Source organism: Pseudomonas sp. GW821-FHT01E10, assembly GCF_059422365.1.
The window spans coordinates 55,266-111,632 of the sequence record NZ_JBWKWT010000005.1; the positions used below are offsets into that span (position 1 = coordinate 55,266).

53 protein-coding genes and 1 other RNA gene (2 of these 54 running past the window's edge) are annotated in these 56,367 nt (G+C 59.8%); 33 read left to right on the plus strand and 21 right to left on the minus strand.

Features of this window, described 5'->3' with window-relative positions; all coding sequences use genetic code 11:
• Positions 1–106 carry the 5' portion of a transporter substrate-binding domain-containing protein gene (locus AC07V0_RS11600; protein WP_028939126.1) on the minus strand. The gene continues 680 nt to the left of window position 1, outside the view, so 106 of the gene's 786 nt are visible here — the first part of the coding sequence; it begins with the start codon at positions 104–106; its stop codon lies off the left edge, out of view.
• A 257-nt stretch (positions 107–363) separates the two neighbouring features.
• On the opposite strand from AC07V0_RS11600, the gene AC07V0_RS11605 reads away from it, so the two are divergent.
• The 5 genes from AC07V0_RS11605 to AC07V0_RS11625 all read left to right on the plus strand — a co-directional run bounded on the left by AC07V0_RS11605 (position 364) and on the right by AC07V0_RS11625 (position 5,601).
• The gene (locus AC07V0_RS11605) at positions 364–1,071 is read left to right on the plus strand and encodes a FadR/GntR family transcriptional regulator (protein ID WP_018927569.1); all 708 of its coding nucleotides are present in this window, start codon (positions 364–366) and stop codon (positions 1,069–1,071) included.
• 120 nt (positions 1,072–1,191) lie between these two features.
• Complete coding sequence (trxA, locus tag AC07V0_RS11610) at positions 1,192–1,521, plus strand: thioredoxin TrxA (RefSeq protein WP_003206727.1); 330 nt, start codon at positions 1,192–1,194, stop codon at positions 1,519–1,521.
• Between the two features lie 247 nt (positions 1,522–1,768).
• Positions 1,769–3,028 (plus strand): transcription termination factor Rho, encoded by a 1,260-nt coding sequence (rho, locus tag AC07V0_RS11615; RefSeq protein ID WP_007899384.1) that lies wholly within the window; start codon positions 1,769–1,771, stop codon positions 3,026–3,028.
• Between the two features lie 138 nt (positions 3,029–3,166).
• The gene (gene ubiD / locus AC07V0_RS11620; protein ID WP_019580527.1) at positions 3,167–4,633 is read left to right on the plus strand and encodes a 4-hydroxy-3-polyprenylbenzoate decarboxylase; all 1,467 of its coding nucleotides are present in this window, start codon (positions 3,167–3,169) and stop codon (positions 4,631–4,633) included.
• A complete protein-coding gene (locus AC07V0_RS11625) occupies positions 4,633–5,601 on the plus strand; it encodes a CDP-6-deoxy-delta-3,4-glucoseen reductase (protein ID WP_018927572.1) in 969 nt (322 codons plus the stop codon). The genes ubiD and AC07V0_RS11625 overlap by 1 nt, the downstream gene beginning before the upstream one ends.
• A gap of 14 nt (positions 5,602–5,615) precedes the next feature.
• Here the strand turns inward: AC07V0_RS11625 and AC07V0_RS11630 are convergent, their stop codons facing one another.
• Complete coding sequence (locus tag AC07V0_RS11630; protein ID WP_019580529.1) at positions 5,616–6,059, minus strand: hypothetical protein; 444 nt, start codon at positions 6,057–6,059, stop codon at positions 5,616–5,618.
• Between the two features lie 384 nt (positions 6,060–6,443).
• Between AC07V0_RS11630 and AC07V0_RS11635 the strand changes: the two genes are divergently transcribed.
• Positions 6,444–7,112 (plus strand): gamma-glutamylcyclotransferase, encoded by a 669-nt coding sequence (locus AC07V0_RS11635; protein WP_018927574.1) that lies wholly within the window; start codon positions 6,444–6,446, stop codon positions 7,110–7,112.
• Here AC07V0_RS11635 and glpT read toward each other — a convergent pair.
• Entirely contained in the window at positions 7,088–8,437 is a 1,350-nt protein-coding gene (gene glpT / locus AC07V0_RS11640; protein ID WP_018927575.1) for a glycerol-3-phosphate transporter, read from the minus strand. The two genes, AC07V0_RS11635 and glpT, sit on opposite strands and share 25 nt — an antisense overlap.
• A gap of 203 nt (positions 8,438–8,640) precedes the next feature.
• Positions 8,641–9,618, minus strand: a complete 978-nt coding sequence (locus tag AC07V0_RS11645; RefSeq protein WP_018927576.1) for an NADPH:quinone oxidoreductase family protein — start codon at positions 9,616–9,618, stop codon at positions 8,641–8,643.
• 150 nt (positions 9,619–9,768) lie between these two features.
• Here AC07V0_RS11645 and AC07V0_RS11650 point away from each other — a divergent pair, with 150 nt between their 5' ends.
• Positions 9,769–10,176: a flagellar basal body-associated protein FliL gene (locus AC07V0_RS11650; protein WP_019580533.1), complete on the plus strand. Its 408-nt coding sequence runs from the start codon at positions 9,769–9,771 to the stop codon at positions 10,174–10,176.
• A gap of 60 nt (positions 10,177–10,236) precedes the next feature.
• Here AC07V0_RS11650 and AC07V0_RS11655 read toward each other — a convergent pair whose 3' ends face one another.
• The 4 genes from AC07V0_RS11655 to AC07V0_RS11670 form a co-directional block, all read right to left on the minus strand.
• Positions 10,237–11,355 carry an ABC transporter permease gene (locus AC07V0_RS11655; protein WP_018927578.1) on the minus strand — a complete coding sequence of 373 codons (1,119 nt, stop codon included), beginning with the start codon at positions 11,353–11,355 and terminating at the stop codon, positions 10,237–10,239.
• The gene (rbbA, locus tag AC07V0_RS11660; protein ID WP_086944366.1) at positions 11,355–14,078 is read right to left on the minus strand and encodes a ribosome-associated ATPase/putative transporter RbbA; all 2,724 of its coding nucleotides are present in this window, start codon (positions 14,076–14,078) and stop codon (positions 11,355–11,357) included. The genes AC07V0_RS11655 and rbbA overlap by 1 nt, the downstream gene beginning before the upstream one ends.
• Positions 14,075–15,040, minus strand: coding sequence for an HlyD family secretion protein (locus tag AC07V0_RS11665; protein WP_086944367.1), 966 nt, complete (start codon positions 15,038–15,040; stop codon positions 14,075–14,077). Before AC07V0_RS11665 ends, rbbA begins: the two co-directional genes overlap by 4 nt.
• A 129-nt stretch (positions 15,041–15,169) precedes the next feature.
• A complete protein-coding gene (locus AC07V0_RS11670) occupies positions 15,170–15,619 on the minus strand; it encodes an EVE domain-containing protein (protein ID WP_064621039.1) in 450 nt (149 codons plus the stop codon).
• A gap of 196 nt (positions 15,620–15,815) precedes the next feature.
• Here AC07V0_RS11670 and AC07V0_RS11675 point away from each other — a divergent pair, with 196 nt between their 5' ends.
• Positions 15,816–15,965, plus strand: a complete 150-nt coding sequence (locus AC07V0_RS11675; protein WP_007899400.1) for a hypothetical protein — start codon at positions 15,816–15,818, stop codon at positions 15,963–15,965.
• A 35-nt stretch (positions 15,966–16,000) separates the two neighbouring features.
• On the opposite strand, the gene AC07V0_RS11680 is transcribed toward AC07V0_RS11675, so the two are convergent.
• The 4 genes from AC07V0_RS11680 to AC07V0_RS11695 form a co-directional block, all read right to left on the minus strand.
• Positions 16,001–16,606, minus strand: coding sequence for a 5-formyltetrahydrofolate cyclo-ligase (locus AC07V0_RS11680; protein ID WP_018927583.1), 606 nt, complete (start codon positions 16,604–16,606; stop codon positions 16,001–16,003).
• Between the two features lie 87 nt (positions 16,607–16,693).
• Positions 16,694–16,872: non-coding RNA, 6S RNA (gene ssrS, locus AC07V0_RS11685), on the minus strand.
• Positions 16,873–16,902: 30 nt separating this feature from the next.
• Entirely contained in the window at positions 16,903–17,220 is a 318-nt protein-coding gene (locus AC07V0_RS11690; protein WP_086944368.1) for a cell division protein ZapA, read from the minus strand.
• Positions 17,217–17,426, minus strand: coding sequence for a TIGR02449 family protein (locus AC07V0_RS11695; protein WP_007940359.1), 210 nt, complete (start codon positions 17,424–17,426; stop codon positions 17,217–17,219). Before AC07V0_RS11695 ends, AC07V0_RS11690 begins: the two co-directional genes overlap by 4 nt.
• A gap of 125 nt (positions 17,427–17,551) precedes the next feature.
• Between AC07V0_RS11695 and AC07V0_RS11700 the strand changes: the two genes are divergently transcribed.
• The 8 genes from AC07V0_RS11700 to gcvH all read left to right on the plus strand — a co-directional run bounded on the left by AC07V0_RS11700 (position 17,552) and on the right by gcvH (position 26,551).
• Positions 17,552–18,106 (plus strand): YecA/YgfB family protein, encoded by a 555-nt coding sequence (locus tag AC07V0_RS11700; RefSeq protein WP_007940361.1) that lies wholly within the window; start codon positions 17,552–17,554, stop codon positions 18,104–18,106.
• A gap of 27 nt (positions 18,107–18,133) precedes the next feature.
• Positions 18,134–19,468, plus strand: a complete 1,335-nt coding sequence (gene pepP / locus AC07V0_RS11705) for a Xaa-Pro aminopeptidase (RefSeq protein ID WP_086944369.1) — start codon at positions 18,134–18,136, stop codon at positions 19,466–19,468.
• Positions 19,465–20,652 carry a 2-octaprenyl-6-methoxyphenyl hydroxylase gene (gene ubiH, locus AC07V0_RS11710; RefSeq protein ID WP_064621037.1) on the plus strand — a complete coding sequence of 396 codons (1,188 nt, stop codon included), beginning with the start codon at positions 19,465–19,467 and terminating at the stop codon, positions 20,650–20,652. The genes pepP and ubiH overlap by 4 nt, the downstream gene beginning before the upstream one ends.
• A 115-nt stretch (positions 20,653–20,767) precedes the next feature.
• The gene (locus AC07V0_RS11715; RefSeq protein ID WP_173861167.1) at positions 20,768–21,985 is read left to right on the plus strand and encodes a 2-octaprenyl-3-methyl-6-methoxy-1,4-benzoquinol hydroxylase; all 1,218 of its coding nucleotides are present in this window, start codon (positions 20,768–20,770) and stop codon (positions 21,983–21,985) included.
• 131 nt (positions 21,986–22,116) lie between these two features.
• Positions 22,117–23,121, plus strand: coding sequence for an extracellular solute-binding protein (locus AC07V0_RS11720; RefSeq protein ID WP_086944371.1), 1,005 nt, complete (start codon positions 22,117–22,119; stop codon positions 23,119–23,121).
• A gap of 140 nt (positions 23,122–23,261) precedes the next feature.
• Positions 23,262–24,878: an ABC transporter permease gene (locus AC07V0_RS11725; protein ID WP_064621034.1), complete on the plus strand. Its 1,617-nt coding sequence runs from the start codon at positions 23,262–23,264 to the stop codon at positions 24,876–24,878.
• A 156-nt stretch (positions 24,879–25,034) separates the two neighbouring features.
• The gene (gene gcvT / locus AC07V0_RS11730) at positions 25,035–26,117 is read left to right on the plus strand and encodes a glycine cleavage system aminomethyltransferase GcvT (protein ID WP_086944372.1); all 1,083 of its coding nucleotides are present in this window, start codon (positions 25,035–25,037) and stop codon (positions 26,115–26,117) included.
• Positions 26,118–26,167: 50 nt separating this feature from the next.
• Positions 26,168–26,551: a glycine cleavage system protein GcvH gene (gcvH, locus tag AC07V0_RS11735; RefSeq protein WP_018927591.1), complete on the plus strand. Its 384-nt coding sequence runs from the start codon at positions 26,168–26,170 to the stop codon at positions 26,549–26,551.
• 47 nt (positions 26,552–26,598) lie between these two features.
• On the opposite strand, the gene AC07V0_RS11740 is transcribed toward gcvH, so the two are convergent.
• On the minus strand, positions 26,599–27,738 hold the full coding sequence (locus AC07V0_RS11740; RefSeq protein ID WP_064621367.1) for a DegT/DnrJ/EryC1/StrS family aminotransferase: 1,140 nt from the start codon (positions 27,736–27,738) through the stop codon (positions 26,599–26,601).
• 153 nt (positions 27,739–27,891) lie between these two features.
• Between AC07V0_RS11740 and gcvP the strand changes: the two genes are divergently transcribed.
• A complete protein-coding gene (gene gcvP, locus AC07V0_RS11745) occupies positions 27,892–30,765 on the plus strand; it encodes an aminomethyl-transferring glycine dehydrogenase (protein WP_086944373.1) in 2,874 nt (957 codons plus the stop codon).
• A gap of 76 nt (positions 30,766–30,841) precedes the next feature.
• Here gcvP and AC07V0_RS11750 read toward each other — a convergent pair whose 3' ends face one another.
• The 5 genes from AC07V0_RS11750 to AC07V0_RS11770 all read right to left on the minus strand — a co-directional run bounded on the left by AC07V0_RS11750 (position 30,842) and on the right by AC07V0_RS11770 (position 34,920).
• Positions 30,842–31,162 (minus strand): DUF2388 domain-containing protein, encoded by a 321-nt coding sequence (locus tag AC07V0_RS11750; RefSeq protein ID WP_018927594.1) that lies wholly within the window; start codon positions 31,160–31,162, stop codon positions 30,842–30,844.
• A 68-nt stretch (positions 31,163–31,230) separates the two neighbouring features.
• A complete protein-coding gene (locus tag AC07V0_RS11755; RefSeq protein ID WP_018927595.1) occupies positions 31,231–31,668 on the minus strand; it encodes an NfeD family protein in 438 nt (145 codons plus the stop codon).
• Positions 31,669–31,679: 11 nt separating this feature from the next.
• Positions 31,680–32,594 carry an SPFH domain-containing protein gene (locus tag AC07V0_RS11760; RefSeq protein ID WP_007940374.1) on the minus strand — a complete coding sequence of 305 codons (915 nt, stop codon included), beginning with the start codon at positions 32,592–32,594 and terminating at the stop codon, positions 31,680–31,682.
• A gap of 99 nt (positions 32,595–32,693) precedes the next feature.
• Positions 32,694–34,478 (minus strand): type IV pilus assembly ATPase TfpB, encoded by a 1,785-nt coding sequence (tfpB, locus tag AC07V0_RS11765; protein ID WP_028939117.1) that lies wholly within the window; start codon positions 34,476–34,478, stop codon positions 32,694–32,696.
• Between the two features lie 103 nt (positions 34,479–34,581).
• The gene (locus tag AC07V0_RS11770; protein ID WP_019650166.1) at positions 34,582–34,920 is read right to left on the minus strand and encodes an ACT-like domain-containing protein; all 339 of its coding nucleotides are present in this window, start codon (positions 34,918–34,920) and stop codon (positions 34,582–34,584) included.
• A gap of 126 nt (positions 34,921–35,046) precedes the next feature.
• On the opposite strand from AC07V0_RS11770, the gene AC07V0_RS11775 reads away from it, so the two are divergent.
• Positions 35,047–35,517, plus strand: coding sequence for an Lrp/AsnC family transcriptional regulator (locus tag AC07V0_RS11775; protein WP_018927598.1), 471 nt, complete (start codon positions 35,047–35,049; stop codon positions 35,515–35,517).
• A 159-nt stretch (positions 35,518–35,676) separates the two neighbouring features.
• On the opposite strand, the gene AC07V0_RS11780 is transcribed toward AC07V0_RS11775, so the two are convergent.
• Positions 35,677–37,044 carry a CYTH domain-containing protein gene (locus AC07V0_RS11780; RefSeq protein WP_018927599.1) on the minus strand — a complete coding sequence of 456 codons (1,368 nt, stop codon included), beginning with the start codon at positions 37,042–37,044 and terminating at the stop codon, positions 35,677–35,679.
• 177 nt (positions 37,045–37,221) lie between these two features.
• Between AC07V0_RS11780 and argE the strand changes: the two genes are divergently transcribed.
• The 11 genes from argE (at position 37,222) to AC07V0_RS11835 (ending at position 49,547) form a co-directional block, all read left to right on the plus strand.
• Positions 37,222–38,379, plus strand: a complete 1,158-nt coding sequence (gene argE, locus AC07V0_RS11785) for an acetylornithine deacetylase (protein WP_086944375.1) — start codon at positions 37,222–37,224, stop codon at positions 38,377–38,379.
• 135 nt (positions 38,380–38,514) lie between these two features.
• On the plus strand, positions 38,515–39,813 hold the full coding sequence (gene argA / locus AC07V0_RS11790; protein ID WP_019580550.1) for an amino-acid N-acetyltransferase: 1,299 nt from the start codon (positions 38,515–38,517) through the stop codon (positions 39,811–39,813).
• A gap of 767 nt (positions 39,814–40,580) precedes the next feature.
• The gene (locus AC07V0_RS11795; protein WP_064621028.1) at positions 40,581–41,921 is read left to right on the plus strand and encodes an OprD family outer membrane porin; all 1,341 of its coding nucleotides are present in this window, start codon (positions 40,581–40,583) and stop codon (positions 41,919–41,921) included.
• 394 nt (positions 41,922–42,315) lie between these two features.
• The gene (locus tag AC07V0_RS11800) at positions 42,316–43,698 is read left to right on the plus strand and encodes an OprD family porin (RefSeq protein ID WP_064621027.1); all 1,383 of its coding nucleotides are present in this window, start codon (positions 42,316–42,318) and stop codon (positions 43,696–43,698) included.
• A gap of 291 nt (positions 43,699–43,989) precedes the next feature.
• Positions 43,990–44,628 carry a peroxiredoxin gene (locus AC07V0_RS11805; RefSeq protein WP_018928623.1) on the plus strand — a complete coding sequence of 213 codons (639 nt, stop codon included), beginning with the start codon at positions 43,990–43,992 and terminating at the stop codon, positions 44,626–44,628.
• Between the two features lie 239 nt (positions 44,629–44,867).
• A complete protein-coding gene (gene ssuE / locus AC07V0_RS11810) occupies positions 44,868–45,461 on the plus strand; it encodes an NADPH-dependent FMN reductase (protein WP_086944376.1) in 594 nt (197 codons plus the stop codon).
• A 101-nt stretch (positions 45,462–45,562) separates the two neighbouring features.
• Positions 45,563–46,528, plus strand: a complete 966-nt coding sequence (locus AC07V0_RS11815; RefSeq protein WP_018928625.1) for a sulfonate ABC transporter substrate-binding protein — start codon at positions 45,563–45,565, stop codon at positions 46,526–46,528.
• 25 nt (positions 46,529–46,553) lie between these two features.
• Positions 46,554–47,702 carry an FMNH2-dependent alkanesulfonate monooxygenase gene (gene ssuD / locus AC07V0_RS11820; protein ID WP_018928626.1) on the plus strand — a complete coding sequence of 383 codons (1,149 nt, stop codon included), beginning with the start codon at positions 46,554–46,556 and terminating at the stop codon, positions 47,700–47,702.
• Positions 47,703–47,711: 9 nt separating this feature from the next.
• Positions 47,712–48,494 (plus strand): aliphatic sulfonate ABC transporter permease SsuC, encoded by a 783-nt coding sequence (gene ssuC, locus AC07V0_RS11825; protein WP_019580555.1) that lies wholly within the window; start codon positions 47,712–47,714, stop codon positions 48,492–48,494.
• On the plus strand, positions 48,491–49,297 hold the full coding sequence (ssuB, locus tag AC07V0_RS11830) for an aliphatic sulfonates ABC transporter ATP-binding protein (RefSeq protein WP_086944378.1): 807 nt from the start codon (positions 48,491–48,493) through the stop codon (positions 49,295–49,297). The genes ssuC and ssuB overlap by 4 nt, the downstream gene beginning before the upstream one ends.
• 34 nt (positions 49,298–49,331) lie before the next feature.
• The gene (locus AC07V0_RS11835) at positions 49,332–49,547 is read left to right on the plus strand and encodes a TOBE domain-containing protein (protein WP_003229256.1); all 216 of its coding nucleotides are present in this window, start codon (positions 49,332–49,334) and stop codon (positions 49,545–49,547) included.
• A gap of 95 nt (positions 49,548–49,642) precedes the next feature.
• Here AC07V0_RS11835 and AC07V0_RS11840 read toward each other — a convergent pair whose 3' ends face one another.
• Together AC07V0_RS11840 and AC07V0_RS11845 are read right to left on the minus strand one after the other, a co-directional pair.
• Entirely contained in the window at positions 49,643–50,278 is a 636-nt protein-coding gene (locus AC07V0_RS11840) for a TetR/AcrR family transcriptional regulator (RefSeq protein WP_018928629.1), read from the minus strand.
• Positions 50,279–50,518: 240 nt separating this feature from the next.
• The gene (locus tag AC07V0_RS11845; RefSeq protein ID WP_018928630.1) at positions 50,519–51,895 is read right to left on the minus strand and encodes a glutamine synthetase family protein; all 1,377 of its coding nucleotides are present in this window, start codon (positions 51,893–51,895) and stop codon (positions 50,519–50,521) included.
• A 278-nt stretch (positions 51,896–52,173) separates the two neighbouring features.
• On the opposite strand from AC07V0_RS11845, the gene AC07V0_RS11850 reads away from it, so the two are divergent.
• The 4 genes from AC07V0_RS11850 to AC07V0_RS11865 all read left to right on the plus strand — a co-directional run.
• Entirely contained in the window at positions 52,174–52,950 is a 777-nt protein-coding gene (locus AC07V0_RS11850) for a gamma-glutamyl-gamma-aminobutyrate hydrolase family protein (RefSeq protein ID WP_064621023.1), read from the plus strand.
• A 38-nt stretch (positions 52,951–52,988) separates the two neighbouring features.
• On the plus strand, positions 52,989–54,347 hold the full coding sequence (locus AC07V0_RS11855; RefSeq protein ID WP_018928632.1) for a glutamine synthetase family protein: 1,359 nt from the start codon (positions 52,989–52,991) through the stop codon (positions 54,345–54,347).
• A 72-nt stretch (positions 54,348–54,419) separates the two neighbouring features.
• Positions 54,420–55,784, plus strand: a complete 1,365-nt coding sequence (locus tag AC07V0_RS11860; protein ID WP_018928633.1) for an aspartate aminotransferase family protein — start codon at positions 54,420–54,422, stop codon at positions 55,782–55,784.
• A gap of 182 nt (positions 55,785–55,966) precedes the next feature.
• Positions 55,967–56,367, plus strand: partial view of a polyamine ABC transporter substrate-binding protein gene (locus AC07V0_RS11865; RefSeq protein ID WP_018928634.1) — the start only. The gene runs 694 nt beyond the window's last position; 401 of the gene's 1,095 nt are visible here — the first part of the coding sequence; it begins with the start codon at positions 55,967–55,969; its stop codon lies beyond the right edge, outside the window.

Here is a 56,367-nt window from a genome sequence, read left to right on the forward strand (position 1 = left end):
TGCCGCGTTTGACCACATCCTCCAGACCGTCGGCGTGGGCAGGTGCCTGGCTCAGCATCAGGCTGGCAAACAGGGCGGCGAGGAGGGCGCTGTAACGCTGGGTCATGGCAAATCTCCGGATCGGCGGGAAGTGATTTCTGCGGATCGACAGAGCACGGGCCATGCCAAGATTCGGTTTCAGGGGTTGCAGGCCACGGTTTTGCTGGTGTTTCTCGGTCTTACTGGTCTGAACAGTTAGGTGGCATTTCGCACCTTGATGGCGCAATCGTGAAAACTCCCGAACCCCCATGGGGCACGACTTGCCGGACGTCGCGAATAGCTTTACAACTAGCCGCTCATTGGCCTGGTTCGTCTGAAGAAACCATGAATTCGATCTCCCGTGCAGTACCTGAAGTGGCGCTGCAAGCCATCCGCAAACTGATCACCGAGCAAGGTTTCGGGCCGGGTGATGCCTTGCCCTCGCAACGGGACCTGGCGGTGCAATTGGGGGTCAGCCGGGCGTCGTTGCGCGAGGCGTTGTCGTCCCTGAGTGCGCTGGGCGTGATCAGCATCCAGCCGGGCAAGGGCGTGTTCGTGCAGTCACCGGTCGATCTGCCCCGGGGCGAGGCGGTGCCGGGCTGGCCATTCGCGGCCCAGGCATCGCCGCTGGACATCTTCCAGTTGCGCTATGCGCTGGAGGGTTTTGCCTCGGGTTTGGCGGCCGTGACCCTGAGCACCGAGGATCTCGATGCCCTGGAAGACAACGTCGCCGCCATGCGCAACGAACTGCGTGCCGCCAACTTCGATGCAGCGGCGCGACTGGACTTCGAGTTTCACCGGCGCATCCTCCTGGCCAGCGGCAATCAGGCGATGCTGAGCATCCTGACAGCCAGCGCCGACATCTTTCTGGAGAGCCAGAAGCTACCGTTCATCCGGGCCGAACGGGCCATGGAAACCTGGCAGGAACACCGTAAAATCCTCCGTGCACTGGCGCGCCGATCGTCCGGCGCCGCACAGAAGGCCATGCAGGAGCATGTGCGCAACGCCGCCCTGCGCACCGGGATTGCCTTCGTCGCTCCCGCCACCTCGTGACTTGAGCTATACCCAAATTCATGGGCCACCATAGCGAGACTCAATCATCTGCGGCTTCCTGAACGGGGGAAGGGCAGCTATGATGGGCCACGTTTTTTTGCTTACAACCTGGAGACTTCCATGAGCAGCGATCTTATCAAACACGTTAGCGACGCTAGCTTCGAGGCCGACGTACTCAAGGCCGAAGGCGCTGTACTGGTCGACTACTGGGCTGAGTGGTGCGGCCCTTGCAAAATGATCGCTCCTGTCCTGGACGAAATTGCCGAGACCTACAAAGGCAAGCTGACCGTTGCCAAACTGAACATCGACGAGAACCAGGAAACCCCGGCCAAGCATGGCGTGCGTGGTATCCCGACGCTGATGCTGTTCAAGAACGGCAACGTCGAAGCCACCAAGGTCGGTGCGCTGTCGAAGTCGCAATTGGCTGCTTTCCTCGACGCCAACATCTAAGCGTTGTTATAAAGCGTCATGAAAAGGCCCCGCATTATGCGGGGCCTTTTCGTTATTGAGGGCTAGACGCTCCGAAACTCAGGTGGTACATTCGGCCCCGCACTGGTTTCTCCACTGCCCCCTGCTAGCCGTCGCCGACGCACTCCTTTTCGAATAAGTACGCGATCCTGTCGCCTTCTCTGCGGCGCGGCCTCATTAAGCCAAAAGCTTAATTTCCCCCCTCCATAAATGATTACGTCATTCCTATATGAATCTGACTGAACTCAAGCAAAAGCCGATTACCGAACTGCTCGAATTGGCCGAACAGATGGGCATAGAAAATATGGCCCGTTCGCGCAAGCAGGACGTGATTTTCTCCCTGCTCAAAAAGCACGCTAAAAGCGGCGAGGAAATCTCCGGTGATGGCGTGCTGGAGATTCTCCAGGACGGCTTCGGCTTCCTGCGCTCCGCTGACGCTTCCTATCTCGCCGGCCCGGACGATATCTACGTCTCGCCGAGCCAGATCCGTCGCTTCAACTTGCGCACCGGTGACACCATCGTTGGCAAGATCCGTCCTCCGAAGGAAGGCGAGCGGTATTTCGCGCTGCTCAAGGTCGACACGATCAACTACGATCGTCCCGAGAACGCGAAAAACAAGATTCTCTTCGAGAACCTGACCCCGCTGTTCCCGACCGTGCGCATGAAGATGGAAGCCGGTAACGGTTCCACCGAAGACTTGACCGGTCGTGTCATCGACCTGTGCGCCCCGATCGGCAAAGGCCAGCGCGGCCTGATCGTTGCTCCGCCGAAAGCCGGTAAAACGATCATGCTGCAGAACATCGCGGCAAACATCGCGCGTAACAATCCTGAAGTTCACCTGATCGTGCTGTTGATCGACGAGCGTCCGGAAGAAGTGACCGAAATGCAGCGCACCGTGCGCGGCGAAGTAGTTGCCTCGACGTTCGACGAGCCGCCAACCCGCCACGTGCAGGTTGCTGAAATGGTGATCGAGAAGGCCAAGCGTCTGGTCGAGCACAAGAAGGACGTGGTGATTCTGCTCGACTCCATCACCCGTCTGGCGCGTGCCTACAACACCGTGATCCCGAGCTCCGGCAAGGTGCTGACCGGTGGTGTCGATGCCCACGCCCTGGAGAAACCGAAACGTTTCTTCGGTGCTGCACGGAACATCGAAGAAGGCGGCTCGTTGACCATCATCGCTACCGCGCTGGTTGAAACCGGTTCGAAGATGGACGAAGTGATCTACGAAGAATTCAAAGGCACCGGCAACATGGAATTGCCTCTGGATCGCAAGATCGCCGAAAAACGTGTGTTCCCGGCCATCAACATCAACCGCTCCGGTACTCGCCGCGAAGAGTTGCTGACAGCCGACGACGAACTGCAGCGTATGTGGATCCTGCGCAAACTGCTGCACCCGATGGATGAAGTCTCTGCCATCGAGTTCCTGGTCGACAAGCTGAAACAGACCAAGACCAACGACGAGTTCTTCCTGTCGATGAAACGCAAGTAAATCGAACAGGCCAAAAAGCCGGGGAAACCCGGCTTTTTGCTATCTGATTTTTGATCAACGGCAGTTCGTGGTTCTGAACTGAGGGGTTCGGCGCTAAACTGCCACCCCCGAACGCCACGGCCAAAACGAGGCTCACGCATGCAGTATCGCGACTTGCGCGACTTTATCAGCGGTCTGGAACAGCGCGGCGAACTCAAGCGCATCCAGGTTCCGGTGTCCCCAGTGCTCGAAATGACCGAGGTCTGCGACCGCACATTGCGCGCCAAAGGCCCGGCCCTGCTTTTCGAAAAGCCCACGGGTTATGACATCCCTGTGCTCGGCAATCTGTTCGGTACGCCTGAGCGCGTGGCGCTGGGCATGGGTGCAGAGGCGGTGAGCGAGTTGCGCGAAATCGGCAAGTTGCTGGCGTTCCTCAAGGAGCCCGAGCCGCCGAAAGGTTTGAAGGACGCCTGGTCCAAGCTGCCGATCTTTCGCAAGATCATCTCGATGGCGCCGAAAGTCGTCAAGGACGCGGTGTGCCAGGAAGTGGTCATCGAAGGCGACGATGTCGACCTCGCGATGTTGCCGGTGCAGACCTGCTGGCCAGGCGATGTCGGCCCGCTGATCACCTGGGGCCTGACTGTCACCAAAGGTCCGAACAAGGATCGCCAGAACCTCGGCATTTACCGTCAACAGGTGATCGGTCGCAACAAGGTGATCATGCGCTGGTTGAGCCACCGTGGCGGCGCGCTGGATTACCGCGAATGGTGCGAAAAACACCCCGGCCAGCCGTTCCCGGTGTCCGTGGCGCTGGGCGCTGACCCGGCCACCATTCTTGGCGCCGTGACGCCGGTGCCGGACAGCCTCTCCGAATACGCTTTCGCCGGTCTGCTGCGGGGCAATCGCACCGAACTGGTGAAATGCCGCGGCAACGACCTGCAAGTACCGGCCACGGCCGAAATCATCCTCGAAGGCGTGATTCATCCGGGCGAAATGGCCGATGAAGGTCCGTACGGCGACCACACCGGCTACTACAACGAAGTCGACAGCTTCCCGGTGTTCACCGTCGAGCGCATCACCCATCGGATCAAGCCGATCTACCACAGCACCTACACCGGCCGTCCGCCGGATGAGCCGGCGATTCTCGGTGTGGCGCTGAACGAAGTGTTCGTGCCGATCCTGCAGAAGCAATTCCCGGAGATCACTGACTTCTACCTGCCTCCCGAAGGCTGCTCGTACCGCATGGCCATCGTGACCATGAAAAAGTCGTATCCCGGCCACGCCAAGCGGGTAATGCTCGGTGTCTGGTCGTTTTTGCGACAGTTCATGTACACCAAGTTCGTTATCGTCACCGACGACGATATCAACGCACGGGACTGGAACGACGTGATCTGGGCCATTACCACGCGCATGGACCCCAAGCGCGACACGGTGATGATCGATAACACGCCGATCGACTACCTGGACTTCGCCTCGCCGGTCTCCGGCCTGGGTTCGAAGATGGGGCTCGATGCCACGCATAAATGGCCAGGCGAAACCACCCGTGAGTGGGGCCGGGTCATCGTCAAGGATGAAGCCGTTACCCAACGGATCGATGCCATCTGGAATCAGTTAGGAATAGATTGATGCGTGTAACCTTGCAGCCCTCCGGAGCAGTGCTTGAGATTCTGCCCGGCGAGCGGATTCTCGATGGCGCGCGGCGCCTGGGCTATGAATGCCCGCAAAGCTGTCGTAACGGCAATTGCCATGTGTGCGGCGCATTGCTGGTGGAAGGGCGGGTCGAACAGGCTGGCGATGTGCGCGACCATGGCGAGTTCTACACTTGCATTGCAGAGCCGCTGGAAGACTGCATCGTGTTGTGGGATGGCGTGCTCGCGCTGGGAGAACTGCCGGTGCGCAGCGTGTCGTGTCAGGTCATTGAATGCAGGGACGTCGGTGGCGATACCTGGCGCGTGCGTCTGCGTGCGCCAGCGGGCAAGCCGCCGCGCTATCACGCCGGCCAGTACCTGATGATCGAGCGTGAGAGTGGCGAGAAATCCGCTTTCTCCCTGGCCTCTGCACCGCATTCCGGCCGCGACCTGGAAATTCATGTGCTGGCGCGCGAAAGCAGCGCGCTGAGCCTGATCGAACAGCTCCAGCGCAACCCGATGGTGCGGATCGAGATGCCGTTCGGCGACACCCATCTGGCGGAACTGCCGAACGGTCCTCTCGTACTGATTGCTGCCGGTACCGGCATGGGCCAGATTCACAGCCTGATCGAACATTGCCGCGCCACGGGCTTCAAGCATCCGGTGCACCTGTATTGGGGCGTACGTCGTCCCGAAGACTTTTATGAGATCGAACATTGGGATGAATGGCTGAAGCTGCCCAATCTGTTCCTGCATAAAGTCGTCAGCGATCAATGCGGCTGGCAGGGGCGTTGCGGCATGTTGCATGAGGCGGTGTGTGAAGATTTCCCTGATCTGAAAGCACTGCACGTCTATGCCAGCGGCTCTCCAGCCATGGTCTATGGCACGCTCGATGCTTTGGTCGAAGCGGGGATGGATGCCCATCAAATGCGTGCCGATGTATTTGCTTACGCCCCGCGATCATAGGTGCGTGAACCGTTCTAGAAGCGCACCCCGGTTGTCACCATGGCGGCATTGAAGCCGAGCAACACCAGCTCGGCTGCCAATGGTCCGTAGTGTGCCCCGACTGAAGGAATGATCACCGGCGCGACCCCGAAGTGATTCAGAGGGATCTTGTCCTGAGACTTGCCGCTGTAACCTTGCAACAGACCACCGGTAAGTTTTATGTACACGGGATAGTCAGCGCTCTCGTAGCGTTTGCCCGCATACGCATAATATGAACGCTGGCTGAACGAGTTGCGAAAAGTTGCGCCACCAAACAACCAACCGGACGCTTGCTCGCGCTCAAGACCGATAAGGTCCTGATTGTTATTGTGGTCGGAGTCGGGGGAGAAGTGTCTGGTATAGACGCTGGCCTGCAAATACCAGGAGCCGGTGTCTTTCGCAGAGGTGTCCTCGGCCAGCGAGTGCTGCGCCGTGAGCATTAGAAGTAACCCGTAAATCCATGGTGTTTTCATTGTTCAGGCCTTTGAGGCAGTTTGGTTGCGTCTTTGGGTGGCCGTTATACGCGACGTAAAGCTGCAATGGGTAGGCGGTAAATCCGAAGGGTTTGTAGGCATTTTCTCCTAGGTGAGCTTTATCCTAGACGCGCCGAATGCTTATGTATATTTCGTTCTGGTATTTAAGAATTCTCTTAAATGATATTAGGGTATATCGCCAAGCCCTCCAGCTTCAGTATTGGATTTTTTATAGGGGGCGCAAGGTCATAGGGCGCTTAGTACTTTTCGTTTTAGTATTACTGCTATATGTTCTATGAAGTGAAAGTTGTTTATATTTTGTAATAATTGCTGGGCCAAAATTTTATTGCCATGAGCGCCATTGAATCTGCTTTTTTGAATCTGGCTTACCCTCCGCGGCTCGATCTGGGGCCGCAGCTTACACACGAACAATTGCTCAGCTCGATGCAGTCGACCATGGCGCGCCACAAGGGTGGGCCGGTCTGGTTATTCGCGTATGGTTCGCTGATCTGGCGGCCTGAATGTGCGGCGGTTGAGCGGGTGCGCGGCCGGGTGCATGGCTACCATCGCGGTTTGTACCTGTGGTCCCACGAGCATCGCGGCACGCCGGAAGTGCCGGGGCTGGTATTTGGCCTGGATCGCGGTGGTTCGTGCAGCGGGTTCGCCTATCGTTTGCCCGAAGAACAACTCGAGGCTTCACTTTATGCACTCTGGCAGCGCGAGATGCCATTCCCTTCCTATCGTCCACACTGGCTCAACTGCCGTCTTGAAAACGGAAACCAGGTTCAGGCATTGGGATTTGTATTGGAGCGGCACCTGCCCAGCTATGCCGGCAACTTGCCGGATCACGTGCTGAGCCAAGTATTCGAGAACGCTTGCGGGCGCTATGGCACTACTCGCGAGTATGTCGAGCAGACCGCCCACGCCCTGCGTAGCCACGCCATGCCAGACCGGAATCTGGAGGCGCGGCTCAAGCGCTGTAAATCAAAGGCAGATCAGGCGAGCGCTTCGCGGCCCTGACTGGCGACGTTTTTGTGGCCCAGGGTGGGTGCCAGGAACGCCATCGCCAGCAGGCAGGCAACGACCAACAGAATGAAGCCGCCATTCCAGCCGAAATAGTCCACGGTGTAGCCCATCATGGCACTGGCCGCGACGGAACCACCCAAGTAACCGAACAGGCCGGTAAAGCCTGCGGCCGTACCCGCGGCCTTCTTCGGCACCAGTTCCAGCGCCTGCAGGCCGACCAGCATCACCGGGCCGTAGATCAGGAAGCCGATGGCGAACAGCGAGATCATGTCGATCATCGGATTGCCCGGTGGATTCAGCCAATACACGATTGTCGCAACGGTCACCAACGCCATGAACACCATGCCGGTCAGGCCACGGTTGCCACGGAAGATCTTGTCCGACATCCAGCCGCACAGCAGCGTGCCGGGAATGCCCGCCCACTCGTACAGGAAGTAAGCCCACGAGGTCTTGTCGAAGTCGAAGTGCTTGACCTCTTTGAGGTAGGTCGGCGCCCAGTCCAGAATGCCGTAGCGCAGCAGGTAGACGAAAACGTTAGCCAGTGCGATGAACCAGAGCATTTTGTTGCGCAGCACGTATTTGACGAAGATGTCCTTGGCGCTGAATTCCTCTTCGTGACTGGCGTCGTAGCCTTCCGGGTAATCGTTTTTGTACTTCTCAATCGGCGGCAGGCCCGTCGACTGCGGAGTATCGCGCATCACGATGAAGGCAAACACGGCGACCAACAGCGCCACGGCAGCCGGTACGTAGAACTTGCTGTGCCAGTCGTTGAACCAGCCCATGCCGAGAATCGCCAGCGGGCCGATCAAGCCACCGCCAACGTTATGCGCGGTGTTCCAGACCGAAACCACGCCGCCACGCTCTTTCTGTGACCACCAATGCACCATGGTTCGCCCGCTCGGCGGCCAGCCCATGCCTTGCGCCCAGCCGTTGATGAACAGCAGGATGAACATCATGGTCACGCTGGAGGTGGCCCAAGGTGCGAAACCGAAAACGAACATCACCGCGGCGGACACCACCAGGCCAAAGGGCAGGAAGTAACGCGGGTTGGAGCGGTCGGACACGATGCCCATCAGAAACTTGGACAGGCCGTAGGCGATTGCAATCGCCGACATCGCCACACCCAGTTGGCCTTTTGTATAGCCTTGGGCGATCAGGTCCGGGAACGCCAGGGTGAAGTTCTTGCGCAGCAGGTAGTAACCGGCATAGCCAATGAAAATCCCGGCGAAGATCTGCCAGCGAAGGCGTCGGTAGGTGCTGTCTATTTTTTCTTCAGGCAATGGAGCCTGATGTGCGGCAGGACGAAAGAAAGCAAACATTCAAGAGCTCCAGATTTCTTGTTTTGACTGCGGATGCGAATGTTACAGTTTCGTTACCGAAAATAGCACCGGTTCGCATCGGCAAAACAGCGGAAATGTTGGAGATTGCATGTTCCTTTATGAACATGTCGCTCAGGTATAAATGAGAGTCGGTACGGGGATGACGGGGCCAGGTCGCAGGCTGCGACCTGGCTTGAAAACGATCAACGAACCTGCACGACCACCTTTCCGACCGCCTTGCGCTGGCCAAGATCGTTGATCGCCTGCGCCGCATTGCTCAGTGGATACACCTGTGACACCAGCGGTTTCAACTTGCCTTCGGCGAACCAGTGAAACAACTGCTGGAAGTTCGCCGCGTTGTCCTGTGGTTGGCGCTGGGCAAACGAGCCCCAGAACACGCCGACCACCGCGGCACCTTTGAGCAGTGCCAGGTTCACTGGCAGTTCGGGGATGCGTCCACTGGCGAAACCGACCACCAGAAGACGACCGTTCCAGGCGATGGCGCGGATGGCCTGGTCGAACAGGTCCCCGCCCACCGGGTCGTAGATCACGTCGGCGCCCTGGCCGTCGGTCAGGCGTTTGATTTCGTCCTTGAGGCTGGTTTCGCTGTAGTTGATCAGCTCATCGGCGCCGGCGGCTTTGGCCACCGCGAGTTTTTCCGCACTGCTCGCGGCGGCGATCACCCGGGCGCCCATGGCTTTGCCGATTTCCACGGCGGCGAGGCCGACGCCGCCGGACGCGCCGAGCACCAGCAAGGTTTCGCCGGGTTGCAGGTTGCCTCGTTGCTTGAGGGCGTGCATCGAAGTGCCGTAGGTCATGCTGAAAGCGGCGGCAGTGTTGAAGTCCATCGATGGCGGGATCGGCAGCACGTTGTAGCCCGGCACCGCGACCTGCTCGGCGAAACTGCCCCAGCCAGTCAGGGCCATGACCCGGTCACCGACCTTGAGGTGGCTGACCTTTTCCCCCACCGCGCTGACCACGCCAGCCGCTTCGCCACCCGGTGAAAACGGGAAGGGCGGTTTGAACTGGTATTTGCCCTCGATGATCAGCGTGTCCGGGAAATTCACCCCGGCCGCGTGCACGTCCAGCAGGATTTCGTTCTTCTTCGCAACAGGACTGGCGACGTCTTCCAGCACCAGCGATTCGGCAGGGCCGAAGGCTTTGCACAGCACGGCTTTCATCAGGGCTATTCCTTTGGGAGTGATGGCCGATAAGTGTAGGTGTGTGAGTTAACGGGTCAACGAGCATGCCCGACCCTGATAGTCAGCCATAAGCTTGTGCTTGAGCGGCGGGTCGTTATGCTAGGCCGCAAACCGGATAAGGAGCGAATTGTGAAAGCGTGGATCATGTTGATGCTGGCCCTGTCTCTGCCTGTGGCAGCGATGGCCGAAGAAGCCAAAGAAGGTGAAGCCCCGAAGGTCAACTACATCACCCTGAGCCCGCCGTTCGTGGGCAACTATGGGTTGGATGGCACGCCGAAGCTCAAGGTCTACAAGGCCGATGTGGCGCTACGGGTGACTGGTGACGAGGCGACCAAGGCGGTGAAGGCCAATGAGCCGTTGATCCGCAATCAGCTGGTGGCGTTGTTTGCCCAGCAGACCACTGAAACCATGAACAACGTCGAAGCCAAGGAAAAGCTGCGTCAGGAAGCCTTGAAGCAGACCCAGCAAGTGATGAACGACGAAACCGGCAAGCCGGTGGTTGAGGATCTGTTGTTCAACAACCTCATTATCCAGTAAGGCTTTTGTTGTCTGGGGCGGCCCCTTCGCGGGCTTGCCTGCGAAGGGCGACTCGGCCCTTCAGGACGCCAGGCTCTTGCGAAACCGCAGCAGTGCAATGGTAAAGAACAGCAGGCCGATGGCGCTCAATGCCAGCAAGTCCGGCCAGACCACGCCAATGCCGGCGTCGCGAAACAGTATCGCGGCGCTGAGGCTGACGAAGTGCGTCGATGGCGAGCCCTGCATCACCCATTGCAGCCATTGCGGCATGCTGTCGAGGGGCGTACTGCCCCCGGAAAGCAGCAACATCGGGATAATCACCGGAATCGCCAACAAGCCGAACTGCGGTGTCGAGCGGGCGAGGGTCGCGAGGAATATCCCCAGCGCCGTGCTGGCGAACAGATAAACCGCCGTTACCAGCAAGAAAAAGCTCATGGAGCCAGCCAGCGGCACGCCAAGGGCGCCTTTGACAATGACTTCCAGCGACACCCAGGTGCACAGCACCACCACCAGCATGTTGCTCCAGACTTTCGCCAGCATGATTTCCAGTGCCGTCAGCGGCAGCACCAGCAAATGGTCGAGAGTGCCGTGTTCGCGTTCACGCAGCAGCGCCGTGCCCGTCAGGATGATGGCCAGGATCGTGATGTTGTTGACGATCTGAATCACCGCCAGGAACCAGCCACCCTCCAGATTGGTATTGAACAGCGCTCGTGTTGTCAGCCGCACGGGTGTCTGGCTCGCCGCATCGCCCTGGCCACTGTAGGTCAACAGCTCGCGCTGGAAAATCCTCCCGATATAGCCTGCCCCCATGAACGCCTGGCTCATGGCCGTGGCGTCGACGTTAACCTGCACCGCCGGCTGGTGGCCGCCCAGCAGATCGGCCTGAAAATTGGCTGGAACATTGATCACGAAGGTGTACCGCCCGTTGTCCAGCACCTCGTCCAGTTGACCATAAGGCAACGGCACCGGTGGTTGAAATTCCGGCGGCCGCAGAATCTGGGCCAGTTGGCGTGACATGGGGCTGTGATCTTCATCGACCATGGCCACACTGGCGTTGTGCACACCGATCACTGAGCCCGCGGCCGGCATGTAGATCGCCACTGTAAAGGCGTAAAACAGGAACAGCAGCAACACACTGTCATGTCGCAGGCTGGTGAGTTCCTTGAGGCCAAGACGCAGGATGTGCGCGAGCTTATGCATCAGACCTCCTGCTTTTTCAGCATGGCCAGGCTGAGCCCGGTGAACCCGAGAAAGAACCCGAACAGCGCCAGGCATTGTGGCCACAACTGCCGGATATCCAGCGCCTTGGTAAAGGTGCCGACAGCGATATCGAGAAAATAGCCTGCCGGAAACAGCATCCCCATGACCGCGGCGGCGCCATCAAGGGACGACCGTGGCACGATCAGACCGGAAAACTGGATGGTCGGCAGACTGGTGATGATCATGGTGCCGAGAATGGCGGCGATCTGGGTTCGGGTGAACGCCGAAATCAACAGACCCATGCTGGTGGTCGCCAGCACGTAGAGCAACCCGCCGAAGGCCAGGGTCAATGCGCTGCCCTTGAAAGGGACGCCGAACAGCCAGCGGTTCATGGCTGTCAGCACGGCGAGATTGATCAGACTGACGGCCAGATACGGCACCTGTTTACCTAACAGAAACTCCAGGCGGGTCAGCGGAGTGGCGTAGAAGTTGGTGATCGAGCCCAGTTCCTTCTCCCGCACAATGCCCAGCGCAGTCAGCATGGCCGGGATGAACGCCAGGATCAGCGCCATCACTCCAGGGCCGATGGCGTTGACGCTGACGACATCCTGGTTGTAGCGGAAACGGGTTTCCAGTTTGGCTGGCGCTTGCCGGGATGGTGCGGGACTGGACTGATCCGCCAGTTGCTCCAGGTTGGCCTGGTGTACCGCTTCCACATAGTTGCGGCTGGTTTCAGCGCGAAACGGCATACCGCCGTCGAGCCAGGCCGCCACCGTAGGCTGGCGACCGGCGAACAGATCCCGACCGAATCCGGGGGGAATCTCCAGCGCCAGTTTGATTTCCGAGCGTTGCAGTCGTCGATGCAACTGCGCCGGATCGCTTATCGGGGGTTGTTCGTCGAAGTAACGGGAGCCGCGGAAGGCCTCCAGATAAGCCCGGCTTTGCGGGGTCTGGTCCTGGTCGTAGACCGCGAAGGCGAGTTTCTCCACGTCCAGGGAAATGCCATAGCCGAAAATCACCATCATGAGCATCGCCCCGAGCAGAGCGAAGGCCAGGCGTACTCTATCGCGCAGCAGTTCCTTGCCTTCACGGCTCGCCAATGCCCGCAGTCGCCCAAAGCTGAAGCGACGGTCTTTCATCGATGGGGTGGGTGCGAGCGTTGTGTCGATGGGCGTTGGTGGCGCCTCTGTCGCGCCCGGGCTCTGGGCCTGTTCCAGGCAGGTGACGAACGCGGCCTCAAGTGTCTGGCCGTTGAACTGCTGTTGCAGTGCTGCCGGGGTGTCGCAGGCCAAAACCTTGCCTGCGTGCATCAATGAGATGCGGTCGCAACGCTGGGCTTCGTTCATGAAGTGGGTGGACAGGAAGATCGTCACCTCCTGTTCACGGGACAGTTCGATCAGCAGTCGCCAGAAATCGTCCCGCGCCGCCGGGTCGACGCCGGAGGTAGGTTCGTCGAGGATCAGCACTTCCGGGCGATGCAGCACCGCCACTGCCAGGGATAATCGTTGGCGCAGACCCAGCGGCAATGCACCGGACGGCTGATGGGCGACGCTGGCCAGACTGAAGCGCTGGATCAGTTCGTCGATGCGCTGAGTGCTGTCGGCCTGGGGCAGATCGAACAGTCGCGCATGCAGGTCCAGGTTCTGCCGAACGCTGAGTTCGCCATAGAGCGAGAAGCTCTGAGACATGAAGCCGACGCGCTTGCGGGTGGCCAGATCCTTGGCGTTCACCGGGTTGCCCAGCAGCGTGGCACTGCCTTCGCTGGCCGGGATCAGTCCGGTGAGCACTTTCATGGTGGTGGTTTTGCCGCAACCGTTGGAGCCCAGAAACCCGAAGATCTCGCCGCGGCCGATGGCGAAGCTGACTTTATCCACAGCGGTGAAATCGCCGAAGCGCAGGGTCAGGTCATGGGCCTGGATGGCGATGTCGGCCGTAGCGTTGGTTCGGGGAGGGATCACTAGCGGCTGGTTGTCGTGGCCGGTGTCGCCCTGAAAGTGGGTGAAGGCTTCATCGAGCTTGCCGCTGGGGGTTACCGCCGCCAGATCGCGGCTCAAACCGGCGGCGATCAGCTTGCCGTCATCGAGCATCAGGCAATGCTCGAACTGCTCGGCCTCTTCCATGTACGCGGTGGCGACCAGTAGTGTCAGTTGCGGGCGTTGGCGCCGAACGTCATCGATCAACTCCCAGAAATGCCGTCGGGACAAAGGATCGACGCCAGTAGTCGGTTCATCGAGGATCAACAAGTCCGGCTCATGGATCAGTGCGCAACAGAGTCCGAGCTTCTGTTTCATTCCGCCCGACAGCTTGCCGGCCGGGCGCTCGGCAAACCGCAGTAGATCGGTGGCCAGCAGCAGGCTGTGCATGCGCTGATCGCTTTCGGCCCTGGACAGCCCGAACAGTGTGGCGAAGAAGTGAATGTTCTCGCGGATCGACAGATCAGGGTACAGGTTGCCGCCCAGGCCTTGAGGCATGAACGCGATGCGCGAGTAGAGGCTGTTGCGGTGGCGCCGGTCCTGGATCGAGCCACCGAGCACTTCCAGTTGGCCCTCCTGTAGCGTCTTCACGCCGGCGATCAATCCCAGCAGGCTGGATTTACCGGCGCCATCCGGGCCAATCAATCCGCACCGAGTACCGGTGGGCAGACTGAGCGTGATGTCGGTCAGCGCATGCTGTTCGCCATAGCGGTGCTGAAGGCGGGTGGCATGCAGTGCCAGGCCGGTCATTGAAGATTGGCCGGCCAGTCAATGGGAGCGGTGCGCACGTAGCCGTTGCCGGGCATCCCCGGTTTGGCCTGGGGCACGGCGCTGGGGCGGGTCAGGCGCAGCTTGACCCGAAACACCAGTTTCTGACGTTCGTCGCGGGTCTCGACTTCTTTGGGCGTGAACTGCGATTTGGCCGCCACGAAGCTGATTTTTGCCGGCAATGGCTGGTCGGGCAGGGCGTCCAGCAGGATCCGCGCTTCATCGCCGACCGCCAGGCGTCCGGCGACGGATGCTGCAAGGTAGAGATTCATGTATTGATCGTTCGGGTCAATCAGCAGCAACACTCGCCCACCGGCGCCGAGCACTTCTCCGGGTTCGGCCATGCGAAGCTGAATCACCCCGTCGATAGGGGCCCGCAAGCTGCTGTCGTCGATTTCGCTGGTTAACTGAGCCACTTGTGCCTGCGCCGCGCCAATGGCTGCGCCGACGGCGGACACCTGGGCGCGGGCCGCAGTAACAGCTGCGTTGGCGGTGTCGAAGCGTGACTGCTGTTGGTCGATGATCTGGCCGCTGGCGAAACCGCGATTGAACAACGCCTGGGAGCGCTTGAGCTCTTGCTGGGCTAGCAGTTGCTCGCTCTGGCGCAGTTTCACATTGGCCTGGGCCGCGGAAAGATTTTCCCGGGCGCGTATCACTTCGGCTTCAGCCTGGTTGCGCTGTGCTTCGAGGGTACGGGTGTCCATGCGGGCCAACAGTTGCCCCTGGGTTACCTTGTCGCCTTCGTCCACCAGCACTTCAGCCAATCGACCGGGTGTTTTGCTGGCGATCTGCACTTCAGTGGCTTCAAGTCGACCATTGCCGACAGACAACCCTTGGGGCAGTCGGTTAACGGTCGACCGCCAATAACCAAACCCTCCGGCGGCCAGCAATACAGCCCCCAGCAAAAAAACGAAGAAAAGCGAAGAGCGGCTGTGCGTCGACATGTCTGCATCCTGCGTCTATTGCGTCCCAGTCTGACAGGAAAGTGCTAGGGCGACTTGATGTCAGTCAACTGAGGGGTAAGCCTGACCGTTTGGCAAGGTAAGCCAGATTCACAGGCTGTAGCGCAGTATTTAGCGCAGATTAAGCACCACTGCCCATTGCTCGGCTGTCACCGGCATTACCGACAGGCGCGAGCCTTTCTGCACCAGTGGCATCTCGGCGAGTGCCGTTTGCTGCTTCAGATAATCGAGTTTAAGCACCTTGGAAAACGTCTCGACGTGAGCGACATCGATCGCGCTCCAGGCGTTTTTCTCGGCAGTGGCCTTCGGATCGAAGTAATGACTCTCGGGCTCCAGCGCCGTCGGGTCCGGATACGCCGCCTCGACGATCTTTCCGACCCCGGCAATCCCTGGCTCAGGGCAGCTGGAGTGATAGAAGAAAAACTCGTCGCCGACTGCCATGGCCCGTAAAAAGTTGCGCGCCTGGTAGTTGCGAACCCCGTCCCAGCGCGCTCGCCCAAGCTTCTCCAGGTCTTTGATGGAGAGTTCGTCGGGCTCGGATTTCATCAGCCAATAAGCCATGGTTTTGCTCCTTGCGAGGTGGGTGGACAAGTGGTCAGGCAATTTTATGACAAACCGACAGTCGGTTGACGCCAGCGTTTGCGTGTCGGTTCACGTTGTCGCAAAATGCCGGCCTTCTTAGCTTGACGCTGCTGCACGGCCTACAAACGGAAACCGCTGCTGTCATCGTGTTGATGTGCCTTGAGGGGGGCAATCGATGAAACGCAAACCGGATTTATTATGGATATTGGTTATTTTGTTCGGTTTGGGCGTCGTGACCACCGGCTACGCCCAAAGCCTGTGGGCCAACAAGACCGATGCTCCCGTCGAGATCGCGCAGCAACAGCCGTCGGCCTTCAAGCGCTGAGCCCGTCTTTTGGACGCCGCTGATATCAGTGGCGTCTAGTCCGCGAAATACCACGCCTTGTCAGTGACCGTGCCCTGCAACGGCACATCCCAGCTCGCCTGAGCCAATCGTTGAACCTTCTGACATTCATGGGCCAAGCCCAGCAGCGTCGGCTTGTGCCAGCTTTTTCGGCGCGCCAGGTACGCCAGGCTTCGGTCGTAGAAGCCGCCGCCCATACCCAGGCGTCCGCCGACATCGTCAAACCCCACCAGCGGCAGCAACACCAGATCCAGCGCCCAGACCTTGCGTTGCCGGGCGATATTGGCCCGTGGTTCTGGAATACGGAAACGGTTGGGTTTGAGTTTTTCACCGGGACGAATCCGCTGGAACACCATTTTGGTTCGCGGCCAGGCGCTGAGTACCGGCAGGTACGTCGCCTTGCCCCGACGTTGCGCGGCACGCATCAACAGGCGCGGGTCGATTTCACCGTCGGTGGGCAGATACAGGGAGATGTGTTTTGCGCGGCGGAACAGTGGGTGCTGGGCCAATTGCTTATACAGCCCGCGAGCGGCCTCGCGCTGCTGACTGGGGGTCAGTGCGCGGCGGGCCTTGCGCAGCATGCGTCGAAGTTGCGGTCGGGGCAGCAGCGCAGGTTCGGTCATGGATTCAGGCTTCAGAAAGTGCGAGTACTAAAAGCGTACCCGTAAACATGCCGATGCCGGTATGAAAACCGGCATCGGATTGAAATCAGGCTCCCCGGATGAACCGCTGCTGACTTAGCCCTTGAACCCGAAAGTTCAAGGTGGAAGATGCAGTAGGCTTTAAGGCTTTCCGTCTAGCGGACATGCACACCAGCCCAACGTGCAACCTCCAGGGTAGTGCGAATCGGCTCAGGGACGTGGTCAACTGGCAAGCACCCCAGGGAGTGATGCGAGTATAACTCAAGCGGCCTGGCGAATCAGCCCTTGGTGACATCCGGATCGGTCGACAGCGCCAGGTCGACGCGGTCCAGCAGGTCGCGAACCTGTTCGCGGGTCGAGCTGCTGGCCTGCACATCCGGACGTTCTTCCTTGTGCAGAAGGTCGTGCGTGATGTTCAGCGCAGCCATCACGGCAATGCGGTCGGCGCCGATGACTTTGCCGCTGCTGCGGATTTCGCGCATCTTGCCGTCCAGGTAGCGGGCGGCGCTGATCAAGTTGCTGCGCTCTTCCTGGGGGCAGATGATCGAATATTCTTTATCGAGGATCTGCACGGTAACGCTATTGCTTGAACTCATGAGTCTTGCTCCAGGGCCTTGAGGCGCGAAATCATCGATTCGACCTTACGCCGGGCGATTTCATTTTTTTCAATGAGGTGCGCGCGTTCCTCGCGCCAGGTCTTTTCTTGAGCTAGTAAGAGTGCGTTTTGACTCTTTAGTTGCTCGACTCGGGTAATCAGCAGCTCGAGTCTGGCCATCAGCGCTTGCAGGTCGGTGTCTTCCATTGTGTCCACGTGTTCGTCTGATGGGAGGTAGCTGGCGGACAGCCTTTAATAGTCTTGGCGAGTCTGTCGATGTAGGATACAAGGCCTTCATTCTAGACATAGCGCCGTCTGGCGCCTAGCTACCCATGCCCATTCAGAATTCTCCGTACCAAGCCTTCGCCACCCTGCTGAGTACCAGCGGCCATCCCGTCTCGCCTGCCGAGTTGCACGGCCTGCTGCTCGGCCGTAGCTGCGCCGGTGCCGGTTTCGATGCCGACAGCTGGCTGGCAGACGCCGCCGAGCTGCTCGAAGGCGAGCCGCAAGACAACGTTCGCAACGCCTTGATCGGCCTGCAAGAGATGGTCAAGGGCGAGCTTACCAGCGACGACATGACCGTTGTTCTGCTGCTGCCGAGCGACGACGCGCCGCTCACCGAGCGCGCAGCCGCGCTGGGCCAGTGGTGCCAGGGCTTCCTCACTGGCTTCGGCCTGACCCGTCGCGAATATGCCCTCAGCGCTGAAGCGACTGAAGTGCTGCAGGATCTGGCCGCCATTTCTCAGGTGCAAGACGCCCTGGAAGAGTCCGACGACGGCGAAAGCGACTACATGGAAGTCATGGAGTACCTGCGCGTCGCACCGTTGCTGCTGTTCACTGAAACCAAGAAAACCGACGAAGCAGCCGCCAAACCGTCGTTGCATTAATCGCGAGCCAGGAAAAGCCATCTGCCCATGATTCATATCCCGAAATCGGAATACAGCCGTCGCCGCAAGGCCTTGATGGCGCAGATGGAACCCAACAGCATCGCCATTCTGCCCGCCGCTGCGGTTGCCATTCGCAACCGTGACGTCGAGCACGTTTACCGTCAGGACAGCGACTTCCAGTACCTCAGCGGCTTTCCCGAGCCTCAGGCCGTTATCGTTTTGATTCCCGGTCGCGAACATGGCGAATACATCCTGTTCTGCCGTGAACGCAATGCCGAGCGTGAGCTGTGGGACGGCCTGCGCGCCGGCCAGGAAGGCGCGATCCGCGACTTCGGCGCCGACGACGCTTTCCCCATCACCGACATCGACGACATCCTGCCGGGCCTGATCGAAGGCCGCGACCGGGTGTATTCGGCCATGGGCAGCAATCCGGAATTCGATCGGCACCTGATGGACTGGATCAACGTGATCCGCTCCAAGGCGAATCTCGGTGCCCAGCCGCCGAACGAATTCGTTGCCCTGGATCATCTGCTGCACGACATGCGCCTGTATAAATCGGCGGCAGAAGTGAAGGTGATGCGCGAAGCCGCGCGGATTTCCGCCCAGGCGCATATCCGGGCGATGCAGGCCAGCCGTGCCGGTTTGCATGAGTTCAGCCTCGAAGCCGAGCTCGACTACGAGTTCCGCAAGGGCGGGGCGAAGATGCCGGCCTATGGTTCGATCGTCGCCGCCGGGCGCAACAGCTGTATCCTGCATTACCAGCAGAATGACGCGGTGCTCAAAGATGGCGATCTGGTGCTGATCGACGCCGGTTGCGAGATCGACTGCTATGCCAGCGACATCACCCGCACCTGGCCGGTCAACGGCAAGTATTCACCGGAACAGAAGGCGATCTACGAGCTGGTGCTGGCTTCCCAGGAAGCGGCGTTTGCCGAAATCGCACCGAACAAACACTGGAATCAGGCGCATGAAGCCACGGTTCGCGTCATTACCGCGGGCCTTGTGAAGTTGGGCCTGTTGCAGGGCGAGGTCGATGAACTGATCGCCAGCGAAGCCTACAAGGCGTTCTACATGCACCGCGCCGGCCACTGGCTGGGCATGGATGTGCATGATGTCGGCGAGTACAAGGTCGGCGGCGAATGGCGCGTGCTGGAAGTCGGCATGGCGCTGACGGTCGAGCCGGGCATCTACATTGCCCCGGACAACCAGAGCGTGGCGAAGAAATGGCGCGGCATTGGCGTGCGCATCGAGGACGACGTGGTGGTCACCAAAACCGGTTGTGAAATCCTGACGAACGGCGTGCCGAAAACGGTCGCCGAGATCGAGGCCTTGATGGCCGCCGCACGGACACAAGCGGCATGAGTCGAGTCAATCTGGCAATCATCGGCGGCGGCCTGGTTGGCGCCAGCCTTGCGTTGGCGTTACAGGCCGGGGCCAAGGCCCGTGGCTGGAAGATCGTGCTGATCGAACCCTTTGCCCCCGGCGATACGTACCAACCGAGCTATGACGCTCGCTCTTCAGCGCTGTCGTTCGGCGCCCGGCAGATTTATCAACGGCTGGGCGTGTGGCAGGAAATCTCTCGCCGCGCCGAGCCGATCAAGCAGATTCATGTCTCCGACCGTGGGCGTTTTTCCACGGCGCGGTTGTCGGCGATGGAAGAGGGCGTTCCAGCACTGGGTTATGTGGTGGAAAACGCCTGGCTCGGCCAATGCCTCTGGCACAGTCTGGACAAGGATGTGATCAGTTGGCGTTGCCCGGCGGAAGTCACCGCCATGGAGCCGCTGACCGACGGCTATCGCCTGACGCTCAACGATGAAACCCTGGTGGAATGCGACCTCGCGGTGTTGGCCGATGGCGGCCGTTCGGGCCTGCGTGAACAGTTGGGGATCGGCATCAAGAAGCGCCCGTACAACCAGAGCGCGCTGATCGCCAACATCACTCCGAGCGAAGCGCACAACGGCATGGCCTTCGAACGCTTCACTGACGACGGCCCAATGGCTTTGTTGCCGCTGCCGGAAAACCGCTGCGCCCTGGTCTGGACCCGTCTGGGCATGGACGCGCAACGGTTGGCGGCCCTTGATGACCGCAGCTTTCTCAACGAGTTGCAGGGCGTGTTCGGTTATCGCCTCGGCACGCTGAAACAGGTCGGCGCCCGCAATTTATATCCGCTGTCGCTGATCGAAGCCGAGGAGCAAGTCCGCCCACATCTGGCGATCCTCGGCAACGCCGCGCACAGCCTGCACCCGATTGCCGGACAAGGCTTCAACCTGTCCCTGCGCGATGCCCAGGCCTTGGCCGACACCTTGCTGAGCAGCGAGACCGCGCTCGGCGATTTCACCACGTTGCAGGCTTATCGCGAGCGCCAGCGTCTGGACCAGAACCTGACCGTGGGCTTCTCCGATCAGGTCACCCGGTTGTTTGGCAGCACCCAGCCGCTGGTTTCCCTGGGGCGCAACATCGGCCTGCTCGGTCTCGATCTGCTGCCGCCGGCCAAGCGCTGGTTCGCCCGGCAGGCCATGGGCCTGGGTACACGTCCCGATGTTTAAGCGGGCGCACCTGCACATCAATATTCATGACGACGCGAGCACTTCGGTGACGCGCGTCGAGAGAACCCTTTACCTGCGGCTCAAGCCGCAAGAGAGACAGGCCTAAAGCATGGAAATGCGCGCAGATCTGCTGATTGTCGGGGCCGGAATGGTCGGCAGTGCCCTGGCGCTGGCGTTACAAAACAGCGGGCTTGAAGTCCTGCTGCTGGACGGCAGCCCTTTGAGCGTCAAACCCTTCGATGGCCAAGCGCCGTTCGAGCCGCGGGTGAGCGCCCTGTCGGCGGCCAGCCAACGAATACTCGAACGCCTGGGCGTGTGGGACGGCATCGCCAACCGGCGCAGCAGTCCTTACACCGACATGCACGTCTGGGATGGCAGCGGCACCGGGAAGATCCATTTCTCGGCGACCAGCGTACATGCCGACGTACTCGGGCATATCGTCGAGAACCGTGTGGTTCAGGACGCCTTGCTCGACCGGCTGCACGACTGCGACCTCGGGATGCTGGCCAATGCGCGTCTGGAGCAGATGCGCCGTTCCGGTGACGATTGGCTGCTGACCCTGGCCGATGGCCGCACCTTGCGGGCACCGTTGGTGATCGCGGCGGATGGCGCCAACTCGGCGGTGCGGCGCCTGACCGGCGTTGCGACCCGCGAATGGGATTACATGCACCACGCGATCGTCACCAGTGTGCACTGTTCCAAACCGCATCAAATGACCGCGTGGCAGCGTTTCACCGACAACGGCCCGCTGGCGTTTCTACCGCTGGAACGTGACGGTCAGCAGGATTGGTGCTCGATTGTCTGGTCGACCACGCCGAGCGAAGCCGAACGCCTGATGGCGCTGGACGACGAAAGCTTCTGCAAGGAGCTGGAGCGGGCCTTTGAAGGCTGCCTCGGCACGGTGCTCAGCGCCGACCCGCGTCTTTGCGTGCCGCTGCGTCAGCGTCATGCCAAGCGTTACGTGGCAGAAGGTCTGGCGCTGATCGGCGACGCGGCCCACACCATCCATCCGCTGGCCGGACAGGGCGTGAACCTCGGTTTCCTCGATGCCGCAGTGCTGGCCGAAGTGCTGCTGCAAGCGGCCGCGCGCGGTGAGCGATTGGCGGATGTGAAAGTGCTCAGTCGCTATGAGCGTCGGCGCATGCCCCACAACCTGGCGTTGATGGCGGCGATGGAAGGGTTCGAACGGCTGTTCCAGGCCGATCCGTTGCCGGTGCGCTGGTTGCGCAATACCGGATTGAAGATGGTCGACCAGATGCCCGAGGCCAAGGCGTTGTTCGTGCGCGAAGCGCTTGGGTTGATTGGGGATTTGCCGGCGTTGGCCAAGGCCTGAAGCCCACTCGCCACATTGTGATTCATTCGATTGTGCAACATCTGGTAACTCCTCCGCCCAGTGTTCGATTGAGAAGCGAAATGTGAGTCCTTATCATTTGGCCTCACTTCCCATTTCGAGAGACCGCTTCCATGTTGGCACCCAAGCGTCTACTGACCGCACTGGCCCTGACCCTGATAGGCAGCACCGCCGCCCAGGCTGCCGACGCGGTGGTGGTTTACTCCTCGCGTATCGATGAGCTGATCAAACCGGTCTTCGATGCCTACACCCAGAAAACCGGCGTACAGGTGAAGTTCATCACCGACAAGGAAGCGCCGTTGATGCAGCGGATCAAGGCCGAGGGCGAAAACGCCACTGCCGACCTGCTGCTGACCGTCGATGCCGGCAACCTCTGGCAGGCCGAGCAGATGGGCATCCTCCAGCCGTTCACCTCCAAGGTGATCGACGCCAACATCCCGCTGCAATACCGCGCATCCTCCCATGCCTGGACCGGCCTGAGCCTGCGGGCGCGGACCATCGCCTACTCCACCGACCGGGTGAAACCCGGTGAGCTGACCACCTACGAGGCGCTGGCCGACAAACAGTGGGAAGGCCGCCTGTGCCTGCGCACGGCGAAGAAGGTCTACAACCAGTCCCTGACCGCCACCATGATCGAAGTCCATGGCGCCGAGAAAACCGAGAAGATCCTCAAAGGCTGGGTCAACAACCTGTCCACCGACGTGTTCTCCGACGACATCGCCGTGCTGGAAGCGATCAATGCCGGTCAGTGCGACGTCGGCATCGTCAACACTTACTACTATGGCCGTCTGCACAAGCAGAAGCCGGACCTGCCGGTGAAACTGTTCTGGCCGAATCAGGGCGACCGTGGCGTGCACGTCAACCTGTCGGGTATCGGCCTGACCAAACATGCACCGCACCCGGAAGCCGCCAAGGCGCTGGTGGAGTGGATGACCACGCCTGAAGCGCAGAAGATTTTCGCTGACGTGAACCAGGAGTTCCCGGCCAACCCTGCCGTTCCGCCTTCGGGTGAAGTCGCGAGCTGGGGCAAGTTCGTGGCCGATACCTTGCCAGTGGAAATCGCCGGCAAGCGTCAGGCTGAAGCGATTCGGATGATGGATCGGGTCGGCTGGAACTGAGTCTGCTGCTTTAAAGATCAAAAGATCGCGGCCTGCGGCAGCTCCTACCGGGTAAATACCATCCCGACGTAGGAGCTCCCGTAGGCTGCGATCTTTTTGCGGTTTGCATACACTTCGTTGATTTACCCGAGAGCTTTTCCTTGGCCCACCCCGCCCAACGCCGCTGGTATCCCCTGGTCTTCGCCATCGCTGCGCTGGTCCTGCTGCCCCTGAGCGTCCTGCTTCTTTCCTGGCAAACCATCGATCAGCAGATCTGGTCCCACCTGTGGGGTACGCAGATGCCGCGGCTGCTGGGCAATACCCTCACGCTGGTCGTCGGCGTTGGCATCGGCGTGACGCTGTTGGGCGTCAGCCTCGCCTGGCTCACCAGCCTCTGTGAGTTCCCGGGGCGGCGGTGGCTGGACTGGGCGTTGATGCTGCCGTTCGCGATTCCTGCCTACGTGCTGGCCTTTGTCTTTGTAGGCCTGCTGGATTTCGCCGGGCCGGTGCAAACCCTGTTGCGCGAATGGTTCGGCAGTGGTCTGAGGCTGCCGCGAGTGCGTTCCACCGGCGGCGTGATTCTGGTGCTGGTGCTGGTTTTCTATCCCTACGTTTACCTGTTGGCGCGCACTGCATTTCTGGCTCAGGGCAAAGGCCTGATGGAAGCGGCGCGAGTCCTTGGGCAATCCCCGTGGCAGGCGTTCTGGCGAGTGGCGTTGCCCATGGCTCGCCCGGCGATCGGCGCGGGGGTGGCGTTGGCGCTGATGGAAACCCTGGCGGATTTCGGTGCGGTGTCGGTGTTCAACTTCGATACGTTCACCACCGCCATTTACAAGACCTGGTACGGCTTTTTCAGTCTCTCCACCGCCGCGCAACTGGCCAGCCTGCTGCTGTTAGTGGTGATGGTGGTGTTATATGGCGAACGCCGTGCCCGCGGCGCCAACCGGGCGGGCAACGAACGGCCGCGGGTCAAGGCGCTGTATCACCTGCATGGGGTCAAGGCGCTGGCGGCGATGAGCTGGTGTGGTCTGGTGTTCGCCTGCGCCTTCGTCATTCCTGTGCTGCAACTGCTGGTGTGGTTCTGGCAACGCGGGCGCTTTGATCTGGACGAACGTTATGCCGGGTTGATCGTGCACACCCTGTACCTGGGCGGCATGGCGGCGTTGATTACTGTCAGCGTCGCGCTGCTGCTGGCGTTTGCCCGTCGATTGGCACCGACCCGGGCGATCCGTTCCGGCATCAGCCTGGCCAACCTCGGCTACGCACTGCCGGGCTCGGTATTGGCGGTATCGATCATGCTGGCGTTCAGTTATCTGGATCGCGAACTGGTGATTCCGCTGTCGGGCTGGCTTGGCGGCGCGGGCAAACCGTTGCTGCTGGGCAGTCTGTCGGCGTTGTTGCTGGCCTATCTGGTGCGATTCATCGCCGTGGCTTACGGGCCGCTGGAAAGCAGCCTGGCGCGTATACGGCCTTCTTTGCCCGAAGCAGCACGTAGCCTTGGCGTCAGTGGGCCACGACTGTTTTTCAAAGTGTATCTGCCGCTGCTGCTTCCGGGCACGTTGAGCGCTGCGTTGCTGGTGTTCGTCGACGTGCTCAAGGAAATGCCCGCGACCCTGCTGATGCGCCCGTTCGGCTGGGACACGCTGGCGGTGCGGATCTTTGAAATGACCAGCGAAGGCGAGTGGGCGAGGGCCTCGTTGCCGGCACTGACCCTGGTTCTGGTCGGGCTGTTGCCGGTCATCGGATTAATCAGAAGGTCGGCGCATCGAAACGGCTAGGTGTCAGTCCTACACCTTGCGGCTACAATGCGCGGCATTCGGTGCGGTCCGTCTTTCAGACCGGGTTGCTGAAATCGGCTGAAAGCCTTTATTTCAAGGCATTTCACCCCGTACAGCGGCTGTCCGCACCTTCGCCACGCCCGGAAGGAGAAACCCATGGGACAGCGCACGCCTCTGTATGACCTTCATCTCGCCCTCGGCGCGAAGATGGTCGATTTTGGCGGTTGGGATATGCCTCTGCATTACGGCTCGCAGGTCGAGGAACACCATCAGGTGCGCCGCGATTGCGGGGTTTTCGATGTATCCCATATGACCGTGATCGATGTCGACGGCCCCCAGGCCAAGGCCTGGCTGCAATACTTACTGGCCAACGACGTCGAGCGCCTGCACAGCCCCGGCCGTGCCTTGTACAGCGCCATGCTCAACGAGCACGGCGGTATCGTCGATGACATGATCGTCTATCGCCTCGATGACGGATATCGGCTGGTGGTCAACGCCTCCACCCGCAATCAGGACCTGGCCTGGATGCAGGCTCATCTCGGCGACTTCGATGTGCAGCTCAACGAGCGTTCCGAGTTGGCGATGCTGGCCATTCAAGGCCCTCACGCCCGGCACAAGATTGCCGAACTGGTGACCCAGTCCCGCGCTACGTTGATCCAGCAGCTCAAACCTTTCGAAGGTCAGGCCGACGGTGACTGGTTCATCGCCCGCACCGGTTACACCGGTGAGGACGGTCTGGAAATCGTGCTGCCGGCCGATCAGGCGCCGGGGTTTTTCAACGATCTGGTGGGCGCAGGAATTTCCCCGATCGGCCTCGGGGCGCGCGATACCTTGCGGGTCGAAGCCGGCATGAACCTGTACGGTCAGGATATTCATCAAGACGTTTCGCCATTGGCTTCCAACATGGCCTGGAGCATTGCCTGGGAACCGGCCACGCGCCAGTTCCTTGGCCGTACCGCCCTGGAGGCCGAGCAGGCCGCTGGCGTGCAGCACAAACTGGTCGGTCTGGTCCTTGAAGAACGTGGCGTTTTGCGAGCGCATCAGGTGGTTCGCATCGCCGATGTTGGCGAAGGGGAGATCACCAGTGGTAGTTTCTCTCCTACGCTTAGCAAGTCGATTGCACTGGCGCGCGTGCCGGCGGCCACCGCCGACCGCGCTGAAGTGGAAATCCGTGGCAAGTGGTACCCGGTTCGAGTGGTCAAGCCGACCTTCGTACGCCATGGCAAAACCTTGATCTAACCTTTTTTGGCGGTCAATGACTGCCGACATTTTTCTTGAGGACACAGAACATGAGCGAAATCCCTGTCGACCTGCGTTTTGCCGAAAGTCACGAATGGGCCCGTCTAGACCATGATGGCGGCGTGAAAGTGGGTATTTCAGACCATGCTCAGGAAGCCTTGGGTGATGTAGTGTTCGTCGAGTTGCCGGAGATCGGCAAAGTGTTCGCTGCCGGTGAAGCGGCGGGTGTCGTCGAGTCGGTCAAGGCTGCGTCGGATATCTACTCGCCGGTCTCCGGCACAGTCATTGCCGTCAACGAAGAGTTGGCCAACAGCCCGGAACTGGTCAACAGCGCGCCTTATGACAGCTGGTTCTTCAAACTCGAGCCAAGCGATACCTCTGAGCTGGACAAGCTGCTCGACCCGATGGCCTACAAGGCCGCCATCGGCGAGTAATGCCCGCTTTGCAGGAGCTGTCTTCGGCAGCTCCTGCAAAGGCCGAATCAAGTCCGCAACACGGCTTTCACCGCAGCCACCGAACGCTCGACATCCGCTTTATCCATGGCCGTGAACATCGGCAGCGAGACGATCAGTCGTCCGACCCGTTCGGCGACCGGGAACATGCCTTCCTTGAACCCGCGTTCGCGGTAAAGACTCAGCAGGTGGATCGGCGGGTAGTGATAGCCGATACCCACTCCCAGTGCCTGCATCTGCTCCATGAAAGTGGCCCGTGCCGGTTTGCCATCCTGGCGTTCCGGGAGCACCAGTTGGAACAAATGCCAATTGCTGTTCTCGAAATCCGCCGGGGGCAGTTGAGCACCGTACTGCGCTTCGAAGTCCTCGCCGAAGCAAGCGAAGTAATGTTTGGCCAGCTCACGACGATGAGCGGTGATCGCTTCGATGTGGGCAAACTGCCCCAGGCCAATGGCTGCCGCGACATCGGTCATGTTGAACTTGCCGCCCAGCACATCAACGTCCAGCCCGTCGAAACCGCTGCGGGTGACGCCCTGCAAGCGGTACTTTTCCGCCAGCCGCGCTTCCTCGGCGTTGTTCAGTACCAGGCAACCGCCTTCTGAACAGGTGACGTTCTTGTTCGCCTGGAAACTGAAGGACACGAAATCGCCAGTCGCACCGATTCGCTGGCCGTTCCAGCTCGAACCCAATGCTTGGGCGGCATCTTCCACCACTCGCAAACCATGCTTTTTTGCAATCGCGTAAAGGCGCGTCATGTCCACGGGCAGTCCCGCGAGAAACACCGGGATGATGGCTTTGGTGCGTGGGGTAATCGCTGCTTCAAGCTGCGTCAGGTCTATATTGCGGGTGACTGGGTCGATGTCGGCAAACACCGGCGTGGCGCCAACTTCCAGAATCACGTTGGCGGTGGCCACCCAGGAAATCGGCGTGGTGATCACTTCATCACCCGGTCCGACGCCGGCAATTCGCAATGCGATCTCCATGGTGCAGGTGCCGGAATTGAACGTACGCACTGGGCGCCCGCCGAAATATTCCGAGAGTTGCGCTTCAAAAGCCTGCACCTTGGGGCCGCTGGTAATCCAGCCCGAGCGCAGCACATCGCCGACAGCGGCAATCGTGGCTTCATCGATGGTGGGTTTGGAGAAGGGCAGGAAAGACAGTTGGCTCATAAATGTGGATACCCGATCAGCGAACGTTTGTAGGCGCCGAGCATAATGATCCGGATTGACCGACAGCGCCACGCCATCCGTGCCGGTATCGACTGCTATGCTGGTTTGACCGAGTTGCATCGACGCTGAGCGCCAGTCATGAGAGAGCCCGTCATGTCCCAGTTGCCGTCCTTGAGCCAGTTACGCGACCCCAATACCTTCCTGCGCCGCCACCTCGGGCCCGATGCCGCCGAGCAGCAGGCGATGCTCGACAGCCTGGGCCTTGGCAGCCGCGTCGAGTTGATCGAGCAGACGGTGCCGCCGGGAATCCGCCTGAACCGACCGCTGGACCTGCCGCCGGCCCTCGATGAGGTAGCCGCACTGGCCAAACTGCGCGGCTACGCCGAACAGAACCAGGTCTGGACCAGCCTGATCGGCATGGGGTATCACGGCACCCTCACGCCAGCCGTCATCCTGCGCAACGTTCTGGAAAATCCCGGTTGGTACACCGCTTACACGCCTTACCAACCGGAGATTGCCCAAGGCCGGCTCGAAGCGCTGTTGAATTTCCAGCAACTGACCATCGACCTGACCGGCTTGGAACTGGCCAACGCCTCGCTGCTGGATGAAGCCACGGCGGCCGCCGAGGCCATGGCGCTGGCCAAGCGTGTCGCCAAGTCCAGAAGCAATCTGTTCTTCGTCGACGAAAACTGTCACCCGCAGACGATTTCTGTGGTGCAGACCCGGGCCGAAGGGTTCGGTTTCGACCTGGTCATCGACGCTGTGGATAACTTGAAGCAGCATCAAGTGTTCGGCGCGTTGCTGCAATATCCCGACACCCATGGCGAAATTCGCGACCTGCATCCGCTGATCGATCATCTGCATGCTCAGCAAGCCTTGGCCTGCGTCGCCACCGACCTGCTCAGCCTGTTGTTGCTGACTCCGCCGGGAGAGTTGGGCGCCGATGTGGTGTTCGGTTCATCCCAGCGCTTCGGCGTGCCCATGGGGTACGGCGGCCCGCACGCGGCGTTTTTTGCCAGCCGCGACGAGTACAAACGGGCGATTCCCGGGCGGATCATCGGCGTGTCGAAAGATGCTCGCGGCAATGTCGCCCTGCGCATGGCCCTGCAAACCCGCGAGCAACACATTCGCCGGGAGAAGGCCAACTCGAATATCTGCACCGCCCAGGTGCTGCTGGCCAATATCGCCAGTTTCTATGCGGTCTACCATGGTCCGGAAGGGCTCAAAAATATTGCCCAGCGTGTCCATCGGCTGACCTGCATCCTCGCCGCCGGCCTGGAACGCCATGGCGTTACACGTGTGAACCAACAGTTCTTCGACACGCTGACCCTGGAGGTCGGTGGCACTCAGACCGCGATCATCGAAAGTGCCCAGGCGGCGCAGATCAACTTGCGCATTCTCGGTCGCGGGCGGTTGGGCCTGAGCCTCGACGAAACCAGTGACGAAACCACCGTGGCGAAGCTGTTCGATGTGTTTCTCGGTGCCGATCATGGGCTCAACGTCGAGGAACTGGATGCTGAGACCCTGGCGTCCGGCATTCCTGCAGGATTGCAGCGCAGTACGCCTTATCTGCGTCATCCGGTGTTCAACGCCCATCACAGCGAAACCGAAATGCTGCGTTACTTGAAGCAGCTGGAAAACAAAGACCTGGCGCTCAATCAGTCGATGATCCCGCTGGGCTCCTGCACCATGAAGCTCAATGCCACCAGCGAGATGATCCCGATCACCTGGCCGCAGTTTGCCAACCTGCACCCGTTCGTGCCGAAAGAGCAGGTGGTGGGTTATTCCTTGATGATCGAGGAACTGGAACGCTGGCTCTGCGCGATCACCGGTTTCGATGCAATCTGCATGCAGCCCAACTCGGGCGCCCAGGGCGAGTACGCCGGGTTGCTGGCAATCCGCAGATATCACGAGAGCCGTCATCAGGGCGCGCGGGATATCTGCCTGATCCCGTCTTCGGCCCACGGCACCAACCCGGCCTCGGCGCAAATGGCCGGGATGCGGGTGGTGATCGTCGAGTGCGACGAGGCGGGTAATGTCGATCTGGAAGACCTTAAAGAAAAGGCCATCGAGGCGGGGGACAAACTCGCCTGCCTGATGGCGACTTATCCTTCGACCCATGGGGTCTACGAGGAAGGCATCAGCGAGATCTGTGAAGTTATCCACCGCCATGGCGGTCAGGTATACATGGATGGCGCCAACCTCAACGCGCAAGTCGGGTTGGCGCGGCCGGCAGACATCGGCGCCGACGTGTCGCACATGAACCTGCACAAGACTTTCTGTATTCCCCACGGCGGTGGTGGGCCGGGGATGGGCCCGATTGGTGTCCGGGCGCACCTGGCGCCGTTTGTCGCCAATCACCCGGTGGTGCCGATCGATGGCCCGCTGCCGGGGAACGGAGCGGTAAGCGCAGCCCCTTGGGGCAGTGCAAGCATTCTGCCGATCAGCTGGATGTACATCGCGATGATGGGGCCGCAACTGGCGGATGCGAGTGAGGTGGCGATCCTCGCCGCGAATTACCTGGCGCAGCATTTGTCCGGGGCGTTCCCGGTGCTTTACACCGGGCGCAACGAGCGCGTGGCCCACGAATGTATCCTCGACTTGCGTCCGCTCAAGGTGCTGACCGGGATCAGCGAAGAAGACGTTGCCAAACGCCTGATGGACTACGGCTTCCATGCGCCGACCATGTCATTCCCGGTGCCGGGGACGTTGATGGTCGAACCGACCGAGAGTGAATCGAAGGCGGAACTGGACCGTTTTATCGATGCGATGCTGAGCATTCGCGCGGAAATCAACGAGGTGCAGAACGGCAACTGGCCGGCGGAGGACAACCCGCTGAAGCGTTCGCCGCATACCCTGGCCGACATCACCGGTGTCTGGGAGCGGCCGTACAGCATCGAGCAGGCGGTGACGCCGGATGCACACACCAAGGCCCATAAGTACTGGCCGGTGGTGAACCGTGTGGACAATGTCTACGGCGATCGCAACCTGTTTTGCGCGTGTGTGCCGGTGGATGAATACCGCTGAAGTCACTCGCCCCGACAAATCAGGGGTGAAAAAATGCCGCTCATTTAGAGCGGCATTTTTTGTTCAGCAACGAACCTTACTTCGAGGCGATGGCATTCTTCGCCAGGATGGCGTTCGCCAGTTCCATGTCCGTGGCTTGCAGGCCAGGGTTTTCAGCGCGGACTTTCTGCATGGCGGCTTCCAGATAGGGGCCGCGAATGGCGCCGTCACTGGCGACAAAGCTACCGGCGTCGTCCTGGGCGGCGACGATCAGCTTGTGATCCCTGGAGGTCAGGTAGGACGTACCGGTGGTGGCACCGGAAGTAAGGACGTTACGCAAAAAGCTGTCATCAGCCATCGCCGAACCGACTTGAAGGGACAACACGGCGACGGTAGCGACAGCAAGTTTGAGACGCATAAAAGGTGACTCCACTGGGTTTTAACTGCGGCCTTTGATTGCCAATAACCCAATCGAGTTCCGTGACGTTAGTCGGCCCGCTCCACCAGTAAAATCGCCCCTTGTTGCCCGATCACCCGAACACGGCTGCCGGACGCGGCATCAGGCCCTCGGGCCATCCACACACCGTCGGCGACCTTGATCTTGCCGCGGCCATCGACAATCGCTTCAGTGACCACGAACACCTTGCCGATCAGCTCTTGCCCTCGCAGGTTCAGGTTCGGCTGATCGCTGGCCCGCACCACACTGCGCTGACGTCTCCACCAGTACAGGGCGGTGAGGATCGAAAAAACGGCAAACAACAGCACCTGCCATTCCCAGGGTAAACCCGGTATCAGGAACTTCAGCACGCCGACGGCGGCGGCTGCCATGCCGATCCACAGCAGATAACCGCCGGCACCGAACACCTCGAGGATCAGCAACAGCGCACCCAGGGCCAGCCAGCTCCAGAACGAGAACAGTTCCATGGGCGGCGACCTCAGCCTTTCTTGCCGTCGAAGGTGGCCTTGACGATTTCGCCGATGCCGCCGACTGCACCAATCATCGAACCGGCTTCGAGCGGCATCAGGATCACTTTGCTGTTGTTGGCCGAGGCCAGTTTGCCCAAGGCATCAATGTACTTCTGTGCGACGAAGTAGTTGACCGCCTGCACGTTACCGCCGGCGATGGCTTCGGACACCACTTTGGTGGCCTGGGCTTCGGCCTGGGCCTGACGTTCCCGGGCCTCGGCTTCGAGGAACGCCGCCTGACGACTGCCCTCGGCTTCGAGAATCTGCGCCTGTTTCTTGCCTTCGGCGGTGAGGATCGCCGAAGCGCGCAAACCTTCGGCTTCCAGAATCTGTGCGCGCTTGATCCGCTCGGCTTTCATCTGGCCGGACATGGCGGCCATCAGGTCGGCGGGAGGGCTGATGTCCTTGATCTCGATCCGGGTGATCTTGATGCCCCACGGCGCCGTGGCTTCGTCGACGGTGCGCAGCAGTTTTTCGTTGATGTTGTCGCGCTGGCTGAGCATCGCGTCCAGCTCCATGGACCCGAGCACGGTGCGGATATTGGTTTGCAACAAATTGCGCACGGCATGTTCGAGGTTGTTCACCTCGTAGGCGGCCTGGGCAGTATTGACCACCTGGAAGAAGCACACGGCGTCGATCTGCACGGTGGCGTTGTCGGCGGTGATGACTTCCTGGGGCGGAATGTCCAGCACGCTTTCCATCACGTTGATCTTGCGGCCGATGCGGTCCATCACCGGAATGATGATGCTCAGGCCTGGCTTGAGGGTGTTGGTGTAACGGCCGAAGCGTTCGACCGTCCATTCAAACCCTTGGGGCACCACTTTGAAACCCATGAAAAGAATGGCCACGACCAGCGCGACGAAGAGAATCAGTGCAATGCTCATAACGGTCCCTGTCCAGTCTGGATTGAGTTGCGATGACCAGAGTGTAGGGCAAAAGGTTTGGATGCGACTTGGGGGAAGTATCCGAGCGCAATCTGTAACCTATTTCTGCTCACTCTGCGGTGTCACCCGCAACACCTCTTCAATCGTGGTCAACCCCGCCGCTACTTTCTGCGCCCCCGACAACCGCAAACTGCGCATGCCTTCCTTGAACGCCTGACGCCGGACCGCCAGCAAGTCGGTGTCGGGGTTGATCAGCGCTTTGATGCCATCCGTCAGCTGCATGATTTCGTAAACCCCGGCGCGACCGCGATAGCCGGTTTCGCGGCATTCCAGGCAACCGATGGCGCGCTGGGCATTGGTCGGCAGTGGCGCTTGCCAAGGCCGGGTCAGGGTTTGCCAATCGTCTTCGCCCAACGTCAAGGGGGCCTTGCAGTGAGGGCATAACGTACGCACCAGGCGCTGGGCCATGACCCCGAGTACCGTGGCCTTGATCAGGTAATGCGGCACGCCGAGTTCCAGCAGGCGGCTGATGGCACTCGGGGCATCGTTGGTGTGCAATGTCGACAGCACCAGGTGCCCGGTGAGTGCCGCCTGAATTGCCATCTCGGCGGTTTCGAGGTCGCGGATCTCGCCGATCATGATGATGTCCGGGTCTTGTCGCATCAGCGCGCGCACGCCGGCGGCAAAGGTCAGGTCGATGTTGTGCTGGACCTGCATCTGGTTGAACGCCGGTTCGACCATTTCGATCGGGTCTTCAATGGTGCAGAGGTTGACCTCCGGCGTCGCCAGTTTTTTGAGGGTGGTGTACAGCGTGGTGGTCTTGCCCGAACCGGTTGGCCCGGTCACCAGAATGATGCCATTGGGCTGGCGGATCATGTCTTGCCAGCGGCGCAGGTCCTCGGCGGAAAAACCCAGTTGATCGAAGTCCTTGAGCAGCACTTCCGGGTCGAAGATCCGCATCACCATCTTCTCGCCGAACGCTGTCGGTAATGTCGACAACCGCAGCTCGACTTCGCCGCCGTCCGGGGTCTTGGTCTTGACCCGGCCGTCCTGGGGTTTGCGTTTTTCCGCAACGTTCATCCGCCCCAGGCTTTTCAGGCGACTGACGATGGCCATGGTCACCTGCGGCGGGAATTGATAGACGTTGTGCAGCACGCCGTCGATGCGAAAGCGCACCGTGCCTTGCTCGCGCCGGGGTTCGATGTGGATATCGCTGGCCCGCTGCTGGAACGCGTACTGGAACAGCCAATCGACGATGTTGACGATGTGCGCATCGTTGGCGTCCGGCTCCTGGTCGCTGGCGCCGAGGTTGAGCAATTGTTCGAAGTTGCCCAGGTTGCTTGTCTTCTGATCGGCGTTGGTGGCGCCGGTGACCGATTTAGCCAGGCGGAAAAACTCCACGCTGAAGCGCTGGATATCCACCGGGTTGGCCACCACGCGCTTGATCGGCAGTTTCAATACGTGGGTCAGGTCGACTTCCCAGCCGCTGACGAAGGGCTGGGCGCTGGCCACGGTGACGGCATCACGGTCGATGGCCACCGCCAGAATCTTGTGGCGTTGGGCGAAGGCATAGGACATCAGCGGCGTAATGGCGGCGACGTTGATTTTCAGTGGGTCGATGCGCAAGTAAGGCTGGCCGGCCTGCTGGGACAGCCACAGCGTCAGGCTTTCCAGATCGAGGTGTTTACCGGGACGGCTGAGATCGTCCAGATGTTGGCTGGCGATGAACTCCAGCGGATGTTGCTGAGCATTGGTGGCGTGACGGCGGCGGGCGTTGAGTGCGTGTTCGGCAGAGTCCTGGCTGACAAAGCCCTGGGCGACCAGTTCACGCAGCAAATCGTTAAGGTCCAGCCAGCGGTCCTGAGTGGCAAGTTGAACGGACATGCGGGCTCCTTATGAACAACCGTTCGCAAAGGATAGCTGGGCACCCGCAGACCGTTGGGCCACTACCCGACCAACACGTGTCGGGTTTTTTCAGGGGAGGGGGTCAGCCCGCTGCCTGCGCCGGCTCCTGCCACGCCGAATCGGCCGCTTGCAGATTCACCGAGCAGACGCTGATCAGGTTACGCAGTTTTTCCGCGATCACCTGGGCTCGGTGCCAGCTCAGGCCGTCCATGACGATGTCGATCGACAGCAGATCGTCCAGGCGCTGCACGTTGACCTGCTGCGGCGTCAGAAACTGCAAGGCGAACAGATTGAGCGCGCGGCACAGCAGATCCGGCTCGGCCTCGGCCAGCAGTTGGTATTGAACGCGGCAGTGGGCGTTGCTGACGTTCCAGACATCGGCGCGGGCGGGCGGGGTGTTCACGGCTTCGAGGGGCGGCATGGTCAGGCTCCAAAATCATTGGAGGAATTTTTACATTCGGTGTGGGGTATTTCTTATCTATGATTGGGCTTGTTGACGATTTATCGAATCGATCAATTCAAGATCATATTAATTTCAGGTTTTTCTATGCATAGCGAGCTGGATGGCTACGACCGCAAGATTCTCGCGTTGCTGCAAGAGGACGCTTCGCTCTCCAGCGCGCAGATCGCCGAACAGGTGGGACTCTCGCAGTCGCCCTGCTGGCGGCGGATCCAGCGGATGAAGGAGGAGGGGATCATTCGCGGTCAGGTGACGTTGCTTGACCGCAAGAAAATCGGCCTGAACACGCAGATCTTCGCCGAGATCAAACTCAACGCCCACGGACGTTCGAACTTCACTGAGTTCACCGAAGCGATTCGCGGTTTTCCCGAAGTGCTGGAATGTTATGTGCTGATGGGATCGGTGGATTTCTTGTTGCGGATCGTCACGGCAGACATCGAGGCTTATGAGCGTTTCTTCTTCGAGAAACTGTCGATGGTGCCGGGGATACAGGAGGTCAACTCGATCGTGGCTTTGTCGGAAATCAAATCCACGACGAGTTTGCCGGTGTTGCGTTGATGATGTTCGAGGGCCTTTGTGGCGAGGGAGCTTGCTCCCGCTGGAGTGCGAAGCGCTCCTAATCCGGCCATTGCGGTATGCCAGACAAACCGCGATGCCCGGATTACGACTGCTTCGCAGCCGAACGGGAGCAAGCTCCCTCGCCACAGGTGTTGGGTGTTACATGCGCAATAGCATTTTCCAGGCGCGATTCTGATACACCGCAATCGCCTGCTGCTTACGCGCATCCAGCGACTCATCGGTGATCGGCTCGTTAGCCAGCAGGGCAAGCTGTTTCAGCTCACCGTACAGGCGATCCATTTCCGGGATGTCCAGCACGCTACGGGCGTGGTGCAGCCAGGCCTGGATACGCTCGATGCGCGGCAGTTGCTCGGCCAGGTCTTCCGGCTGTTGCTGGTAACGCTGCAGTTGCAGCGAGTTGGCTTCTTCGCCCAGAAGGCGTGGCAGCCAGCTGCCCAGTTGCGCGGCGCCCTGGCGATTGCCACGGGTGTTGCGATCGGCAGCCCAGGTACGGGCCAGCAACCAGCGCGAAGTGTTCAGCGAGAACAGGCCCCAGCGCGGATCTTCCAGCTCTTCGAGGAACTGCTCCGGCGCGGCTTTGCGCACGTCTTCGTCGTCCAGGCCGGCCTGTACCAGCGGGCGCCAGTCTTCCAGCAAGGCATCCAGCGCGACCCGCAGATCGTGAGTCGACTGACGCGGCGCGGCTTGACCGAGGCTACTGATCAGCGCGCGCATTTCAGCGAGGTTTTCGACCCAGTCCTGCAGCAGGCGCCAGTGGCCATTAAAGCGATATTGCTCGGCCAGGCGCTGGCTGCTGCCAAGCAAATGCCAGCACAAGGCGGCGAACGCATCGTCCAGTGGCATTTCGGCGGTGATCTGCGGCGCCGGCAAGCTCAGCGAGTAGCTGTTGGCGTCGAACAGGCGATAACCGCGTTCGGCCTTGCTGATGTCGCATGGCATCAGCGGCAGGGTCGCGGCCAGTTCGGCGGCCAGTTCCAGCAGTGCGGCCGGCTCGCCTTCGCGCAGTTCCAGTTCCAGCTCGCAGATTTCTTCTTTCTGCTTGCCGACCACCACGTGGCCCAGGTCCAGCGCGGCTTCGATGACCACTTTGGTCTTGCCACGGCCCCAGGCGATTTCCGCGCGTTCACGCACGAAATCGGTGGTGAAGATGGCTTTCAGGGTTTTCTTGTCCAGTTCGGCCAACTGCTCGGGCCAGCATTCGCCGTCGAGCTTCTTCACGTCGAGTTTGGCTTTGGGCAGGTGCCAGTCGTACTCGTGACGTTCGGACAGACCGGCGACGCTCTGGCCGCGGGTCTTGAGGGTCTGAATCACTTCTTCGCCATCGCGGCGCAGGCGCAGGGCAACCTTGGCGCGGGCCAGGTCGCGCTCGGGCGTGTCGAAGTACTGGTTCATCAACTCACGGCGTTCCCAGCCACTTTTGTTGCGTTTCTTCAGTAACGGGTGCTCGCGCAGGGCGGCGAGGGTTTCGCGGCTGACGCGGAGTTTGATTTCGGTTTCTTTCTGCATGGCCGGAAAATCCAGGATCGGGAGCGCAGCCGGGGAAATGTGTGGCTGCCAAGGTCGTGCAGTGTACAGGACTCAAGGGTTGTAGGGTCTGTTGACGCTTGGTGACGGCCGCGACGGTTTATTCCTGTCGCCGGATGGCTCTATGATGGACTTCAATTCGGGAGTTGGGAGTCAGCGATGCCTTTGCCGTCCATGAAAGATCAGTTCGCTGCGCTGATCGCCGCGCCGTCCGTCAGCTGTACCCAACCGAATCTGGATCAAACCAATCGGCCGGTCATCGACTTGTTGGCGACATGGCTCGGGGAGCTGGGTTTTGCCTGCGACATCCAGCAGGTCAGCTCCGGCAAGTTCAACCTGCTGGCCAGTTTCGGTTCCGGTCCCGGCGGCCTGGTGCTGGCCGGTCACAGCGATACGGTGCCGTACGACGCGGCGCTGTGGCAGACCGATCCGCTGAAACTGACGGAAGTGGATGGCCGTTGGGTCGGTCTGGGCAGTTGCGACATGAAGGGCTTTTTTGCCCTGGCCATCGAAGCCGTCAAACCCTTGCTCGAGCAACCATTCAAGCAACCCTTGCTGATTCTTGCGACCTGCGATGAAGAAAGCTCGATGTCCGGTGCGCGTGCCTTGGCCGAAGCCGGGCGACCACTAGGTCGTGCGGCGGTGATTGGCGAGCCGACGGGGTTGAAACCGATCCGTCTGCACAAAGGCGTGATGATGGAGCGCATCGATATCCTCGGTCAGAGCGGTCACTCCTCGGACCCGAGCCTGGGCCATAGCGCCCTTGAAGCCATGCACGATGCCATCGGCGAACTGCGCGGCTTGCGTCTGGCGTGGCAGCGGGAATTTCGTAATCCACAGTTCAGTGTGCCGCAGCCGACGATGAATTTCGGCTGCATTCACGGTGGCGATAACCCCAACCGCATCTGCGGCCAGTGCTCGCTGGAATTTGACTTGCGTCCGCTGCCGGGCATGGACCCCAGTGCCCTGCGCGCGGCGATTTTGCAGAAGCTCAACCCTATTGCCGCACGGCACCAGGTGAAGATCAATTACGCGCCATTGTTCCCCGAAGTGCCGCCATTCGAGCAGGCCGAGGACTCGGAATTGGTGAGGGTCGCCGAAAAGCTCACCGGCCATCGCGCCGAAGCAGTGGCGTTCGGCACAGAAGCGCCTTATCTTCAGCGCCTTGGCTGTGAAACACTGGTCTTGGGCCCCGGCGATATCGCCTGCGCCCACCAACCGGGGGAATACCTCGAAATGTCACGTTTGCAGCCTACCGTGCATCTATTACGTCAACTGATCGAACATTACTGCCTGACGCCGGCGTCGCTCGTATAAATTGCCAGTGTCACTACCCGTACTTATGAGGAGAGCGCGCGTGTCGCCAAGCCTGTTCCGACGATAACCATCAGCCCGCTGTGCGTTTACTGCGTTACTCTTTTTTCGGCTGCTATTTATTACAGGCCCAGGTTCATGCCCGAATACGTCAATTGGCTTCGTCACGCTTCGCCTTACATCAACGCCCACCGCGATTGCACCTTCGTCGTCATGCTGCCCGGCGACGGTGTGGAGCACCCGAACTTCGGCAATATCGTCCACGACCTGGTGCTGCTGCACAGCCTGGGCGTGCGACTGGTGCTGGTTCACGGTTCGCGTCCGCAAATTGAAACCCGCCTCGCTGCTCGCGGCCTGACCCCGCACTACCACCACGGCATGCGCATCACCGATGCGGCGACGCTGGAGTGCGTGATCGATGCGGTCGGCCAACTGCGCATCGCCATCGAAGCGCGGTTGTCCATGGACATGGCCTCGTCGCCGATGCAGGGCTCGCGCCTGCGGGTGGCCAGCGGCAATCTGGTCACTGCGCGGCCGATCGGCGTGCTCGAAGGTGTCGATTATCACCACACCGGCGAAGTGCGCCGGGTCGACCGCAAGGGCATCAATCGCCTGCTGGACGAACGCTCCATCGTGCTGTTGTCGCCGTTGGGTTACTCGCCGACCGGCGAAATCTTCAACCTCGCCTGCGAAGACGTCGCGACCCGCGCGGCCATCGACCTGGGCGCAGACAAGTTGCTGCTGTTCGGCGCCGAGCTCGGTCTGCTGGATGAACAGGGTCGTCTGGTTCGCGAGTTGCGTCCGCAACAAGTGCCGGCACACCTGCAACGCCTGGGCAGCAACTATCAGGCCGAGCTGCTGGATGCGGCCGCTGAGGCATGCCGGGGCGGTGTGGCGCGCAGTCATATCGTCAGCTACGCCGAAGACGGCGCGCTGCTGACCGAACTGTTCACCCGTGACGGTGGCGGTACGCTGGTGGCCCAGGAGCAATTCGAGGTGGTGCGCGAGGCGGCCATCGAGGACGTCGGCGGTTTGCTGGACTTGATCAGCCCGCTGGAAGAGCAGGGCATTCTGGTACGCCGTTCCCGCGAGGTGCTGGAGCGTGAGATCGAGCAGTTCAGTGTGGTCGAGCGTGAAGGCATGATTATCGCCTGCGCGGCGCTGTATCAGATTGCCGATTCGGATGCGGGGGAGCTGGCGTGCCTGGCGGTGAACCCGGAGTACCGTCATGGCGGTCGCGGTGATGAATTGCTGGAGCGCATCGAAACCCGCGCCCGGGCTCAGGGCCTGAAAACCCTGTTCGTGCTCACCACCCGGACCGCCCACTGGTTCCGTGAGCGGGGTTTCGTGCCGAGCAGCGTCGATCGCTTGCCGTCGGCGCGGGCGTCGCTTTACAACTATCAGCGTAATTCGAAGATCTTCGAAAAAGCCCTCTGACTGAGCGGCTGTGATCGTTCCCACGCTCCGCGTGGGAATGCAACCCGGGACGCTCCGCGTTCCATCGAGAGCCGAACGCAGAGCGTCCGAAGAGGCATTCCCACGCAGAGCGTGGGAACGATCATCACTCAGTGACGTATTTGGCGCTGACATACGGCGAATAATCCGGCAGCACCGTTTCTACCTTCCCTTGCTCCCGCAAGAACTTCGCCATCTCTCCAATCGTCTTCGTCGTGCCGCCAATGCACCGCGGTCTGCTGCGCGGCGCTGACCACTTACGAACCGCGATTGAAACGACGCCAATCGACTTTATGGCCTATGGTTTCTCGAATCGCCGTCGGCTCGAAGGCCTGCGGTGGGGGGGGACGCCGGTTTGATAGCCGAACGCGAGCGTCGTCGCCTGAGTGGAAAGAGAAAATATTAGCGATACACAAACTGTAACAAATTGACTAGATAGTGCGCGTTTAGCCATGATGGCGTCGCCTTTTCGATAGGGATTGACGCGTACGGGATGTGCCAAAGCCAATGGGAATAAAAAAAGGCTGGTAAATACCCTTTAGGAATTAGCTTTTGGGCCAATGCCGTTATATCCGGTTCGATGAGCCGCCGGCAGGGACTCAATATTCGACGTTAGACCTTGGTCGTAGACACACATGGTTACGATTGACTTGGTAGTCACGGTCTGGCGCTAATCGCGCATCTGTGGATCCAGGGCTCTCGACCCAAGACCAAAGAACACAAAAATTAGAAAACGAGAGGAGCGAAACATGAATAAGTCCACCTTAGCCCTGGCTGTGGCCGTGGGGGTTTTGGCGCAGCAGGCAGGCGCAGCGGGTTTCCTGGAAGATAGCAAGGCTTCCGTCAGTTCTCGCACGATGTATTACGACGCTGACGTACGTGAAGGAGCGAGCACTCCTGCTAACAGACAGCGAGAAGCCGCTGAGGGTCTCAAGTTCGATTACCTGTCCGGGTTCACCCAGGGTACCGTTGGTTTCGGTATCGACGCCCAGGCACTGGTCGGCATCCATCTGGATGGCGGCAGGGGACATCACCCGCTCGGTAACAGCAACTCCTTCTTCCCGAGCGACGGCGACAGGTCCGCCGACGAGTGGAGTCGTCTGGATGGCAACGTCAAGGCGCGCTTCTCGAAGACCGAGGCCCACTTGGGTGGCGCTTTGGCACCTAACTTGCCGATCCTGATCGCGAACGACAGCCGTGTGCTGCCGCAGACCTTTGACGGTGGCACCATCACCTCGAAGGAAATTGACAATGTGACCTTCAACTTGGGTCAACTGGAGCACGCGTCGGGTCGCGCCTCCTCCAACAGGACTGGCCTGGCAGTCGCTGGCGGTACTCATGACAGCAACCAGTTCCGTTACGCCGGTGCTGACTGGAAAGTCACCAAAGACCTCACGCTGCAGTACTACTACGCGAACCTGGAAGACTACTACAAGCAGAACTTCCTCGGCCTGGTGCACGTCTACCCGATCGCCCCGAACCAGTCGTTCAAGACTGATATTCGTTATTTCGACAGCAGCTCCGATGGCAAGAACGGCGACGTCGGCTACCGCTTCAACAACAACAATGGCTACGCCAAGAATCCAGGCGAGGTCGATAACAAGACCTGGAGCGCGACGTTCACCTACACCCTGGGTGGCAGCGCGTTCCTGCTTGGTCATCAGCGTGTCAGCGATGACGGCGGCTTTGTCTTCTTGAACCAGGGCAGCCTGATCGATAGCAAAGGTCGTCCAGAAGGTGCCGGTGGCGCCAGCTTCTACTCGTTCACCGACGCCACCGTGGGCAGCTTCATCCGTGCCGGTGAAAACACCACGTACGGTCAGTACTCCTATGACTTCGCCTCACTGGGCGTGCCAGGTTTGAAAGCTTCGATTGCTTACCTCGATGGCCGAGACATCAAGGCAACCAACGGCGTGGGTAAAGACCTGAATGAGCACGAGACCGACGCGCGTGTGGACTACGTGATTCAAACGGGCCCACTCAAAGGGTTTGGCACGACTCTGCGTCACGGTACTTACAGCGGTAATACCAGCACCGCTGACCAAGACCAGACCCGTCTGATCTTCAACTACACCTACAGCTTCCTGTAATAACCCTCAAAAAAAGCCTCGCCTGTTGGCGAGGTTTTTTTTGGTGTGTTTTTTTATATTCCAAAAAAATAGCTTAAGTTGATTATTTATTCTTTTTTGTTTTTTACCCAAGTCTATAAAATGAATCCATCAGGTACTCATTGGCAGCGACACGAGTATCGGATTCAGCACCCCCGATTTTGAAGATCAAGGAATTGGTTCATGAGCCGATACCTTATGTCCCGGCATGGATATATATGCCTAAATGGCATTAAAAAATACTGCAATAAATCTTTTGGTTTGTCATGTCGGCAAAAACAAGGGGGCTGACCACCCGGCGCTCATTGCGCATCTTTGGATCCGGGCACTCGACCAGGACCAGGAACCCAGAATTAGAAATGAGAGGAGCGAAACAATGAACAAGTCCACCTTGGCCCTGGCTGTGGCCGTAGGGGTTTTGGCGCAGCAGGCAGGCGCCGCCGGTTTCATCGAAGACAGCAAGGCTACATTGGGGCTGCGTAACTTCTACATCAACACCGATAACCGCGATTCCGACGCGGGTACCGCCAAGGTCAAGGCCAACGGCGTTCAAAGCAAGAACGAGGAATGGGGCCAAGGTTTCGATCTGCGCTTCACTTCCGGCTACACACAAGGCACTGTCGGCTTCGGTATCGATGCCATCGGCCTGTTGGGCGTGCGTCTGGACACCGGTGGCGGTACTAACGGCGCCACTTCGACTTCTTACGGCGGCACTGTTTTCCCAAGTGAGTCCAACGGCAAAGCGGTTGATAACTTCTCCAGCCTGGGCCTGACTGCCAAAGCCAAGATTTCCCAGACCGAATTGAAGTTGGGTACCCTGCAGCCAAAACTGCCGGTGATCGTGACCAACGACGGTCGTCTGCTGCCGCAAACCTTCCAGGGCGGTCAGATCACCTCGAACGAAATCAAAGACCTGACACTGGTCGGCGGTCAGATCGAGCACGCCAAGGGGCGTAACTCCAGCAACAACGAAGAGTTGTCGATCGCTGGTGCCAACGCTCACACTGCTGCCGGTCGTGACAGCAACAAGTTCATCTATGGCGGTGGCGACTACAAAATCACCAAGGACCTGACCGCCCAGTACTACTACGGCAACCTGGAAGATTTCTACAAGCAGCACTTCCTGGGTCTGGTTCACAACTGGTCGATTGGTCCAGGTGTGCTGAAGTCTGACTTCCGTTACTTCAACAGCCGTAACGATGGCGCCAACGGCCATGACTCTGCCTATTTCACTACAGGTGACTACGGAACCGGCATTACCAAAGGTAAAGTCGACAATAACCTGTATAGCGGTCTTTTCCTGTACTCGGTTGCCGGTCACACCTTCGGCGGCGGTTACCAGGTCAGCAATGGTAATAGCGACTTCCCTTGGCTGAACCAGGGTGATGGCTCGTCGGCTTACCTGACTACCGACAGCCAGATCGCCAAGTTTGCCCGTGCTGGCGAACGTACCTGGCAAGCTCGCTACGCGTTCGATTTTGCCAAAGTCGGCGTCCCAGGCCTGACTGCGGGCATGGTTTATCTGCGTGGCGATAACATCGACACAACCGGTAAAGTGGGGGCAGCTCAGACTAGCGTCAACGCAACTGGCCGTTCCGAGTGGGAACGCGACCTGACCCTGGCGTACGTAGTACAAGAAGGTCCGTTGAAAAACCTGGGCCTCACCTGGAAAAACGCCATGTGGCGCAACGACATCCCAGGTCAGCGCGACCAGGACGAAAACCGTCTGATCGTCAGCTACTCGATCCCGCTGTTGTAATAGCGCTCGCATAACCGACGAAAAAAAGCCCCGCCCGGCATCACGCCGGGCGGGGCTTTTGCGTTTTCAAGGCGGGCTCACCCCCGTAAACCCTCCTTGAAGTTCCCTTTTTGCAACAACTCAAGGCCTTCTCGAACCTTGGGATCGATGTTCGTCCCGATGGCGGATCAGGTCCAGTGAACAGATCTTTAATATTTCTTTATGATCTAAATAAATTGATATTTATTCTTTTTAATTAAATTGGAACGCAGGCACAGTTGAGCTCAACAAGCACTCACCAGGAGCAGCACCATGAGCCTCAGACTTGGCGATATCGCCCCCGATTTCGAACAGGATTCCAGCGCCGGCACCCTCCGTTTCCACGAATGGCTGGGCGATAGCTGGGGCGTGCTGTTTTCCCATCCGGCAGACTTTACGCCGGTGTGCACCACCGAGCTGGGCTTCACCGCCAGGCTCAAGGATGAATTCGCCCAGCGCGGCGTCAAAGCCATTGCCCTTTCCGTGGACCCGGTGGATTCGCATCACAAGTGGATCGAGGACATCAACGAAACCCAGAACGCCATCGTCAATTTCCCGATCCTCGCCGATGCGGACCGTAAAGTGTCCGACCTGTACGACCTGATCCATCCGAATGCCAACGACACTTTGACCGTGCGCTCGTTGTTCGTGATCGATCCGAACAAGAAGATCCGGCTGACCATCACTTACCCGGCGAGTACCGGCCGTAACTTCAATGAGATTCTGCGGGTAATCGATTCGCTGCAGCTCACCGACAACTACAAGGTGGCCACACCGGCCAATTGGCAGGACGGTGATGAGGTGGTGATCGTGCCGTCGCTCAAGGACGAAGATGAAATCCAGCGACGTTTTCCCAAGGGTTACCGTGCGGTGAAACCGTACCTGCGCCTGACGCCGCAGCCGAATCGTTAACGTCAAAAGATCGTTCCCACGCAGAGCGTGGGAACGATCATGTCTACCAAAGCAGGGGATTTTCAGGCCGTTTCGACGGCCTGTTTTTTTGTCCGGAAAAAGACAAACAGCATATTCACTTAAGATATAACCAAATGAATAAATATGATTTATGGATATATGAATCACCTGTTAAGGTCATTCCATCGACGCGAGATCGCAAGCTGCGAATCGCCAACACCGCTCAAGGAATTGTCTGAATGCTGGTCGTCTCACTCGGTGGCAGCCCCAGCCTACGCTCCCGTTCCGGGGTGTTGCTGGAGCGCGCCAAACGCTGGTTGCAAGAGCAAGGTGTGGAAGTGGTGAGTTATCAGGTACGGGACTTCCCGGCTGAAGATTTACTGCATGCCCGTTTCGACAGCCCGAAGGTGATCGATCTGTTGCAACAGATTGATAACGCCGACGGCCTGCTCATCGCCACACCGGTTTACAAAGCCTCGTTCTCCGGCGCGTTGAAAACCGTACTGGATTTGCTGCCCGAGCGCGCTCTGGCCCACAAAGTGGTTCTGCCCATGGCGACCGGCGGCAGCATCGCCCACATGTTGGCGGTGGATTACGCGCTCAAGCCAGTGCTGTCGGCGTTGAAGGCCCAGGAAATGCTCCACGGGATTTTCGCCGTAGACAGTCAGATCGCTTACGGCGAAGGCAGCACCCAGGCGCAGTTGGCTCCCGAGCTTGCACAACGACTGAGTGAATCGCTGGAGCTGTTCTACAGCGCCATGGCTCGCCGGCCCAAGCCGCTCGATCCAAACCTGTTGAACGAACGTTTGTTGAGTGCTCGCTGGAGCATTTAAGCCAGCCCTCAAGCAACATCTGAATTTGAAGTACTCACCTTACTGGCCCGCTAACGGGCAAGCAGGTGCAGCCAAAACCCAACTGCAAAAAGGAGAGCGCCATGCGCCCTGTCATTTTGCGTCGTGGTCTGGTCGCTCTGTTTGCTGCGGCTGTGTCCTTCGGCGTCATTACTCAAGCCCAAGCCGAGACTTTGCGAATCGGCTATCAGAAATACGGCACCCTGGTGCTGCTCAAAGCCAAAGGCACTCTGGAAAAACGCCTCGCCGCCCAAGGTGTGGACGTGCAATGGACGGAGTTCCCCGGCGGCCCGCAACTGCTTGAAGGCCTGAACGTCGGCTCCATCGACTTCGGCGTCACCGGCGAAACGCCTCCGGTTTTCGCCCAGGCCGCGGGCGCCGATCTGCTCTACGTCGCTTATGAACCGCCAGCGCCCCACAGCGAAGCGATCCTGGTGCCGAAGGGCTCGCCGATCAAATCGGTGCAGGAACTCAAGGGCAAGAAAGTCGTGCTCAACAAAGGCTCGAACGTGCACTACCTGCTGGTGCGTGCGCTGGAAGACGCCGGCCTCAAATACACCGATATCCAGACCGTGTTCCTGCCGCCCGCCGATGCCCGCGCCGCATTCGAGCGCGGCAGCGTCGATGCCTGGGTGATCTGGGACCCGTACCAGGCTGCCGCCGAACAGCAACTGCAAGCGCGCACCTTGCGCGATGGCAAAGGCATCGTCGACAACCATCAGTTCTATCTGGCGACCAAGCCTTATGCGCAGAAAAATCCTCAAGTGATCAAAACCCTGGTGGAAGAAGTGCGCGCGGTCGGTGAATGGTCCCGGGCCAACCCCGAGGACGTCACCCGACAGGTTTCGCCACTGCTCGGCCTGCCAGCGGACATCACCCTGACTTCGGTGAAGCGCCAGGGCTACGGCGCGCTGTTCCTGACCCCTGAGGTGGTCGCCGCCCAACAGAAAATCGCCGACAGCTTCTACCAGCTCAAGCTGATTCCCAAGCCCTTGAGTATCAAGGACGTGATCTGGACGCCACCGGCAGCCGTCGCCAAAGCGCCGTAATTCGATTCCCCAAGGAGACCACTCCATGAGCCTCAATATCTTCTGGTTCCTGCCTACCCACGGCGACGGCCATTACCTTGGTACCGCCGAAGGCGCTCGCGCCGTCGACCACGGTTACTTGCAACAAGTCGCGCAAGCGGCGGATCGTCTGGGTTTCGGCGGGGTGCTGATTCCCACCGGTCGCTCCTGCGAAGATTCGTGGCTGGTGGCTGCCTCGCTGATCCCGGTGACCCAGCGTTTGAAATTCCTCGTCGCCCTGCGCCCCGGGATCATTTCCCCGACGGTGGCGGCGCGTCAGGCCGCGACCCTGGATCGTCTGTCCGGCGGCCGTGCGCTGTTCAACCTGGTCACCGGTGGCGATCCGGAAGAACTGGCCGGCGACGGTCTGTTCCTCAGTCACGAAGAGCGCTATCAGGCCTCGGTGGAATTCACCCGCATCTGGCGCCGGGTACTGGAAGGCGAAACCGTCGATTACGACGGTCAGCACATCAGCGTGAAGGGCGCCAAGTTGCTCTATCCGCCGATCCAGCAACCGCGTCCGCCGCTGTATTTCGGCGGCTCGTCGGAAGCGGCGCAGGATCTGGCGGCGGAGCAGGTCGAAATGGTCCTGACCTGGGGTGAGCCACCGGCCGCCGTTGCCGAGAAAATCGCACAGGTTCGCGCCAAAGCCGCGAAGCTCGGGCGCACCGTGCGTTTCGGTATTCGCCTGCATGTGATCGTTCGCGAAACCAACGCCGAGGCGTGGCAAGCGGCGGATCGACTGATCTCTCATCTGGACGATGACACCATTGCCCGCGCCCAGGCTTCTCTGGCGCGTTTCGATTCGGTCGGCCAGCAACGCATGGCCGCTTTGCATGGCGGCAGTCGCGACAACCTGGAAGTCAGTCCCAACCTCTGGGCCGGTGTCGGTCTGGTGCGCGGCGGGGCCGGTACGGCGCTGGTCGGCGATGGTCCGACCGTGGCCGCTCGGGTGAAGGAATACGCCGATCTGGGCATCGATACGTTCATCTTCTCCGGTTATCCACACCTGGAAGAATCCTATCGGGTGGCCGAGTTGCTGTTCCCGCACCTGGACATCGAGCGCCCGGAACTGCCGAAAAGCGCCGGTTACGTCAGCCCGTTCGGCGAGATGGTGGCCAACGACATTCTTCCCAAAGCCGCGTCCCAGAGCTGAGGCGTGGCCATGAAGAAAACTATCCACAGCCTCGCACCCTGGGTGTTGCCGATTCTGTTGCTGGCGGTATGGCAGTTGTCGGTGTCGGAGGGCTGGTTGTCGACGCGGATTCTGCCGGCGCCCATCGCGGTGATCGAAGCCGGTGTGAGCCTGTTCCGCAGCGGTGAAATCTGGACTCACCTGGCTATCAGCGGCTGGCGCGCGGCACTCGGGTTCGCCATCGGCGGCGGCATTGGCCTGGCGCTGGGCTTTATCACCGGCCTGTCGAAGTGGGGCGAACGCCTGCTCGACAGTTCGGTGCAGATGATCCGCAACGTACCGCACCTGGCGCTGATTCCGCTGGTGATCCTGTGGTTCGGCATCGATGAGTCGGCGAAGATTTTCCTGGTGGCGTTGGGCACGTTGTTCCCGATCTACCTCAACACGTACCACGGCATCCGCAACGTCGATCCGGCGCTGGTGGAAATGTCCCGCAGTTATGGCCTGTCCGGTTTCAGCCTGTTCCGTCAGGTGATCCTGCCGGGTGCGCTGCCTTCGATTCTGGTCGGCGTGCGTTTTGCCCTGGGCTTCATGTGGCTGACCCTGATCGTCGCCGAAACCATCTCCGCCAACGCCGGCATCGGCTACCTGGCAATGAATGCCCGGGAATTCTTGCAGACCGACGTAGTGGTACTGGCGATTCTGTTGTATGCCGTGCTCGGCAAACTCGCTGATCTCGCGGCCCGTGGACTTGAACGCGTGTGGCTGCGCTGGCATCCGGCCTATCAGGTTGCCAAGGGAGGTGCCGCATGACGGCTCAACAACCTCCACGCCTGCTGCGCGGAATCCCGCTGGCAGCGCGCAAGCTGCAAAAGACCTTCGGTTCGCGGCAAGTGCTGCGTGAAATCGACCTGCACATTCCTGCCGGGCAGTTTGTGGCGGTGGTCGGGCGCAGCGGTTGCGGCAAAAGCACCTTGCTGCGCTTGCTCGCCGGTCTCGACAAACCTACGGCTGGCGAGTTGTTTGCTGGCTCCGCGCCGCTGAGTGCCGCCCGGGAAGACACCCGGCTGATGTTCCAGGAAGCGCGGTTGCTGCCGTGGAAGAAGGTCATCGACAACGTCGGTCTCGGGCTCAAGGGCAACTGGCGGCCGCAAGCACTGGACGCGTTGGAGTCGGTCGGCCTGGCGGACCGCGCCCACGAATGGCCGGCGGCACTGTCCGGTGGCCAGAAGCAACGCGTGGCCCTGGCCCGCGCGCTGATCCATCAACCGCGCCTGCTGTTGCTCGACGAACCGCTGGGGGCACTGGATGCCCTGACCCGTATTGAAATGCAGCAACTGATTGAACGGCTCTGGCAGAAGCACGGTTTCACCGTGTTGCTGGTGACCCACGACGTCAGTGAGGCGGTGGCGATTGCCGATCGGGTGATTCTGATTGAAGAGGGCGAAGTCGGCCTCGACCTGGCAGTCGAATTGCCGCGCCCTCGGGTTCGCGGCTCCCATCGGCTGGCGGCGCTGGAAACCGAAGTGCTCAACCGCGTGCTGTCGGTACCCGGCCAACCGCCGGAACCGGAACCTGTTTCACCATTGCCCACGCAATTGCGCTGGGCTCAATAACGTTAAAACTCATCCAACGACAGGAATCAACATCATGACTATCAAAGCCATCAACGTTCGTAACCAGTTCAAAGGCTCGATCAAGGAAATCGTGCTCGGCGACGTCCTCTCGGAAATCGACGTGCAGACTGCCTCCGGCATCGTCACTTCGGTGATTACCACTCGTTCGGTGAAAGAGCTGGAACTGGTGGTCGGCAGCGAAGTGATCGCGTTTGTGAAATCCACCGAGGTGTCGATCGCCAAGTTGTAAGTGCGTGCGCCAACAACAACCCCGGAGGGTGTGAGCCCTTCGGGGTTTTTTATGCGTGCAGTGGTAGTGGTGGTGTATTCGAAGGCCGCGATTTTTTAAAGCGCTACGCGCTTGGGCAGGTACGGCGGCAAATACAGCCCGAGGTAGGCATCAAACACCCGCATCCCTTCTTCAGCCATGCGCGGCGTGATCTGCCCATGTTGCTGCACCGAGCGCGCATACACTCGATCTCCCAGCTCCATGGCCAGGGCAAACACATCGACATCTGTCGGCAGCCTTGGCAGCTCGAAGTGATGGTCGAACAGTTTGTGCATCAGGTCGCCGAGTTCGATGTCGTGCTGGCGGTCAGCCTGGGTGACTTCGGTCAGACCGTGCTGGGCGAGGATGAGTTGGCGGGCAGCGGCGTCTTCGTCGTAGATGTCGAGCATGCGTTGCTCCACCAGTCGCGACAGATCGCGCCAGCCGTTGAGGGCGTGGTGGTCGATGGGCGCTTGCAGGCAAGCACGGAACGCGGCGTGGACGTCGGCGGTCAGGGCTTCGAGCAGGGCCGGGACGCTGGCGAAAAAGTGGTAGACGGAGGAGGGCGGGATCTCTGCGCGTTCAGCGACGCTGTAGATCGACAGACTGGCCACGCCCTCGGCGGCCAGCAGCGTGCGGGCGGCATCGAGTATCGAGTCGATCCGGGCCTGGCTGCGTGCGCGGGGTTTGCGTGGGGTGGCGAGTCGGGTCATTGAAGTCTCCTGCAGGGCAGCGGGCATTGTACGCAGAGCGCAGAGATGATCCATACCCCGTTGGAGTGCGCAGCAGTCCCCAATCCAGCTAACTCGGTATCCCTGATACAACGAGATTGCCGTTTTTGGGCTGCTACGCAGCCCAACGGGGGCAAGCCCCCTCGCCACAATGTTTAGTGGTTGGCCATAAAAAAACGCCGCAGGCGGTAAGGCCGGCGGCGTTGTTTTTACGGCAACCGTTTACACGGTATGCAGGTACCAGTTGTACTCGAGGTCGGAGATGGAGTGTTCGAACTCCTCCAGCTCGCTCTCTTTACAGGCGACGAAGATATCGATGTATTTCGGATCGATGTACTTGGCCATGACTTCGCTGTCGTCCAGCTCGCGCAGTGCATCGCGCAGGTTGTTCGGCAGGCTTTGCTCGTTCTGCTCGTAGCTGTTGCCTTCCACGGGCGCGCCCGGCTCGATCTTGTTGACCAGGCCGTGGTGCACGCCGGCCAGGACCGAGGCCATCAGCAGGTACGGGTTGGCATCGGCGCCAGCCACACGGTGTTCAATGCGCACGGCATCGGAGGAGCCGGTTGGTACGCGAATCGCCACGGTGCGGTTGTCCAGGCCCCAGCACGGCGAGTTCGGCACGTAGAACTGCGCGCCGAAACGACGGTAGGAGTTGACGTTCGGGCAGAGGAAAGCCATCTGCGCCGGCAGGGTCTCGAGCACACCGCCGATCGCGTGACGCAGTGCGGCGTTCTGCTCGGGATCCTCGCTGGCAAAAATGTTTTTGCCATCTTTATCAAGAATCGAGATGTGGACGTGCAGACCATTACCCGCCTGGCCTGGATAAGGCTTGGCCATGAAGGTGGTGTCCATCTCATGGTCGTAGGCGATGTTTTTGATCAGACGCTTGAGCAGCACCGCGTAGTCGCAGGCCTTTATAGGGTCGGCCACGTGGTGCAGGTTCACTTCGAACTGCGCCGGGGCGCTTTCCTTGACGATCGCGTCGGCAGGGATGCCTTGCTCTTTCGCACCTTCCAGAATGTCCTGGAGGCAGTCGACATATTCATCCAGATCGTCGATCAGGTAGACCTGGGTCGAGTGCGGACGTTTGCCGGAGATCGGCGAGCGCGGCGGTTGCGGGCGACCGTTCACGTTTTCCTGGTCGATCAGGTAGAACTCCAGTTCGAACGCGGCGCAGATGGTCAGGCCCATCTCATCGAACTTGGTCACCACTTGACGCAGGACTTCGCGCGGGTCGGCGAAGAAAGGTTCACCTTCGAGTTCGTGCATGGTCATCAGCAGTTGCGCAGTCGGGCGCTTCTGCCAGGGCTCATTGCACAGGGTGTCGGGGATTGGATAGCAGATTCGGTCAGCATCGCCGATGTCCAGGCCCAGGCCGGTGCTTTCCACCGTCGAGCCATTGATATCCAGAGCAAATAGAGAGGCCGGCAGGTTGATGCCTTTCTCGTAAACCTTGTGGAGGCTGGTGCGTTCGATGCGCTTGCCGCGCACCACACCATTCATATCCGCAATCAGAAGGTCAACGTACAGAACCTCAGGATGTTCCTTAAGGAACGCGTTCGCTTCGTTAAGCTGAACGGCACGCGGGGGTACCGACATGATGCAACACCTTTGTTGTTAAAAATATCAATCATTGATCTTTTCAGATTCCAGTCAACCCGAACGGCATGCCGAAGTCAAGCGAGGCCTTTTTTGCCCTAAAAAAGCGCTCGAAAGGCTTTTTTGAGGCACTTTGGGGCGTATTTTTGTCTTCTGACGTCTTGGCGCCCGCGGGCTTGAGCGGGCCGTGTTGTATTTTTTACGGGGGTGTTGTGTAAAAAAATGAACAAGGCTAAGCTCGATTCAAACCCATAACAGCAATAATACCGGGGTGCTTCATGTCTCGCCTGCCGTTAATCGGCGTCACCGCCTGCTCAAAGCAGATCGGTCTGCATGCTTATCACATCAGTGGCGACAAATACGTACGCGCCGTGGCTTCAGCTGCCAAAGGCCTGCCGTTGATTCTTCCATCCCTGGCAGATCGACTGGCGCCGTCCGATATTCTGGACGCTCTGGACGGCATTCTTTTTACAGGCTCTCCTTCTAATATAGAACCGTTTCACTACAACGGCCCGGCCAGCGCGCCGGGTACTGCTCATGATTCTGCACGCGATGCCACCACTCTCCCGCTGATCCGCGCCGCTGTCGAGGCTGGCGTTCCCGTGCTCGGTATCTGCCGCGGCTTCCAGGAAATGAATGTGGCGTTCGGTGGCAGCCTGCATCAGAAGGTCCACGAGGCCGGTCCCTTCATGGACCACCGTGAAGACGACAGCCTGCCGCTCGAAGGGCAGTACGCCCCCAGTCACCCGGTACACGTCCAGCCGGGTGGTGTACTTGCGGGGCTGGGCCTGGCGAGCGACATTCAAGTCAACTCGATTCATGGTCAGGGCGTCGAGCGGCTGGCGCCGGGCCTTCGTGTGGAAGCTGTGGCGCCCGATGGGCTGATCGAAGCGGTCTCTGTGATCGAAGGCAAGGCTTTTGCTTTAGGCGTGCAATGGCATCCCGAATGGCAGGTAAGCTTGAATCCTGACTACCTTGCGATTTTCCAGGCATTTGGCGATGCCTGCCGCAAGCGCGCATTACAACGCGACGCCGATGCGTCAAACAACGCCTGACTTATAAAAGTCAGGAAACTCAAGCCTAAGAGGCATTTATGAGTAACAACCTCGACCAGCTCACCGATTGGTTGAAAGACCACAAGATCACAGAAGTCGAATGCATGATTGGCGACCTGACCGGCATCACCCGGGGCAAGATCTCGCCGACCAATAAGTTCATCGCCGAAAAAGGCATGCGCCTGCCCGAAAGCGTTCTGTTACAGACCGTGACCGGCGACTATGTCGAAGACGACATCTATTACGAACTGCTCGACCCGGCCGACATCGACATGGTCTGCCGCCCCGACCAGAACGCCGTGTTCCTGGTGCCCTGGGCCATCGAACCCACCGCCATCGTGATCCACGACACCTACGACAAGCAGGGCAACCCGATCGAGCTGTCGCCGCGCAACGTGCTCAAGAAGGTACTGAAACTCTACGCCGACCACGGCTGGCAGCCGATCGTGGCGCCGGAAATGGAGTTCTACCTCACCAAGCGCAGCGATGACCCGGACTACCCGTTGCAACCGCCGATTGGCCGTTCCGGCCGTCCGGAAACCGGTCGCCAGTCGTTCTCCATTGAAGCGGCGAACGAATTCGACCCGTTGTTCGAAGACGTCTACGACTGGTGCGAATTGCAGGAGCTGGACCTCGACACGTTGATCCACGAGGACGGCACTGCGCAGATGGAAATCAACTTCCGTCACGGCGATGCCCTGTCCCTGGCCGACCAGATTCTGGTGTTCAAACGCACCATGCGAGAAGCCGCACTCAAGCACAACGTGGCGGCGACCTTCATGGCCAAGCCCATGACTGGCGAGCCGGGCAGTGCCATGCATTTGCACCAGAGCATCATCGACATCGAGACCGGCAAAAACGTCTTCTCCAATGAAGACGGGACCATGAGCCAGCTGTTCCTCCATCACATCGGCGGTTTGCAGAAATTCATCCCTGAGTTGCTGCCGCTGTTCGCGCCCAACGTCAATTCGTTCCGCCGCTTCCTGCCGGATACCTCGGCACCGGTGAACGTGGAGTGGGGCGAAGAGAACCGCACCGTGGGCCTGCGGGTTCCGGATGCCGGGCCGCAGAACCGTCGGGTGGAAAACCGTCTGCCGGGTGCCGACGCCAACCCTTACCTGGCCATCGCCGCCAGCCTGTTGTGCGGCCTGATCGGGATGCTCGAAGGGCATAACCCGAGTGCCCCGGTGGTGGGGCGTGGTTACGAGCGGCGCAATCTGCGCCTGCCGTTAACCATCGAAGACGCGCTGGATCGTATGGAAAACAGCAAGACCATCGAAAAGTATCTGGGCAAGAAATTCATCACAGGCTACGTCGCGGTCAAGCGGGCCGAGCATGAAAACTTCAAGCGCGTGATCAGTTCGTGGGAGCGGGAGTTCCTGCTCTTCGCCGTCTGATGCGCCGGGCGCGACAAGGGGCGTGATTGCCCTCTGACGTCGCGCCGTCACTGCAATCCAAGGAGAATTCGCATGACCAGCAACAACCCGCAAACCCGTGCATGGCAAACCCTGAGCAATGATCACCACCTGGCCCCGTTCAGCGACTTCAAGCAGCTGAAAGAGAAAGGCCCGCGGATCATCACCAATGCCAAGGGTGTTTACCTCTGGGACAGCGAAGGCAACAAGATCCTCGACGGCATGGCCGGTCTGTGGTGCGTCGCGATCGGCTATGGTCGCGATGAACTGGCCGATGCCGCCGCCAAGCAAATGCGCGAACTGCCTTATTACAACCTGTTCTTCCAGACCGCTCACCCGCCGGTGCTGGAGCTGGCCAAGGTCATCGCTGAAATCGCGCCTGAAGGCATGAATCATGTGTTCTTCACCGGTTCCGGTTCTGAAGGCAACGACACCATGCTGCGGATGGTTCGCCACTACTGGGCGATCAAGGGCCAGCCGAAGAAGAAAGTCATCATCAGTCGCAAGAACGGCTATCACGGCTCCACCGTGGCCGGCGCGAGCCTGGGTGGCATGACGTACATGCACGAACAGGGCGATTTGCCGATCCCGGGCATCGTCCACATCGCCCAACCGTATTGGTTCGGTGAAGGCGGTGACATGACGCCACAAGAGTTCGGTATCTGGGCGGCCAATCAGCTGGAAGAGAAGATTCTGGAAATCGGCGTCGACAACGTCGGTGCCTTTATTGCCGAGCCGATCCAGGGCGCCGGCGGCGTGATCATTCCGCCAGACAGCTACTGGCCGCGCATCAAGGAAATCCTCGCCAAGTACGACATCCTGTTCGTGGCCGACGAGGTGATCTGCGGTTTCGGTCGTACCGGTGAGTGGTTCGGTACCGATTTCTACGACCTCAAGCCCCACATGATGACCATCGCCAAAGGTCTGACGTCCGGCTACATCCCGATGGGTGGCCTGATCGTGCATGACGATGTGGTCGAGGTGCTCAACGAAGGTGGTGATTTCAACCACGGTTTCACCTATTCCGGGCACCCGGTGGCCGCGGCGGTGGCGCTGGAAAACATCCGCATCCTGCGCGATGAGAAAATTGTCGAGCATGTGCGGGCAGAAACGGCACCTTATTTGCAAAAGCGTCTACGGGAACTGAACGATCACCCGTTGGTGGGGGAAGTGCGTGGGGTCGGTCTGTTGGGGGCTATCGAGCTGGTTCAGGACAAGGCCACTCGCAAGCGTTACGAAGGCAAGGGCGTCGGCATGATCTGCCGGCAGTTCTGCTTCGACAACGGCCTGATCATGCGCGCCGTTGGCGACACCATGATCATTGCTCCGCCACTGGTGATTACACCGGCTGAAATCGACGAGTTGGTGACCAAGGCGCGCAAGTGCCTGGACCTGACCCTGAGTGCGTTGCAGGGCTAAGTGCTAGGCTCTGAGCGAGGTGCAATGTCTGCACTTCGCTCAGTGCAAACAAAGGATGGGGCTTTCCTTGAAAGCCTGCCTTGGATCTTGCCAGACTAACGGTTGTTCGGATGCCCTGTAACAGGCTGCTGAGCACGTGGTTAAAAAGAAAAACTGGAGCATTACCCATGAAGGCATTAGGTATGAAGATAACTGGCAAGACCCTCCTCGCCATGTCCCTGATGGGCGTGATGGCGGGCGCCGTTCAGGCCGACGATAAAGTGCTGCACGTGTACAACTGGTCCGATTACATCGCACCGGACACCATCGCGAACTTCGAAAAAGAGTCCGGGATCAAGGTGGTGTACGACGTATTCGACAGCAACGAAACCCTGGAAGCCAAGTTGCTGGCAGGCAAGTCCGGTTACGACGTTGTCGTACCGTCGAACAACTTCCTCGCCAAGCAAATCAAGGCCGGTGTTTACCGGGAGCTGGACAAGTCCAAGCTGTCCAACTACGGCAACCTGAACAAATCACTGCTTAAAGCGGTTTCCGTCAGTGACCCGGACAACAAACATGCCTTCCCTTACATGTGGGGCTCGAT

Bases quoted from the DNA above. Each gene is read 5' to 3' on its own strand.
- AC07V0_RS11755 (WP_018927595.1), bottom strand. From the start codon at position 31,668: ATGGAACTGTTCTCGTTCTGGAGCTGGCTGGCCCTGGGTGCGCTGTTG.
- AC07V0_RS11670 (WP_064621039.1), bottom strand. From the start codon at position 15,619: ATGGCTTATTGGCTGATGAAATCCGAGCCCGACGAACTCTCCATCAAA.
- gcvP (WP_086944373.1), top strand. From the start codon at position 27,892: ATGTCCCAGTTGCCGTCCTTGAGCCAGTTACGCGACCCCAATACCTTC.
- ssuD (WP_018928626.1), top strand. From the start codon at position 46,554: ATGAGCCTCAATATCTTCTGGTTCCTGCCTACCCACGGCGACGGCCAT.
- AC07V0_RS11840 (WP_018928629.1), bottom strand. From the start codon at position 50,278: ATGACCCGACTCGCCACCCCACGCAAACCCCGCGCACGCAGCCAGGCC.
- AC07V0_RS11770 (WP_019650166.1), bottom strand. From the start codon at position 34,920: ATGCCGCCCCTCGAAGCCGTGAACACCCCGCCCGCCCGCGCCGATGTC.
- AC07V0_RS11665 (WP_086944367.1), bottom strand. From the start codon at position 15,040: ATGTCGACGCACAGCCGCTCTTCGCTTTTCTTCGTTTTTTTGCTGGGG.
- AC07V0_RS11760 (WP_007940374.1), bottom strand. From the start codon at position 32,594: ATGAGCATTGCACTGATTCTCTTCGTCGCGCTGGTCGTGGCCATTCTT.
- gcvH (WP_018927591.1), top strand. From the start codon at position 26,168: ATGAGCGAAATCCCTGTCGACCTGCGTTTTGCCGAAAGTCACGAATGG.
- AC07V0_RS11605 (WP_018927569.1), top strand. From the start codon at position 364: ATGAATTCGATCTCCCGTGCAGTACCTGAAGTGGCGCTGCAAGCCATC.
- AC07V0_RS11805 (WP_018928623.1), top strand. From the start codon at position 43,990: ATGAGCCTCAGACTTGGCGATATCGCCCCCGATTTCGAACAGGATTCC.
- AC07V0_RS11645 (WP_018927576.1), bottom strand. From the start codon at position 9,618: ATGAAAGCCGTGCTGTGCAAAGCCTTCGGCCCTGCCGAATCGCTGGTG.
- AC07V0_RS11835 (WP_003229256.1), top strand. From the start codon at position 49,332: ATGACTATCAAAGCCATCAACGTTCGTAACCAGTTCAAAGGCTCGATC.
- AC07V0_RS11775 (WP_018927598.1), top strand. From the start codon at position 35,047: ATGCATAGCGAGCTGGATGGCTACGACCGCAAGATTCTCGCGTTGCTG.
- ssuE (WP_086944376.1), top strand. From the start codon at position 44,868: ATGCTGGTCGTCTCACTCGGTGGCAGCCCCAGCCTACGCTCCCGTTCC.
- argE (WP_086944375.1), top strand. From the start codon at position 37,222: ATGCCTTTGCCGTCCATGAAAGATCAGTTCGCTGCGCTGATCGCCGCG.
- AC07V0_RS11780 (WP_018927599.1), bottom strand. From the start codon at position 37,044: ATGCAGAAAGAAACCGAAATCAAACTCCGCGTCAGCCGCGAAACCCTC.
- AC07V0_RS11850 (WP_064621023.1), top strand. From the start codon at position 52,174: ATGTCTCGCCTGCCGTTAATCGGCGTCACCGCCTGCTCAAAGCAGATC.
- AC07V0_RS11625 (WP_018927572.1), top strand. From the start codon at position 4,633: ATGCGTGTAACCTTGCAGCCCTCCGGAGCAGTGCTTGAGATTCTGCCC.
- AC07V0_RS11690 (WP_086944368.1), bottom strand. From the start codon at position 17,220: ATGAGTTCAAGCAATAGCGTTACCGTGCAGATCCTCGATAAAGAATAT.
- ubiD (WP_019580527.1), top strand. From the start codon at position 3,167: ATGCAGTATCGCGACTTGCGCGACTTTATCAGCGGTCTGGAACAGCGC.
- rho (WP_007899384.1), top strand. From the start codon at position 1,769: ATGAATCTGACTGAACTCAAGCAAAAGCCGATTACCGAACTGCTCGAA.
- glpT (WP_018927575.1), bottom strand. From the start codon at position 8,437: ATGTTTGCTTTCTTTCGTCCTGCCGCACATCAGGCTCCATTGCCTGAA.
- AC07V0_RS11700 (WP_007940361.1), top strand. From the start codon at position 17,552: ATGCCCATTCAGAATTCTCCGTACCAAGCCTTCGCCACCCTGCTGAGT.
- AC07V0_RS11675 (WP_007899400.1), top strand. From the start codon at position 15,816: ATGAAACGCAAACCGGATTTATTATGGATATTGGTTATTTTGTTCGGT.
- AC07V0_RS11680 (WP_018927583.1), bottom strand. From the start codon at position 16,606: ATGACCGAACCTGCGCTGCTGCCCCGACCGCAACTTCGACGCATGCTG.
- AC07V0_RS11695 (WP_007940359.1), bottom strand. From the start codon at position 17,426: ATGGAAGACACCGACCTGCAAGCGCTGATGGCCAGACTCGAGCTGCTG.
- AC07V0_RS11715 (WP_173861167.1), top strand. From the start codon at position 20,768: ATGCGCGCAGATCTGCTGATTGTCGGGGCCGGAATGGTCGGCAGTGCC.
- AC07V0_RS11720 (WP_086944371.1), top strand. From the start codon at position 22,117: ATGTTGGCACCCAAGCGTCTACTGACCGCACTGGCCCTGACCCTGATA.
- ssuB (WP_086944378.1), top strand. From the start codon at position 48,491: ATGACGGCTCAACAACCTCCACGCCTGCTGCGCGGAATCCCGCTGGCA.
- AC07V0_RS11845 (WP_018928630.1), bottom strand. From the start codon at position 51,895: ATGTCGGTACCCCCGCGTGCCGTTCAGCTTAACGAAGCGAACGCGTTC.
- AC07V0_RS11630 (WP_019580529.1), bottom strand. From the start codon at position 6,059: ATGCTCACGGCGCAGCACTCGCTGGCCGAGGACACCTCTGCGAAAGAC.
- gcvT (WP_086944372.1), top strand. From the start codon at position 25,035: ATGGGACAGCGCACGCCTCTGTATGACCTTCATCTCGCCCTCGGCGCG.
- ubiH (WP_064621037.1), top strand. From the start codon at position 19,465: ATGAGTCGAGTCAATCTGGCAATCATCGGCGGCGGCCTGGTTGGCGCC.
- ssuC (WP_019580555.1), top strand. From the start codon at position 47,712: ATGAAGAAAACTATCCACAGCCTCGCACCCTGGGTGTTGCCGATTCTG.
- argA (WP_019580550.1), top strand. From the start codon at position 38,515: ATGCCCGAATACGTCAATTGGCTTCGTCACGCTTCGCCTTACATCAAC.
- AC07V0_RS11860 (WP_018928633.1), top strand. From the start codon at position 54,420: ATGACCAGCAACAACCCGCAAACCCGTGCATGGCAAACCCTGAGCAAT.
- AC07V0_RS11795 (WP_064621028.1), top strand. From the start codon at position 40,581: ATGAATAAGTCCACCTTAGCCCTGGCTGTGGCCGTGGGGGTTTTGGCG.
- AC07V0_RS11750 (WP_018927594.1), bottom strand. From the start codon at position 31,162: ATGCGTCTCAAACTTGCTGTCGCTACCGTCGCCGTGTTGTCCCTTCAA.
- AC07V0_RS11740 (WP_064621367.1), bottom strand. From the start codon at position 27,738: ATGAGCCAACTGTCTTTCCTGCCCTTCTCCAAACCCACCATCGATGAA.
- AC07V0_RS11855 (WP_018928632.1), top strand. From the start codon at position 52,989: ATGAGTAACAACCTCGACCAGCTCACCGATTGGTTGAAAGACCACAAG.
- trxA (WP_003206727.1), top strand. From the start codon at position 1,192: ATGAGCAGCGATCTTATCAAACACGTTAGCGACGCTAGCTTCGAGGCC.
- tfpB (WP_028939117.1), bottom strand. From the start codon at position 34,478: ATGTCCGTTCAACTTGCCACTCAGGACCGCTGGCTGGACCTTAACGAT.
- pepP (WP_086944369.1), top strand. From the start codon at position 18,134: ATGATTCATATCCCGAAATCGGAATACAGCCGTCGCCGCAAGGCCTTG.
- AC07V0_RS11655 (WP_018927578.1), bottom strand. From the start codon at position 11,355: ATGCATAAGCTCGCGCACATCCTGCGTCTTGGCCTCAAGGAACTCACC.
- rbbA (WP_086944366.1), bottom strand. From the start codon at position 14,078: ATGACCGGCCTGGCACTGCATGCCACCCGCCTTCAGCACCGCTATGGC.
- AC07V0_RS11815 (WP_018928625.1), top strand. From the start codon at position 45,563: ATGCGCCCTGTCATTTTGCGTCGTGGTCTGGTCGCTCTGTTTGCTGCG.
- AC07V0_RS11800 (WP_064621027.1), top strand. From the start codon at position 42,316: ATGAACAAGTCCACCTTGGCCCTGGCTGTGGCCGTAGGGGTTTTGGCG.
- AC07V0_RS11635 (WP_018927574.1), top strand. From the start codon at position 6,444: ATGAGCGCCATTGAATCTGCTTTTTTGAATCTGGCTTACCCTCCGCGG.